This is a genomic window from Kitasatospora sp. NPDC096140, from assembly GCF_040303045.1.
Classification (GTDB): domain Bacteria; phylum Actinomycetota; class Actinomycetes; order Streptomycetales; family Streptomycetaceae; genus Kitasatospora.
In genome coordinates, this window is record NZ_JBEOUW010000036.1 from 56,391 (window position 1) to 97,626 (window position 41,236).

36 protein-coding genes and 1 riboswitch are annotated in these 41,236 nt (G+C 74.4%); of the genes, 19 read left to right on the forward strand and 17 right to left on the reverse strand.

From position 1 onward, the window contains the following. Positions 1–345 precede the first annotated feature (345 nt). A complete protein-coding gene (locus tag ABT048_RS30545) occupies positions 346–1,053 on the reverse strand; it encodes a response regulator (protein WP_350524775.1) in 708 nt (235 codons plus the stop codon). A 99-nt stretch (positions 1,054–1,152) separates the two neighbouring features. On the opposite strand from ABT048_RS30545, the gene ABT048_RS30550 reads away from it, so the two are divergent. Further along, positions 1,153–2,760 carry a purple acid phosphatase family protein gene (locus tag ABT048_RS30550; protein ID WP_350524776.1) on the forward strand — a complete coding sequence of 536 codons (1,608 nt, stop codon included), beginning with the start codon at positions 1,153–1,155 and terminating at the stop codon, positions 2,758–2,760. A gap of 87 nt (positions 2,761–2,847) precedes the next feature. Here the strand turns inward: ABT048_RS30550 and ABT048_RS30555 are convergent, their stop codons facing one another. Continuing rightward, the gene (locus tag ABT048_RS30555; protein WP_350524777.1) at positions 2,848–4,140 is read right to left on the reverse strand and encodes a sensor histidine kinase; all 1,293 of its coding nucleotides are present in this window, start codon (positions 4,138–4,140) and stop codon (positions 2,848–2,850) included. Between the two features lie 161 nt (positions 4,141–4,301). On the opposite strand from ABT048_RS30555, the gene ABT048_RS30560 reads away from it, so the two are divergent. Both ABT048_RS30560 and ABT048_RS30565 read left to right on the forward strand, forming a co-directional pair. Next, positions 4,302–4,856, forward strand: coding sequence for a hypothetical protein (locus tag ABT048_RS30560; RefSeq protein ID WP_350524778.1), 555 nt, complete (start codon positions 4,302–4,304; stop codon positions 4,854–4,856). A gap of 199 nt (positions 4,857–5,055) precedes the next feature. Further along, positions 5,056–5,844, forward strand: coding sequence for a (2Fe-2S)-binding protein (locus ABT048_RS30565; protein ID WP_350524779.1), 789 nt, complete (start codon positions 5,056–5,058; stop codon positions 5,842–5,844). Positions 5,845–5,932: 88 nt separating this feature from the next. Here ABT048_RS30565 and ABT048_RS30570 read toward each other — a convergent pair whose 3' ends face one another. Together ABT048_RS30570 and ABT048_RS30575 are read right to left on the reverse strand one after the other, a co-directional pair. Beyond that, entirely contained in the window at positions 5,933–6,688 is a 756-nt protein-coding gene (locus ABT048_RS30570) for a PDC sensor domain-containing protein (RefSeq protein ID WP_350524780.1), read from the reverse strand. Between the two features lie 51 nt (positions 6,689–6,739). Next, a complete protein-coding gene (locus ABT048_RS30575; RefSeq protein ID WP_350524781.1) occupies positions 6,740–7,492 on the reverse strand; it encodes a FadR/GntR family transcriptional regulator in 753 nt (250 codons plus the stop codon). 266 nt (positions 7,493–7,758) lie between these two features. On the opposite strand from ABT048_RS30575, the gene ABT048_RS30580 reads away from it, so the two are divergent. Both ABT048_RS30580 and ABT048_RS30585 read left to right on the forward strand, forming a co-directional pair. Continuing rightward, positions 7,759–9,351, forward strand: coding sequence for an APC family permease (locus ABT048_RS30580; protein WP_350524782.1), 1,593 nt, complete (start codon positions 7,759–7,761; stop codon positions 9,349–9,351). Further along, a complete protein-coding gene (locus ABT048_RS30585) occupies positions 9,348–10,598 on the forward strand; it encodes a CaiB/BaiF CoA transferase family protein (RefSeq protein WP_350524783.1) in 1,251 nt (416 codons plus the stop codon). The genes ABT048_RS30580 and ABT048_RS30585 overlap by 4 nt, the downstream gene beginning before the upstream one ends. A 111-nt stretch (positions 10,599–10,709) precedes the next feature. Here ABT048_RS30585 and ABT048_RS30590 read toward each other — a convergent pair whose 3' ends face one another. The 5 genes from ABT048_RS30590 to ABT048_RS30610 all read right to left on the reverse strand — a co-directional run bounded on the left by ABT048_RS30590 (position 10,710) and on the right by ABT048_RS30610 (position 17,520). Then, positions 10,710–11,762: an ABC-2 transporter permease gene (locus ABT048_RS30590; RefSeq protein WP_350524784.1), complete on the reverse strand. Its 1,053-nt coding sequence runs from the start codon at positions 11,760–11,762 to the stop codon at positions 10,710–10,712. 208 nt (positions 11,763–11,970) lie between these two features. Beyond that, on the reverse strand, positions 11,971–13,584 hold the full coding sequence (locus ABT048_RS30595) for an alpha-amylase family glycosyl hydrolase (protein ID WP_350524785.1): 1,614 nt from the start codon (positions 13,582–13,584) through the stop codon (positions 11,971–11,973). Between the two features lie 272 nt (positions 13,585–13,856). Beyond that, positions 13,857–14,477 carry a bifunctional 4-hydroxy-2-oxoglutarate aldolase/2-dehydro-3-deoxy-phosphogluconate aldolase gene (locus ABT048_RS30600; RefSeq protein WP_350524786.1) on the reverse strand — a complete coding sequence of 207 codons (621 nt, stop codon included), beginning with the start codon at positions 14,475–14,477 and terminating at the stop codon, positions 13,857–13,859. Continuing rightward, positions 14,474–16,117 (reverse strand): N-acyl-D-amino-acid deacylase family protein, encoded by a 1,644-nt coding sequence (locus ABT048_RS30605; RefSeq protein WP_350524787.1) that lies wholly within the window; start codon positions 16,115–16,117, stop codon positions 14,474–14,476. Before ABT048_RS30605 ends, ABT048_RS30600 begins: the two co-directional genes overlap by 4 nt. Positions 16,118–16,188: 71 nt before the next feature. Then, positions 16,189–17,520 carry a type III PLP-dependent enzyme domain-containing protein gene (locus ABT048_RS30610; RefSeq protein WP_350524788.1) on the reverse strand — a complete coding sequence of 444 codons (1,332 nt, stop codon included), beginning with the start codon at positions 17,518–17,520 and terminating at the stop codon, positions 16,189–16,191. A 202-nt stretch (positions 17,521–17,722) separates the two neighbouring features. Between ABT048_RS30610 and ABT048_RS30615 the strand changes: the two genes are divergently transcribed. From ABT048_RS30615 to ABT048_RS30630, 4 genes are all read left to right on the forward strand, one after another. Further along, on the forward strand, positions 17,723–18,916 hold the full coding sequence (locus ABT048_RS30615) for a sugar kinase (RefSeq protein ID WP_350524789.1): 1,194 nt from the start codon (positions 17,723–17,725) through the stop codon (positions 18,914–18,916). Positions 18,917–18,947: 31 nt separating this feature from the next. Then, the gene (locus ABT048_RS30620; RefSeq protein WP_350524790.1) at positions 18,948–19,697 is read left to right on the forward strand and encodes an IclR family transcriptional regulator; all 750 of its coding nucleotides are present in this window, start codon (positions 18,948–18,950) and stop codon (positions 19,695–19,697) included. Between the two features lie 56 nt (positions 19,698–19,753). Further along, positions 19,754–20,218, forward strand: a complete 465-nt coding sequence (locus ABT048_RS30625) for a RidA family protein (RefSeq protein WP_350524791.1) — start codon at positions 19,754–19,756, stop codon at positions 20,216–20,218. A gap of 126 nt (positions 20,219–20,344) precedes the next feature. Further along, positions 20,345–21,064 carry a DUF2470 domain-containing protein gene (locus ABT048_RS30630; protein ID WP_350524792.1) on the forward strand — a complete coding sequence of 240 codons (720 nt, stop codon included), beginning with the start codon at positions 20,345–20,347 and terminating at the stop codon, positions 21,062–21,064. Positions 21,065–21,356: 292 nt separating this feature from the next. Here ABT048_RS30630 and ABT048_RS30635 read toward each other — a convergent pair whose 3' ends face one another. Beyond that, positions 21,357–22,340 (reverse strand): peptidoglycan DD-metalloendopeptidase family protein, encoded by a 984-nt coding sequence (locus ABT048_RS30635; RefSeq protein WP_350524793.1) that lies wholly within the window; start codon positions 22,338–22,340, stop codon positions 21,357–21,359. A 2-nt stretch (positions 22,341–22,342) separates the two neighbouring features. After that, positions 22,343–22,523, reverse strand: a riboswitch (cyclic di-AMP (ydaO/yuaA leader). A gap of 312 nt (positions 22,524–22,835) precedes the next feature. On the opposite strand from ABT048_RS30635, the gene ABT048_RS30640 reads away from it, so the two are divergent. Further along, complete coding sequence (locus tag ABT048_RS30640) at positions 22,836–24,374, forward strand: MFS transporter (protein ID WP_350524794.1); 1,539 nt, start codon at positions 22,836–22,838, stop codon at positions 24,372–24,374. A gap of 39 nt (positions 24,375–24,413) precedes the next feature. On the opposite strand, the gene purB is transcribed toward ABT048_RS30640, so the two are convergent. After that, on the reverse strand, positions 24,414–25,853 hold the full coding sequence (gene purB / locus ABT048_RS30645) for an adenylosuccinate lyase (RefSeq protein ID WP_350524795.1): 1,440 nt from the start codon (positions 25,851–25,853) through the stop codon (positions 24,414–24,416). A gap of 109 nt (positions 25,854–25,962) precedes the next feature. On the opposite strand from purB, the gene ABT048_RS30650 reads away from it, so the two are divergent. After that, on the forward strand, positions 25,963–28,104 hold the full coding sequence (locus ABT048_RS30650; RefSeq protein WP_350524796.1) for a HelD family protein: 2,142 nt from the start codon (positions 25,963–25,965) through the stop codon (positions 28,102–28,104). 81 nt (positions 28,105–28,185) lie between these two features. Here the strand turns inward: ABT048_RS30650 and ABT048_RS30655 are convergent, their stop codons facing one another. The 3 genes from ABT048_RS30655 to ABT048_RS30665 form a co-directional block, all read right to left on the reverse strand. Beyond that, positions 28,186–28,641 (reverse strand): MarR family winged helix-turn-helix transcriptional regulator, encoded by a 456-nt coding sequence (locus ABT048_RS30655; RefSeq protein ID WP_350524797.1) that lies wholly within the window; start codon positions 28,639–28,641, stop codon positions 28,186–28,188. A 158-nt stretch (positions 28,642–28,799) separates the two neighbouring features. Continuing rightward, entirely contained in the window at positions 28,800–29,216 is a 417-nt protein-coding gene (locus ABT048_RS30660) for a DUF3037 domain-containing protein (RefSeq protein ID WP_350524798.1), read from the reverse strand. After that, the gene (locus tag ABT048_RS30665; protein WP_350524799.1) at positions 29,213–29,968 is read right to left on the reverse strand and encodes a HipA family kinase; all 756 of its coding nucleotides are present in this window, start codon (positions 29,966–29,968) and stop codon (positions 29,213–29,215) included. The genes ABT048_RS30660 and ABT048_RS30665 overlap by 4 nt, the downstream gene beginning before the upstream one ends. A gap of 167 nt (positions 29,969–30,135) precedes the next feature. On the opposite strand from ABT048_RS30665, the gene ABT048_RS30670 reads away from it, so the two are divergent. Then, entirely contained in the window at positions 30,136–31,494 is a 1,359-nt protein-coding gene (locus ABT048_RS30670) for an NAD(P)/FAD-dependent oxidoreductase (protein WP_350524800.1), read from the forward strand. Between the two features lie 122 nt (positions 31,495–31,616). Here ABT048_RS30670 and ABT048_RS30675 read toward each other — a convergent pair whose 3' ends face one another. Together ABT048_RS30675 and ABT048_RS30680 are read right to left on the reverse strand one after the other, a co-directional pair. Beyond that, positions 31,617–32,819 carry a GDSL-type esterase/lipase family protein gene (locus ABT048_RS30675; RefSeq protein ID WP_350524801.1) on the reverse strand — a complete coding sequence of 401 codons (1,203 nt, stop codon included), beginning with the start codon at positions 32,817–32,819 and terminating at the stop codon, positions 31,617–31,619. A 294-nt stretch (positions 32,820–33,113) separates the two neighbouring features. After that, positions 33,114–34,451 (reverse strand): aminotransferase class I/II-fold pyridoxal phosphate-dependent enzyme, encoded by a 1,338-nt coding sequence (locus ABT048_RS30680; protein WP_350524802.1) that lies wholly within the window; start codon positions 34,449–34,451, stop codon positions 33,114–33,116. A gap of 34 nt (positions 34,452–34,485) precedes the next feature. Here ABT048_RS30680 and ABT048_RS30685 point away from each other — a divergent pair, with 34 nt between their 5' ends. The 7 genes from ABT048_RS30685 (at position 34,486) to ABT048_RS30715 (ending at position 40,219) form a co-directional block, all read left to right on the forward strand. Continuing rightward, complete coding sequence (locus ABT048_RS30685) at positions 34,486–35,157, forward strand: pyridoxamine 5'-phosphate oxidase family protein (RefSeq protein WP_350524803.1); 672 nt, start codon at positions 34,486–34,488, stop codon at positions 35,155–35,157. A 13-nt stretch (positions 35,158–35,170) separates the two neighbouring features. Further along, the gene (locus ABT048_RS30690; RefSeq protein ID WP_350524804.1) at positions 35,171–35,890 is read left to right on the forward strand and encodes an FMN-binding negative transcriptional regulator; all 720 of its coding nucleotides are present in this window, start codon (positions 35,171–35,173) and stop codon (positions 35,888–35,890) included. 118 nt (positions 35,891–36,008) lie between these two features. Further along, on the forward strand, positions 36,009–37,421 hold the full coding sequence (locus ABT048_RS30695) for a sugar porter family MFS transporter (protein ID WP_350524805.1): 1,413 nt from the start codon (positions 36,009–36,011) through the stop codon (positions 37,419–37,421). A gap of 57 nt (positions 37,422–37,478) precedes the next feature. After that, on the forward strand, positions 37,479–38,180 hold the full coding sequence (locus tag ABT048_RS30700) for a dienelactone hydrolase family protein (RefSeq protein ID WP_350524806.1): 702 nt from the start codon (positions 37,479–37,481) through the stop codon (positions 38,178–38,180). 140 nt (positions 38,181–38,320) lie between these two features. Next, positions 38,321–39,589 (forward strand): MFS transporter, encoded by a 1,269-nt coding sequence (locus ABT048_RS30705; RefSeq protein ID WP_350524807.1) that lies wholly within the window; start codon positions 38,321–38,323, stop codon positions 39,587–39,589. 99 nt (positions 39,590–39,688) lie between these two features. Then, complete coding sequence (locus ABT048_RS30710) at positions 39,689–39,943, forward strand: HAD domain-containing protein (protein WP_350524808.1); 255 nt, start codon at positions 39,689–39,691, stop codon at positions 39,941–39,943. A 33-nt stretch (positions 39,944–39,976) separates the two neighbouring features. Next, a complete protein-coding gene (locus ABT048_RS30715) occupies positions 39,977–40,219 on the forward strand; it encodes a hypothetical protein (RefSeq protein WP_350524809.1) in 243 nt (80 codons plus the stop codon). Here the strand turns inward: ABT048_RS30715 and ABT048_RS30720 are convergent. After that, entirely contained in the window at positions 40,197–40,985 is a 789-nt protein-coding gene (locus tag ABT048_RS30720; RefSeq protein ID WP_350524810.1) for a CPBP family intramembrane glutamic endopeptidase, read from the reverse strand. The two genes, ABT048_RS30715 and ABT048_RS30720, sit on opposite strands and share 23 nt — an antisense overlap. Positions 40,986–41,236 lie beyond the last annotated feature (251 nt).

Consider the following 41,236-nt stretch of genomic DNA (forward strand, 5'->3'; position numbering starts at 1 on the left):
CCCCTGGTGCACGCGGCGTGCGAGGCGCATGATGAGAGGTGGACCTGCGAGGTAGCTGAAGGAAGTTCGACCGCAGGAGGCAGTGGCGACAGATCGAGACGGATCAGGGTCTGCCGTTGTTCTACCTCGGTCGACGATCGAACTACCGGCCGGAGGACGTGACGTCCGGAGGCCACCCCCACCTCGTGGGTTCCGCGCGTCCACGGGACAATCCCCTCGGTCCCGTGGACGCGCTGTCCATGTCGCCCCTCGGCACTGTCCGGGCGGGCCACCGGGGTCGGAACCGGGACCCGCACCGGCGCCCGGGTCCGTTACGCCCGGTCCACCGCACCCGCGCCCGGTCCGCTACGGCCGGTCCGGTACGGCGTAGCCCATCTCCCAGGCGTGGACGGCGATCCCGACCCGGTTCGCCACCCCGAGCTTGCGCTGGATGCTCGCGACGTGGGTCTTCACCGTGCCCGGCGAGATGAACAGTTCCGCGGCGATGTCCGCGTTGGTGCGGCCCGCCGCGACCTGCCCGGCGATCTCCACCTCCCGCTCGGTCAACGGCACCACGGCCGCGGGCCCCCGGCCCTTCGCCCGACGCTCCGGCCGGCGCGGCGCCGTCACGTGCTGCAGCAGCCGGACCGTGACCGACGGGCTGATCAGGCTCTCCCCGTCGGCCGCCGCCCGCACCGCCTCGGCCAGCAGCGACGGGCCGGAACGCTTCAGCAGGAACCCCGAAGCACCGTGCTGCAGCGCCGGGTAGACGTACTCGTCCAGGTCGAAGGTGGTCAGCACCACCACCCGCACCGGCTCGGCCACCCCCGGACCGGCCAGCCGGCGGGTCAGCTCCAGCCCGTCCATCCGCGGCATCCGGATGTCCACCAGCGCGACGTCCGGCCGCAGTTCGGCCGCCAGCTCCAGCGCGGCCAGCCCGTCCGCGGCCTCCCCCACCACCTCGATGTCCGGCTGGGCGTCCAGGAGGCGCCGCACACCGCGCCGCACGGCCTCCTGGTCGTCCGCGATCAGGGTGCGGATCACCCGCGGGCTCTCACCGTTCGCACGCGTCACGCCCAGCAGTCTGCCACGAGCCGTACCCCGCACCGGCCGACGGGAAAGTTCACGTGTCGGCCCCGGCGCGGTTCACCTCCGTGCGGTGAGCTGACCGCCATGATGAACGCTTCCAGTGGACGTCTCCCCGTCAGCCGGCGCGGACTCCTGGCCGGCGCCTCCGGTCTCGGCCTCGGCGGCGCCGTGTCCCTCTCCGGCCTCGCCGCCACCCCCGCCGCCGCTGCCCCGGCCGCCTCCGCCGACTCGCCGCTGCTGTGGCAGCGGCCCGGGCGCTCCGGTGCCCCGCGGGTGGCCGGTCTGCACCTCCAGTTCGGCTCGGACGCCTCGCGCGAGGTGGTGGTGTCCTGGCACACCACCAGGTCCGTCGCCAATCCCCGGGTGATGTACGGGACTTCGAACGGAGGCTTCGGCCGCACCGTGCAGGCCGCGACCCGCACCTACCGGGACGCCGCCTCCGGCACCGAGGTCCAGGCGCACCACGCCCGGCTGACCGGCCTGCACCCCGACACCGACTACGTCTACGCCGCCGTCCACGACGGCACCACCCCCGAGCTCGGCACCGTCCGCACCGCCCCGCGCGGCCGCTCCGCCTTCACCTTCACCAGCTTCGGCGACCAGGGCACCCCCACCCTCGGCCGGAAGACCGCCAACGGCTACGTCAACGACAACCTCGGCAGCCCCGCCGCCGGCGACACCACCGCCGGGGTCGAGCGGATCGCCCCGCTGTTCCACCTGCTCAACGGCGACCTCTGCTACGCGAACATCGCCACCGACCGGATCCGCACCTGGTCCGACTGGTTCGAGAACAACACCCGCTCCGCCCGGCACCGCCCCTGGATGCCCGCGGCCGGCAACCACGAGAACGAGAAGGGCAACGGCCCGATCGGCTACGGCGCCTACCAGGCCTACTTCGACCTTCCCGGCTCCGGCTCGGACGAGGAACTGCGCGGCCTGTGGTACTCGTTCACCGCCGGCTCGGTGCGCGTCATCAGCCTCAACAACGACGACGTGGCCTACCAGGACGGCGGCAACTCCTACGTCCACGGCTACTCCGGCGGCGCCCAGCAGCGCTGGCTGGAGCGGGAGTTGGCGGCGGCGAACGCGGACCCGGGGATCGACTGGATCGTGGTCTGCATGCACCAGGTGGTGATCTCCACCGCCGACAAGTTCAACGGCGCCGACCTCGGCATCCGCGAGGCCTGGGTACCGCTGTTCGACAGGTACGGCGTGGATCTGGTGGTCTGCGGCCACGAGCACCACTACGAGCGCTCGCACCCGATCCGCGGCCAGCAGCCGACCGACACCCGCACCCCGGTCCCGGTCGCCACCGGCACCCGGACCATCGACACCACCAAGGGCACCGTCCACATGGTGATCGGCGGCGGCGGCACCTCGGCCCCGTCCAACCAGCTCTTCTTCGACCCGCCGAAGGCCCGGGTCATCACCGGCGTCGGCGCCGTCGACCCGGCCACCGGCAAGCGCCCGCCGGTGTACGTGATCGAGGACGCCCCGTGGTCCGCCTTCCGCGACGCCGACAACCCGTACGGCTTCGCGGCCTTCGACGTCGACCCGGGTGAGCGCGGCGGGCAGACCACCATCGATGTCACCTACTACTCCGTCAGCGGCCCGTACGGCGACCTCGTCCCCGTCGACCGCTTCACCCTGACCCGCCCGCGCGGGGCCCGCGGCGGCGGCCGGGATCGCTGACCCGCCGGCCTGCCGACACGCCGACATGCCGACCCTCCGGTACGGCGCCCGGAGGGTCGGCATGCACCGCGGCGGCGCCGGCCCGCGTCACCGCCCCGGCAGGGTGCAGGTGACCCGCCAGCCCGCGGGCTCGACCGGGCCCGCGCTCAGCGAGCCGCCGTGCGCGGCAGCGCGGGCCGTGAGGCCGGCCAGTCCGGTCCCGCCGGAGCCGGGGCGGCGGCGCAGCAGCGGCGTGCGGGCGGGGCCCCCGTTGTCGGTGACGGTCACCCGGACGGCGCCGTCCGGCGCGGGGGCCGCCCGGACGGCGACCTCGGTGGCCTGCGGCGCGTGGCGGCGGATGTTGGTGAGGGCCTCCAGGACGACGGCGTAGGCGGTGGCCTGGGTCTCGGCGGGGAGCAGGTCGGCGGCGCCGGGGGCGAGGTCGGTGTCGGCGTGCAGGCCGCCGGTCGCGCCGAAGCGGGTGACCAGTTCGGGGAGGTCGGCCAGGCCCAGGCGGCGCGTGGTCGCCCCGGCGGCCTGCTCGCTCCGCCCGTCCTGCCGGACCGCCCCGTCCGCTTCGCTCCGGCCGCCCTGCCCGCCCGGGGCGTCCGGGTCGCCGCCCTGCGGATCGCGCAGGGCCCCCACCATCTCGTCCATCGAGTCCAATGCCCGCAGTCCGGCCTCCTCCAGCCGGCGCAGCAGCGCGGCGGTCTCCGCCGGCTCCTGGCCCGGGAGTTGACCGGCCTGGGCCTCCAGCACGATGCCGGTGATCTCGTGGGCGACGAAGTCGTGCAGTCCGCGGGCCACTTCGAGCCGCTGCTCGCGCCGGGCCCGGTCGACGGCCCGCTCCCGGCGGGCGTCCAGGACGCGCAGGTAGAGCGCCGCGCCCGCGACCGCGAGCGTCGGCAGCAGGGAGAACAGCACGCCGATCACCGGGCCGGCCGCACCGCCCTGGGGAGTCCGGAGGGCGAACCGCAGTGGCAGCAGGACGGCCGCGAGCCCGACCAGGCCGCCGACCGGCCCCGCCCACCGGTCGGGCAGCCGGCGAACGGCCCGGAACAGCAGCCCGAGCAGCGCCGTCCACTCGAAGGGCAGCCAGAACGCGGGCAGCCGGTACGGCCCCGAGTAGAGCAGGTCGAGCAGCAGCGAGGCACCGGTCACCGCCGCGGCGGCCGGTGCGGGCGCGATCCGCCCGGCGGGCCACGGCAGCAGCGCCACCACCGCGACGAGCGCGGCCGTCAGGGCGAGCAGCGCGGCCGCGTCGTGCTCGCCCCCGTGGGCGAGCACGACGGGCACCGTCAGGGCCAGGACGGCGACGACGGCGAGCGGGCGCCGCAGCCGGGCCGAGCGCGGCCGGGTAGGGCGGGGCCGGGCGGGGCGGGGCGGGGATTCGGTGCGCACCCGGCCGAGCCTACGGGCAGCTCTCCAGGGGGAGGCGGGCCTCCTCCGCGGGAGGGAGGGGCGCACCGTCGAACTCCCCTCCGCAGCGTGAGGTGCAGCCGGGCCTGCTGCAGCAGACTCGTTGTCGCCGGAGCACCCGTCCCGAAGGAGAACGAACCGTCATGAACCGTCGACTCGCGACCGCTGCGACCTCGGTCCTCCTGCTGGTCGCGGCGGTGACCGCCACCGTGCCGGCCTCCGCCGCGGAACCGGCCTCGGCCGCGGACGACGCCCGGGCCGGGGCGGTGAGCGTGCGCGGCACCGGGGACACCGTCCTCACCTCCGCGTTCGGCGGCTTCGCGGGCGACCCGGTCCGGATCTCGGTCGACGCCCGCGCCACCGGCAACACGGACCCCGGTGCCACCCGCGGCCACTTCCACGTCCGTCACGTGCACAACGACGGCCGGCTGGTCGCCGACTTCGAGGGGGACATCACCTGCCTGGGCGTCGGCGGACGGGAGGCGATCGCCACCGGCGTGATCACCAAGGGCGAGGCTCCGTGGTTCCCGGGCCTGGAGGTGGTCGGCCAGAAGGTCTCGATCTCGGTGGAGGACAACGGCCGTCACGGGGACCGGCTCGGCTGGGTCTGGGGCGCGCTGGGCCAGCCGGTGGCGGACTGCCAGGGCACGGTACCGTTCATCCGCACGACCGCCGGCGACCTCACCGTGCGCGGCTGACACCCGCCCGGCCAGGGCCTTCCGGGCCTCCCGGGACTCCCGGCCCACCGTCCGTCCGTACGGGCCGTACGCCGCCGACCGGTCGCTGCCGCCCCGAGCACCCGGACACCCTGGAGGCCCCGATGTCGCCCGACCGCCCGACCGCACCCGGGCCACCCGAAGCCGGCGCGGGGTTCAACGACCCCACAGGGGAGGGCCGTTGAACCCCGCGCCCGGGCCGACCGGCCCGCTCGGCCCGGTGCCCGGATCGCCGGTCCCCGCGCCCGGCCCAGCGGTCCCCGACTACGGCCGACTCGCCGCCGTCGGCCCGTACTTCGCGCTGGACACCTCCTTCGGACCGCCGCCCGAAGGCTTCCGCCCGCTGCCCGAGCTGTACGGCACCGGCCCGGACGCACCGCTGGCCGACCGCCTGCGGGTGGTGGCCCGGCGACTCGGCACCCACGAACCCCGGGTCGCCGCCTCGATCCTGCACCTGGGGCTGGCCGCCCGGTTCTGGTCGGTCGGCCTCGGTTCGGCCGTCCTGCTCGGGACGGTCCCGACGCTGGAGCACGCCTGGGTGCGGATCCCGGACCAGGGCCCGATCGACCTCTGGACGCCGCCGGAGCCCGCCCGGCCGGAGGCCGGAACGCTCGCCGACCGGCTCCACGCCGCCGTGCTGACGGGCCAGTTGGATCCGTTGGCGGCGGCCGTCCGGGCCGCGGCGCCGCTCTCGCCGCGTCTGCTGCTCGGCAACGCCGCCTCCGCCCTGGCCGGCACGTTGCGGGTGCTGGACCCCCATGCGCCGGGCGCCGCACGGGCGTTGGTCGCGGAGCTGCTGGACCGTCCGCCGCTGGCGGGAACGGGCACGCTGCGCACGGGCCCGCGCGGCACGGCGTTCCGACGGAACAGCTGCTGCCTCTACTACCGGGTCGGGCCGGGTGCCGGGCTCTGCGGGGACTGCTGCTTCACCGCACCGCCCACGCGACGGGAAGACGGCCGGAACGGGTAGTGGAAGCGGGAGCAGGAGCGCAGCACCCGATACCTTTACAAATGAATGTCATACTCGACGCCGCACCGGTACCGCCCCGCGCCGGCCGTCACCACTGCACCACCATCCAGTCCACCGCCTCCGACGGCACCCGCACCCGCTCGACCGTCGGACCACCTACCGGCTCACCCGCCGGACCGCCGAGCAGCGCCCGCGCCAGCGAACCGACCGGCAGCACCGGGGTGGTGGCGGCCAGCACCCGCCCCTCGCCGTCGAGCAGTGCGGCCCCGCCGGGCAGCGCCCGCAGCGGCTGCACCAGCAGGCGCTCCAGCGCGGCCAGCGGGACGTCCCCGGCGACCACCCCGACGAAGCCCACGCCCGGAACCGCCACCGGCCGGGCGCAGCACAGGACGTAGCGGTCCGCGCAGAGCAGGTCGACCTGCGGCCCGGCGACCGCCGCGCACCCCTCGTCCCGGGGCCGGGCGAACCAGGGCAGCGTCCGGTAGTCGTAGAACTCGGCGTCCCCCGGGTCCAGCGGGAGCCGCAACTGCCGCTCCCCGGCGCCCCGCGCGCCGCGGTACCACCACTCCGCGTGCAGCTCGGCATCGGCGAGCGCGCCGGGCGCCACGACGGCGCCGCAGCCGAACCAGCGCGAGCCCGGCCGGGCCAGCAGCTCGCGCACCGGCCCCTGCAGCACGGCGAGTTCGGCCGCGACGGGCCGTCGCCCCGCGGCGGCCGTCCGGTCCCAGCACTCGGCGGTGGCCGCCCGCAGGCCGTCCAGGTCGGCGAGCACCGCGTCGACGGCGGCGGCGACCTGCCGGGCACAGGCCTCGGCGGTGGCGGGCAGGGTGAACGTGCTGGTCATGACGGCTCCGGCGGGCGGGTGGGGTTCCGGGTGCGACGGCACGACGCCTGGTCAGCCGTCGTCCGCCAACTCCAGGTGCCCCCGGACCAGGTGGTGCACGCATCCGATGACGTGCGCCTCGGCTGCGGAGCGGGCGCCGGCCGCGTCGCCGGCCAGGACGGCGACCAGGATCTCCCGGTGCTGCTCGGCCAGGCGCTCCTGGTCGGGGCCGTACGGGGCGGGCAGCCAGAGCAGCGGGCCGAGTTCGGCCTGCAGCCGGACGGCGAGCTGGGTGAGGCGCACCGACTGGGCGGCGACGGCGAGTTCGATGTGGAAGCGGGCGTCGGCACGGCGCTGCTCGGCGGGCCCGGCGGCGTCGCGCAGCTCGTGAACCAGGCGGGTGAGCCGGGGGCCGAGGTCGGCGGGGGCGCGTTCGGCGGCGAGCCGGGCGGCGGTGCCGAACACGGCCAGCTCCTCGTCCCCGAGGTCGCGCAGGTCCACCGTGGCGGTGTCCCGCAGCCGGGCGAGCTGGAGGGGCGCGGAGCCCTCGACGGGCGTGCGGACGAAGCTGCCGCCGTTGCGGCCCCGCCGGGTCTCGATCAGGCCGGCCTCGCGAAGCAGCGCGAGCGCCTCCCGGACGGTGCCGTTGGCGACGCCGAGTTGGTCGGACAGGTCGTTCTCGCTGGGCAGTTGGTCCCCGTCGGCGACCAGGCCGAGGGCGATCGCCTCGGTGATCCGGCGGGCCACGGCGTCGGCGCGCCCGAGGTCGGTGAGCGGCGCGAGCACGGCGCTGAGCAGCGGGGTCGCACTGCCGATGGTCGTCATGCCGTACCCCCTCCTCGATCGCCGCCGCCGGTACACCACCCGGCCGGGTGCTTCCGGCAGGGTACCGCCGGTCGGCGCGCACCCTTGCCGCTAGAAACCCAATCTCGTATGTTTTCCCGCAGCCTCGGCCCGAGCGCCGACCCCGCTCGGCCCTGCTGCAGAACACCGCACCGCCGCACGACACCGCACCGCCGAACAGCGTTCCCCCGACGCACGCCCGCAACGCACTCCCCCGAAGCATCACGACACGTTCCCAGGAGCAGGTCATGACCGATGCCAGTGCACGTGCCACCGCCGCCGGTCCACCCGGCGGCGCCCCCGACGCGGACGCCGAACGGCTGGCCGCCCTCGGGTACACCTCCGAGTTCAAACGCGACATGAGCCTCTGGGCGAACTTCTCCCTCGGCTTCACCTATCTCTCCCCCGTCGTCGGCGTGTACACGCTCTTCGCCTCCTCCCTCAGGACCGCCGGCCCGCCGATGGTCTGGAGCTTCCTGATCGCGGGTGTCGGCCAGCTGCTGGTCGCGCTGGTGTTCAGCGAGGTGGTCGCCCAGTTCCCGGTCGCCGGCGGGGTGTACCCGTGGGCGCGCCGGCTCTGGGGCCGGACCTGGGGCTGGCTGACCGGCTGGGTCTACCTGCTGGCGCTGATGTCCACCATCGCGGCCGTCGCCTACGGTGCCGGCCCGTACGTGGCCGCGCTGCTCGGTGTGGAGCCGAGCACGGCGACGACCGTCTGGTGCGCGCTCGGCCTGCTGGCGCTGGCCACCGTGATCAACCTCGGCGGCACCCGGGTGCTGTCGGCGGCGGCGGTGTTCGGCTTCGCCGCCGAGCTGCTCGGTGCGCTCGCCGTGGGTGCCTGGCTGCTGCTGACGCACCGCTACCACGGCCTCGGCGTGGTCTTCGACAGCTTCGGCGCGGGCGCCGGCGGCTCGTACACCGACGCGTTCCTGGCCGCCGGTCTGATCGCGGTCTTCCTCTTCTTCGGCTTCGAGGCCTGCGGCGACGTCGCCGAGGAGGTGCCCGACCCGGGTCGACAGATCCCCAAGTCGATGCGGCGCACCATCTACGTGGGCGGCGCGGCCGCGATCGGGGTCAGCCTGGCCCTGGTGATGTCGATCAAGGACATCGGCGCGGTGGTCTCCGGCAGTGACGAGGATCCGGTGGCCGCGGTGCTGCACGACGCGTTCGGCGCGACCGGCGCGCGGGTGGTGATCGGCGTGGTGCTGATCTCCTTCCTGTCCTGCGTGCTGAGCCTGCAGGCGGCGGCGAGCCGGCTGACGTACTCCTTCGCCCGGGACCGGATGATCGCGGGCAGCCGCCTGCTGGCCACCGTCTCGGTGCGGCTGCGGGTGCCGCCGTACGCGCTGCTGCTCGCGGCGGCGCTGCCGGGCGTGATCATCGTGGGGGCCTCGGCGCTCTCCGGGGGAGCCCTGACGAAGATCATCTCCTTCTCCAGCATCGGCATCTACCTGGCCTTCCAGATGGTGGTGCTCGCCTCCCTGCGGGCCCGACTGCGCGGCTGGCGCCCGAGCGGGGACTTCCGGCTCGGGCGCTGGGGGCTCGCGGTGAACGTCGGCGCGCTGGTCTACGGCGTCGCCGCGATCGTCAACATCTGCTGGGGCCGCACCCCGGACGCCGCCTGGTACGACGACTACCTCGTGCTGCTCTCGGCGGTGATCGTGCTCGCCGCGGGCGGGCTCTACCTCCTCCTGGCCCGCCCCCACCTGCGTGGCGACGCCCCTTCCGGCGACGCGACGGGCCCCGAGACGGGCCCCGAGACGGACTCCGCAGCAGGCCCCGCGACGGGCCCCGCGGCGGCCGCCAACAGCCCCGCCGCCGACCGGGGACCGGTCACATGACCGGGCTCCCCCTCGACGGCGTCCTGGTCGCCGACTTCGGCCGCGTCCTCGCCGCGCCCTACCTCACCATGCTGCTGGCCGACCTCGGCGCCGACGTGATCAAGGTCGAGAAACCCGGCACCGGCGACGACACCCGCGCCTGGGGCCCGCCCCACGCCCAGGGCGAGGCCACCTACTTCCTCTCCGTCAACCGCAACAAGCGCTCCCTCACCCTCGACCTGCACGACCCGGCCGATCTCGCCCGCGCCGTCGAACTCGTCCGCCGCGCCGACGTGTTGGTGGAGAACTTCCGCCCCGGCACGATGGCGCGGCACGGCCTCGGCCCCGCCCGGGCGCAGGCCCTCAACCCCCGGCTCGTCTACTGCTCGATCACCGGCTTCGGCTCCGGCAAGGGCGCCGAACTCCCCGGCTACGACCTGCTGGTGCAGGCGGTCGGCGGCCTGATGTCGGTGACCGGCCCGGCGCCCGACGAGCCGGTGAAGGCCGGGGTCGCACTGGTGGACGTGCTCACCGGGCTGCACGCGGCGGTCGGCGTGCTGGCGGCGCTGCGCGAGCGCGAGAGCACCGGGCGGGGCCAGCTGGTGGAGCTGAACCTGCTGTCCACCCTGCTCTCCGGTCTGGTCAACCAGTCCGCCGGCTACACCCTGGCCGGCGCCGTGCCCGGCATCCTCGGCAACCGCCACCCCTCGATCGCCCCGTACGAGGTGTTCACCGCCGCCGACCGCCCGCTGGTCGTCGCAGTCGGCAACGACCGCCAGTTCGCCGCCCTCTGCCGGGGTGTCGGTGCGCCCGAGCTGGCCGACGACCCGCGGTTCGCCACCAACTCCGAGCGGGTCGCGCACGTGTCCGTGCTCGCCCGCGAGCTCACCGCCCGGCTCGAACGCCGTACCGCCGCCGAGTGGTTCGCGGTGCTCACCCCGCTCGGCGTGCCCTGCGGCCCGGTCAACGACGTGGCCGAGGCCTTCGCCCTGGCCGACTCCCTCGGCCTCGATCCGCGCGCCCCGCTGCCCGGCCCGGACGGCGGCCCGCTGGACCTGGTCGCCAACCCGATCGGCCTGTCCCGCACCCCTCCGCGCTACCAGCTGCCCCCGCCCCGGCTCGGCGAGCACACGGCCGAGCTCACCGCCTGGCTGGACGCTCCCGTGCCCCCCGCACCACCCGGGGGCCGGATGGCCCGCACCGACCCCGAGGCCCCCGGAAGCCCTGAAGCCCCCGAAGGCCCCGAGAACCCCGGGGAACCGGCCTGAGCACGACCCGCGCGTCGGCCCGCGTCCGGCTTGTCCAGGGCCGGGCGCGGGCCGCGAATCCCCACCCGTGCCGATGCCCTGGCGCCGGGTGAAGCCTTCCGGGGGGCGGGGTCAGACCGCGACCGCCTCCGCCATCTCCTCCTCGGCCTCCGCCGGCGTCTCCACCGGACGGCGACCGCGTCGCTCGTACGCCGCCGCGGCCACCAGGGCGGCCCCGCCCAGCAGCAGCCAGACCAGCAGGGTCACGACGTGGCCGCCGAGGCCCGCGCCGCCGTCGAAGTACAGGAGGCTGCGCGCGCCCTCCAGGAAGCCGGCGCCGGTCCAGAAGCCGTGCAGGGCGCCGAAGAAGCCGTTCTGCAGCTCGGGCCGGTAGATGCCGCCCGAGGACGTGAAGTTGAGCATCACGAACAGCACCATCAGGGCCAGCGTGGTCCACTTCTTCAGGAAGCTGTGCAGGCCGATGCCGACCAGCACGATGCCCGCCGAGTAGAGCCAGCCCAGCGCCCAGACCGCGGCGAGGTCGTGGTCGACGACGTGGAACACCGGCCCGGCGGTGACGATCCCGATGACGCTGACCACCAGTGAGACCGCCACCCCGACGAGCGCCCGGACCGCCATGCCCAGCCCGGCCCCGGCGGCGCCGATCACCGCCACGCTCGCGTACGAGCCGATGCTCAGCGCGACCAGCAGGAAGAACAGGCCCTGGCCGGTCGGGTCGCCCTCGGCCGGGGTGGTGAGGTCGGTGACGTGCAGCGGGACGCCCTGCCGGTCGGTGACGTTCGTGAACACCGCCGTGGCGGCGACCACCGAGGTGTCCGAGTTCCCCTTGGCCACGATCAGCTCGGGGCTCCTGGCGTCCGGGACGAAGGCGCCGACCAGGTCGCGGTCGCGCAGCTGCCGCTCGGCGGCGGACCGGTCGTCGACGGTGCGGACGTCGAGCGCGTCACCGGCCTTCTCCCGGATCGTCTGCGCCAGGCCGTGCGCCTGGTCGGTGGTGCCGACGACGGCGACCTTGAGGTGGTGCGGCTCGGGCTGGTGGAACGCGCTCTGGTAGGCGAGCGCCATGCCGAGGCACATCAGCAGCGGGGTGATCAGATGGACGGCGAGGTGCTTGAGCGAGTGCCCCGGGGTGGGCGCCGCGGCGGGGTTCTGGGGTGTGCTCATGGCGTTCGTACCGTCCTCCGGTGGTGTCTCGCACGGGGCAAGAGGGTGGTAAATGCAACCAATGTAGGTGGCAAATGCAACCATCTATGGATGCAGCTTACAACCATCCGACATCGGACGGAAGCCGGCCCCGGGACCGGTCCCGAGGACGAGCCCCCAGGACCGGCCCGAGGGACCGGTTCCCGGGACCGGCCCCCGCCGCCCGCGATCAGCCCAGGTCGAACACCCCGTAGGAGAACCCGTCCGCCAGCAGCTCCCCGTCCGCCACCCGCACGCCCTGTACCTGCAACGGCCGGACGCCTGCCGGCACCACGCCCCGCACCTGCTCCGGCAGCACGTCCGACAGCCGTACGGCCCCCGGCTCCCGGCGCGGGTTGACCGCCACCAGGTACCGCCCGGCCCGGGTGTACACCAGCGGGTAGCCGGCCTGCCGGACCTCCACCCCGCCGGCGGAGCCCAGCCCCCGGTGCGCCCGGCGCAGCGCGATCAGCCGCCGGACGGTGTGCAGCAGCGAGGTCGGGTCGGCGCGCTGGGAGAGCACGTCCGGGCGGTGCGGGTCCGGGTCCACCGGCAGGTACAGCCGCTCCGCCGGCGCACCGGAGAAGCCCGCCGTGGGGCCGGGCGTCCACTGCATCGGGGTGCGCGAGCCGGCCCGGTTGAAGCGCGGCCCGAGCACGCTGCCCTCGGTGTCGGGCAGGCCGGCCAGGTAGCGCATGCCGATCTCGTCGCCGTAGTAGACGGCCGGGAGGGTGGGCCAGGTGAGCAGGAAGGCGAAGGCGGGCGCGAGCTGCTCGGCGGTGCGGTGGCCGGCGGCCAGCCGCGAGAAGTCGTGGTTGGCGGTCGGCAGCACGATGTGCCCGTTGCCCTCGGTGAGTTCGGCGGCGGAGCGCCAGGCGTCCAGGAAAGGCTGCGGGGTGCCGCGGCCCTCGGCCTCGAAGTAGCAGGCCTCCTGCTGCCAGAACTCCTCGACCGTGCCGCCGTTGTTGTTCCACAGGGAGCGCAGCGGCAGGCCGTGGTCCTCGCCGCCGAAGTGCAGGAAGAAGTCCGCGTGGAAGCCGGCCGCGACGGCGGCGGCGGGCTCGCCCCACTCGGCGAGGAGGGCGGCCTGGGGGTGGGCACGGTCCAGCCAGTCCCGCAGCTCGGTCCAGAGCTTGGCGGTCTCGGCCTTGCCCGGATCGTCCTTGACCAGCGAGTACGCCATGTCCACCCGGAAGCCGGACACGCCGAGGCCGAGCCAGTGCGCCATGATGTCGCGCAGCGCCGCCCGGTTGGCGCGCGGCCCCTCGGCGTCCACCGGCTGACGCCAGGGCTCGGCCGGACTGCTGCGCGCGTAGCCGAAGTTGAGGGCGGGCTGGCAGTCGAAGAAGTTCGGCCGGTAGCAGCCCGGTCGGCTGCCGGGCGAGGCCACGAAGCCGTCCACCGGCCGGTCGGACCAGATGTAGCGGTGGTCGGACGCGTCCTCGGCGGCGGCCAGGAACCAGGGGTGGCGGTCGGAGGTGTGCCCGGCGACCAGGTCCAGCAGGATCCTGATGCCGCGGCGGCGGGCGGCCTCGACCAGCCCGACCAGGTCCTCGGTGCTGCCGTAGCGCGGGGCCGGGGCGAGGTAGTCGGTGATGTCGTAGCCGGCGTCGCGGAACGGCGAGGCGAAGCAGGGGTTGAGCCAGACGGTGTCGACGCCGAGCCAGGCGAGGTGGTCGAGGTGCTCCGCGATGCCGGCGAAGTCGCCGATGCCGTCGCCGTCGGAGTCGGCGAAGGTCTGCGGGTAGATCTGGTAGAGGACGGCGTCGGCGAGCCAGTCGGGGCCGGGGCGGGTCGAGGTCATGGGTGGGTTCCTCCTACCGGGTCCGGGGCCCGGGGTGCACCGGGCGGGGCTGAGCCGGGCCGGACTCGGCCGGGGGCCGAACCGGGTGCCACCGATTCTCGTCCGTTCCCGGCCGTCCCGACAGTCCGCCTCGCCCCGCCACCGCCGCTCCCGGCCCCCGCGCCTCCCGGCGTGTCTCCGCCGCGCGTCGCGGCCCACTCCCGGCACACCTCCCGGCGTCCCTCCGCGCCCCTCCGCCGCGGTGTACCGCCGCGCGTCGCGGCACGACGCCGCTACGCCTCGCCGCACGCTTCCGTGAACGCCCGGGCCCGCCGGGTGATCTCCGCCCAGTCCCCCGCCGCGACCGCCTCCGGCGGCACCACGTCCGTCCCCGCGCAGACCGCGAGCGCGCCCTGCCCCAGGAACTCGGCGGCGTTGCCCGCGTTCACCCCGCCGGAGGCCACCAGCGGCACGCCCGGGTACGGGCCGCGGAGGTCCCTGAAGTAGCCGGGCCCGAACGCCCGGGCCGGGAAGATCTTGACGGCGGCGGCACCCAGGTCCACCGCGCGGGCCACCTCGGTCGGGGTGAGCGCCCCGAGCACCACCGGCACCCCGGCGCCCTTCGCCGCCGCCGCGACCTCGGGCCGGCAGCCGGGCGTGACCAGGAAGGAGGCGCCGGCCGCGACCCCGCGCTCGGCCTGCTCGGAGGTCAGCACGGTGCCGACGCCGACCCGGTGCCCGGCCTGCGCGGCGTGCCGCAGATGGCTCGTCACATCCGGTGTGGTGTAGGTGAACTCGGTCCACCGAATGCCCCCGGCGGCGAGTGCGGCGCACAGCGCGGGAGCGTCCGGGATGCTCGGTGCGCGGACCACCGCGATCACCCGGTCGGTCTGCAGGGAGGCGAGGGGTGTCATGCGGCTCGGGTTCCTCGGTCGGTGCGGCGCAGGGCGCGCCCGGGGCGGGCGCCGGTGGTGCGACCCTGCCGGACGACGGCGGTGCCGTTGACGTACACGGCCTCGATGCCCTCCGCGGGCCGCCGGGGGTGCTCGAAGGTCGCGGTGTCCCGGACCCGTTCGGGGTCGAGGAGCACCAGGTCGGCGTGGTGGCCGGGGGCGATCCGGCCACGCCGGTGCAGGCCCAGCCGGGCGGCGGGCCGGCCGGTCATCCGGGCGACCGCCTCCTCCAGCGTCAGCACGCCCGACTCCCGGCTGTAGTGGCCGAGGTAGCGCGGGAAGGTGCCCCAGGCCCGCGGGTGCGGCCGGGCGCCGACCAGCAGTCCGTCACTGCCGACGGTGTGTACCCGGTGGCGCATGATCGCCCGGACGTTCTCCTCGTGCCCGACGTGCTGGAGGATCGTGGTGGCCAACTCGTCCCGGCGCAGCAGGTCGAGGAACACCTCGGTGCCGGTGCGTCGCTCCTCGTCGGCGATCTCGGCGACGGTCCGGCCGACGGCCGGGGCCAGCTCCGCCGACCGGACGCCGGAGACCTGGATCGTCGCCCAGTCGGTGACCACGCCGTGGCAGCCGTCGCTGCCCTTCTCCTCCACCTCGTACCGGATCCGGGCGCACTGCGCCGGGTCGGTCAGTCTGGCCAGTGTCGCCTCCGGTCCGCCCTCGGTGGCCCAACTCGGCAGCAGGGCCGCGAGGGTGGTGGAGCCGGGGAGGTAGGGGTAGCTGTCCAGGGTCAGGTCGACGCCGTCGGCGAGCGCCCGGTCGACCAGCTCCAGCAGCTCGCCGGCCCGGCCCCGGTTGACGCCGAAGTTCATCGTGGCGTGGGTCAGGTGCAGCCCGCAGCCGCTCCGCCGGGAGATCTCCACCATCTCCGCGTAACCCTCCAACGCTCCCTCGCCGTACGACCGTTGGTGCGGAGCGTGGAAGCCTCCGTAGGCCGCGACGATGGTGCACAGCTCGACCAGTTCGGCGGTGTCCGCGTACGAGCCGGGGGTGTAGCTGAGGCCGCTGGACATGCCGACCGCGCCGTCCAGCAGGCTCTTCGCCAACACCTGGCGCATCCGGTCGAGTTCGGCCGGGTTGGGCGGCCGGTCGGTCCAGCCCATGACGAGGGTGCGCAGCGTGCCGTGCGGGACCAGGTAGCAGGCATTGACGGCGACGCCGGTCCGGTCGATCCGGTCGAGGTAGCCGGCGACGTCGCGCCAGTCCCAGTCGAGGTCGGCCGGATCGCCGTTCCAGCCCGCGAGTTGACGGCGCAGCGCGGGCAGTGTGGTGTCGTCCACCGGGGCGTAGGACAGGCCGTCCTGGCCGAGGACCTCGCAGGTGACGCCCTGGGTGACCTTGGCCGGGTGCTCGGGTTCGAGCAGCAGGGCGAGGTCGGAGTGGGCGTGCATGTCGATGAAGCCGGGGGTCAGGACCAGCCCGTCGGCGTCCACCACCTCGGGCGCGTCGAGGCGGTCGCCGACGTCGGTGATCAGGCCGTCGGCGATCCGCACGTCCGCGCGGTAGCGGTCCGCACCGGTGCCGTCCACGACGGTGGCGCCCCGGAAGACGGTCGGGCCCGCCGGGTTCACCCGGTTCGCCGTCCTCGCGCTCGCCGTCATCACACCGTTCGCCGTCCTCACACTGCTCGTCGCGCTCTTCCCGACCGCCCCTGCCGCTCTCTCCCCGGCCATCAGAAGAACGTCCTGACCAGGCCGGTGACCTTCGGCTCGGCCGCGTCCGCGGAGTCCAGCACGGGGATCGCCGTCCACTTGTCGAAGGCGGTGCACGGGTGCGACACGCCCAGGCGCAGCACCGCGCCGATCGGCGCGAGGTCGCCCGCGTCCCGCAGGAAGGCGTGCTGGTCGTTGAGCGCACTGACCCGGGCCGCCGTTCCGGTCAACTCGGCTCCGCTGCGCACCCGTTGCGGCTCGGGCAGGCCCTCGTCGAAGGGCAGGTCGCGCTTTCCGGCGTCCAGCAGGGCGAGTTGCGGTTCGGGCCGGGAGACCACCCGGGCCCAGCCGTGCAGCGCGCCGCGGAACGGCGCCACGCCGTCGGCCCGGGCGAGCGGTGAGACGCCGCGGTAGAAGCCGTCGTCGTGGGCGACGTACGCACCCGAGCGCAGGACGACCAGGGCGTCCGGCAGGCCGGTCGTCTCCTCGGCCACCAGGTCGAAGTAGGCGCTGCCGCCGGCCGTGACCACCGGTGGCGCGTCGTCCGGGTAGGCGCGCGCGAGCCGGCCGTGGAGCCCGGCCAGGGCCCGGAGGTAGCCGCGGACGGTGGCCAGTCCGGCGGCCGTGGCATCGTGCGCGAGCGCGCCCTCGTACCCGCCGACGCCGGCGAGGCGCAGGGTGGGGGCGCGCAGCACGGCGGCGGCGACCTCGACGGCGGCGTCCTCGCCGCGGGCGCCGGTGCGCCCGCCGGGGCCGCCGAGTTCGACCAGCACCTCGACCTTCCGCTCGGCCCCGGCGGCGCGCAGGGCCGCATCCATCAGCCGCACGCTCTCGGCGGAGTCGACCCAGGAGAGGAAGGCGAAGTCCGGGTCGGCGGCCAGTTCGTCGGCGAGCCAGGCCAGTCCGGCCGGGTCGAGCAGGGTGTTGGCGAGCAGGATCCGCTGCACCCCGAAGGCCCGGGCGACCCGCACCTGGGGCAGGTTGGCGAGGGTGATGCCGTGGGCCCCGGCGTCGAGCTGCGCCTGCCACAGGGCGGGGGCCATGGTGGTCTTGCCGTGCGGGGCGAGCGCGACGCCCGCCTTGGCGCACCAGTCGGCCATGGTGCGGACGTTGTGCGCGAGTGCGGCGCCGTCGAGGGTGAGCAGCGGGGTGCCGAACGAGGAGAGGGTCGGGCCGCCGGCCAGCCACTCCCGCACGGTGCGGCCCCGGGTGGCGGCTCCCGGCCGCCGGTCCGGGTGGGAGTCCGGCGGAGCGGCCTTGAACCGCCGGTCCAGCGGCTCGTCGGCCAGCGCCGCCACCGCGTCGCGGGCGATGCCCGGCCCGGTGCCGCTGCTTGCGAAGGTCTGCTGCACGCTCCTCCTCCATCCGCCAGGTTGCAACATGTGCAACGAGGGTTGCGCATGCTGGCAGCACGGTTCTAGCATCGGCGCCGGATCACGGTCAACGGAACTGACTCACGCTCAACGGACCAGGCCCGCACCCGACCAGGCGGACGGTCGATCGACGGAGTGGGCCCGCTCTCGACGCAACGGCCACAGACGAGGAGCCCCGCACATGCCGCGACAGGACACCCCGGGCCCGGCCCGCCCGGGCCCTCCTCCGACGGCCGTGTGCGTGGGCGAGTCGATGGCCGTCCTGCTCCCGGACCGCCCCGGCCCGCTGGAGTCGGTGGAGACCTTCCGGCTCTCCGTCGGCGGCGCCGAGTCCAACACGGCCGGCGTGCTGGCCGCACTAGGCGTGCCGACCGCCTGGATCAGCCGGGTCGGCGCCGACGGCTTCGGCCGGCGACTGCTGGCCGAGCTCGCCGCCCGCGGCGTGGACGTCTCGGCGGTCGCGGTCGACCCGCACCGCCCGACCGGCCTCTACTTCAAGGAAGTCGGCGGCTCCACCGGCCACGACCACGACCTCGGCCCCGGGCGCAGTCGGCTGCACTACCACCGGCGCGGTTCCGCGGCCGCCGCACTGTCCCCCGCACTGCTCGCCGACCCGGACGCCGCCCGGCTGCTGGCCGACGCCCGACTGCTGCACCTGTCCGGCATCACCGCCGCGCTCTCCGACGACTGCCTCGCTTTGCTGCGCGCCCTCGTCGTCGAGCGCCGCCACACCACGGGGGCCCGGCCGGGCGGGGGCCGGGGGCTGGTCAGCTTCGACCTCAACTGGCGCCCGTCGCTGTGGCGGGACCGCGACCCGGCCGTGCTGCCCCCACTGCTGGACGCCGCCGACCTGCTGCTGCTCGGCGCGGACGAGGCGCAGGCCGCGTTCGGCACCGGCGACCCGGCCGCGCTGCGCCGTCGCTTCCCGTCCCCCGCGACCGTCATCGTCAAGGACTCCGCCCGGCACGTCACCGCCCTGGGGCGCGACGGCACGGCGGTCACCGAACCGGCTCTCGCCGTCCAGGTGGTCGAGGCCACCGGCGCGGGCGACGCCTTCGCGGCCGGTTACCTGGCCGGCACCGTCCGGGGCCTGGACCAGCGCCGCCGCCTGCGGCTCGGTCACCTGAGCGCCGCCTGCGCCCTGACCGCCCGCGGCGACCAGGCCGAGCCGCCGCCCGCCGCCGTGGTGGCGGCGCTGCTCGACGCCTCGCCCGCGGACTGGGCCGCCACCCGGGTCACCGCGGACGGCATCACCGGCCCTGCCCTGCCCACCGGCCGCACGCACCTCACCGGCCCGGCCGGCCCCACCGATCCGGCCGGCCCCACCGGCCTCACCGACCACGTCCCGCCCGCCGACCGCACCCGGGCACAATGAGCAGCAACCCCGGCCCTCGAAGCGGAGCACGATGAGCCAGACCGTCACCCGCGCCCTGCGCATCCTCGCCCAGCTCGGCGAGGGCGAACGTTCCCTCGACCAGCTCGCCGAGGTGCTCGGCGTCCACAAGACGACCGTTCTCCGGCTGCTCCAGAGCCTCGAAGAGGAACGATTCGTCTATCGCGACGCGGCCTACCGCTACCACCTGGGCGCGGGCCTCTTCGCCCTCTCCGGCCTGGCCCTGGAGCAGCGCGGCATCCGCCGGATCGCCGCCCCGCACCTGGCCGAGCTGAACGCCGCCACCGGCCAGACCGTGCACCTGGCCGCGTACGAGGGCGGCGAGGTGGTCTACATCGACAAGTTCGACTCCCGCCACCCGGTCCGGATGTACTCCCGCATCGGCCTGCGCGCCGCGCTGCACAGCGCCGCCGTCTCCAAGGTGCTGCTGGCCGACCTCCCGCTGCCCGAGCGGCGCCGGGTGGTGGCCGGGATCGACTTCACCCCGCACACCGAACGCACCCTCACCACGCCCGAGGCGCTGCTCGCGGAGCTGGAGAAGGTCGCCGCGCAGGGCTGGGCGCAGGACCACGCCGAGCACGAGTCCTTCATCAACTGCGTGGCTGCGCCCGTCCGGGACGCCAGTGGCCGGGTCGTCGCCGCCGCCTCCATCTCCGTCCCGGACGTCGTCCTCCCGTACGAGCAGGTGCTGGACCTCCTCCCGCACCTGCTCGCCACCGCCCGCGCCGTCTCGGCCGACTGCGGCCGCCCCGACCATAACTGACAGACAGTCACCTGACGCACTTCTCGCACTTCACGTACTTCACGCCAAGGAGCCCCATGCCCGCCGAGCGCCCCCAGCCCGCCGAGACCGCCCAGGCCGCCGAGCACACCCAGCCCGCCGAGAAGGTCGAGATCCGCACCGACGGCGCCCCCGCCCCGGCCTGGACGTTCTCCCAGGGCGTCCGCAAGGGTCCGATCCTGCAGGTCTCCGGCCAGGGCCCGCAGGACCCGGCGACCGGCGAGTACCTCCACCACGGCGACGTGAAGGCGCAGACCCGGCGCACCCTGGAGAACGTCAAGGCCGTCGTCGAGGCCGGCGGCGCGACGATCGAGGACGTGGTGATGTTCCGCGTCTACCTCACCAAGCGCGCCGACTTCCCGCTGATGAACGAGGTCTACGCCGAGTTCATCGAGGAGAACGTCAAGCCCGGCGGGGTGAAGCCCTGCCGCACCACCGTCTTCGTCGAGCTCCCGCAGGAGCCGATGCTGGTGGAGATCGACGCCCAGGCCGTCGTCGTCTGACGCTCCCGCCCCCGACCGCACCCACCGCAGGGCCCGGACGCCTCCCGCGCGTCCGGGCCCTGCGCGCTTGCCACACCCGGACAGCAACATTAGGTTAGGCTCACCTAACCAACTGGAGGTCCGTCCATGAGCCTGCCCACCGGCGACACCGAGGTCCCCGAGCCCACCACCGCCGAACGGATCCTGAGCCTGCTCGGCACGACCTCCTCGCTCGCCGTCCGCGCACAGGGCGAGCACCACGACCTGGACACCCCGGTCTCCGTCCACGGCTCCCGCCTGCGACTGCGCGCCCCACTGGACGCCCCGCTCACCGCGGCCGCGGCCCGGGCCACCGACGGCCTCGCCGTCGTCCTCGACGTCACCGACGTCTCCCCCGTCGCCGTCCGCGACCGCGTCCGCGCCCGCCTCACCCTGGCCGGCCGGCTCCGGCTGGCCCACCTCGCCGACGACGGCCTCAGCGTCCACCTGCGCGTGGACGTCGCCCACGCCGTCCTCGCCACCCCGTACGGCACCGGCGCGGTCACCGCCGCCGACCTCGCCCACGCCACCCCCGACCCGATGGCCCGCCACGAGGCCGCGATGCTCACCCACTTCGCCGACGACCACGCCGACGCGCTCGACGTCCTCACCCGCCTGCTCGACCCGGTGCTGCTCGCCCGGAACCCGGACGTCCGCCCGCTCGCCCTGGACCGCCACGGCCTGGTGCTGCGCCTGGACCACCCCGACGGGCACCGCGACGTCCGCCTGGTCTTCCCCGAACCGGCCCGCGACGTCGAGGACTTCGGCCACCGGATGCACGACCTGCTGACCGCCGCCCGGTACGGCCAGCCCGCCCACCGCGGCTGACTCCCGATCCCCTTCAGCGCGTTCAGCAGGCGGACCGTCCGACCGGGTTGACCCACCGTCCGGCCGCACCGACCGCCCCCGGAGCGAACCCCCGTGCCGTACCGGCCCCGGAAATGGCAGCGGCCGGCCCGGCTCGCGAGGGAGGTGTGTCCCGCGAGCCGGGCCGGCCTGGGCGTGTCCCGCGCCCATGTCCACTGTGCGGCGATCACCCGGTCGAGCGGTCACCCGACATGACCATCCCGGAGGATCGATTCGCTCCGCAGCAGCGGTGGTTCCTGAAACCCCGGAAGGGTCAGAGCGCGACGCCGTGCGCGCGCAGGTAGGTGACCGGGTTGATGTCCGAGCCGTACTCCGGGGTGGTGCGGATCTCGAAGTGCAGGTGCGGGCCGGTCACGTTGCCGGTGGCGCCGGAGAGGCCGAGCTGCTGGCCGACGGTGACGGTCTGACCGATCTTCACGCCGATCGACGAGAGGTGCGCGTACTGCGCGTACTTGCCGTCGGCGAGCTTGATCTCGACCTCGTTGCCGTAGGCGCCGCCGTTGCCGGCCTTGACCACGACACCGTTGGCGACGGCGCGCAGCGGGGTACCGGTGGAGCAGACGAAGTCCTGGCCGGTGTGGTGGCCGGAGGCCCACATCGAGCCGGCGACACCGTAGGCCTCGCCCAGGACCGGGTTGGCCAGCGGCGCGACGTAGCCGGCGGTGGCGGCGACCGGAGCGGCGGTCACGGCCGGGGCCGGAGCGGCGGTCTGAACCTGGGTCTGCACCGGGGCGGCCGGCTTCGCGGCCTCGGTCTTGGCCTGGACCTTGACCTGCGGCTTGGCCGGCGTGGCGGGCTTGGCCGGAGCGGCCGGCTTCGCCGGGGCGGCGTCGGCGGACGGCGCGGCGGCGTGGCCGGCGATGGTGAGCTGCTGGCCCGGGAAGATCAGGTTCGGGTTGGCGCCGACGACCGAGCGGTTCTGCTCGTACAGCGCGTGCCAGCCGCCCTCGACGTTCTTGACGTCGGCGATCTTGGACAGGGTGTCACCGCTGACGACGCGGTAGCTCTCGTGCGCGGCGGCCGGAGCGGCCTGCGCGGCCGGCTTGGCGTCGGCGGCGGGGGCGACAGCAGCGGCAGCGGCGGGGGCGGCCTGCGCGACCGGGGCGGCCGGGGCGGTGTGGGCCTGGGCGCTGATCGCGGTCACGAGCGGGAGGGCGAAGGAGGCGCCGGTGACGGCGGTGGCGATGCCGATGCGGGCGGCGCGGGGCAGGGCGATACGACGAGCCTGAGCAGGCATGGAAGTTTCCTCTCCGACGCCTGCGAGGTGAGCTGTCGGGTTCGGGCTGGAGTTGCCCGGCCGCATGCGCGGCTTCACCCCAAGCCGGCCCTGGACGCCCGCGCCCTGAGGCGCGAACTCCGGTCCGGCGACTTACCTGTGGGTCCCCCGCTCCTGCCGTACAGAGTTCAGTTCGAACCACCCGGGCAGCGGCAGGACTCGGCGTTCCACCCGGTGGATCCGTCCGGGCTGGCCGGGCGGTCGCTGAACTAAAACCCATCCGTTCGGGTGAAGCAATGTCGATCTCTTGAATCCGCAACGACCCCCGGGGATCCGGTCACCCTCCGAATGATCCGCGGCACCGTGTGTACACAATCCATTCACCCCGTGCCACTGATCCACGACCCTGCGCCGACGACGACGGCGCTGCGCAGTCGTCCGCTCACGCACCGACAGCCTCCAACACACCCACCGGTGAGCCTTGTCACGTACGCCCCACAGGGCCAGGATCGGGCCGTGGCCACCTCCGAAGCAGGCCCCCTGCGCCTGGGCACCGCGCAGGGTCGCTGGGTACTCCTGGCAACGGTGCTCGGATCCAGCATGGCGATGCTCGACGGCACCGTGGTGAACGTCGCCCTGCCCCGCATCGGCGCCGACCTGGGCGCCTCCCTGGCGTCCCTGCAATGGACGCTGAACGCCTATCTGCTCACCCTGGCGGGCCTGATCCTGCTCGGCGGCGCGCTCGGCGACCGGTACGGCAGACGCCGGGTCTTCCTGATCGGCGTGGTCTGGTTCGCCGTCGCCTCCGCGGCCTGCGCCGCCGCGCCGAACATCCAGGTGCTGATCGCCGCCCGCGCCGTCCAGGGCATCGGCGGGGCCCTGCTCACGCCCGGCTCGCTCGCCATGCTCCAGGCCGTCTTCCACCCTGACGACCGCTCGGCGGCGGTCGGCCTGTGGTCCGGCCTCGGCGGGGTGTCGGCCGCGGTCGGCCCCTTCCTCGGCGGCTGGCTGGTGGACGGCCCCGGCTGGCGCTGGATCTTCCTGCTGAACCTGCCGCTCGCGGCCGCCGTCATCGCGGTCACCACCCGGTCCGTACCGGAGAGCCGGGACGAGAGCGCCACCGGCCGCTTCGACGTGCTGGGCGCGGTGCTCGCCGCGCTCGCGCTCGGCGCGATCACCTACGCGCTGACCGCGGCCGGCGAGGGCGTGTCCCCCGCGGTCTGGGTCAGCGGCGTGATCGGCGTGGTGCTCGGCGTCGCCTTCGTCACCGTCGAGCGCCGCGCGCCCGAACCGATGCTGCCGCTCGGCCTCTTCTCCTCCCGGCTGTTCACCGCCGTGAACCTGGTGACCCTCTGCGTGTACGCGGCCTTCAGCGGCGTGTTCTTCCTGCTGGTGGTGCAGCTGCAGATCGTCGCCGGGTTCTCACCGCTGGTCTCGGGCTTCGCGCTGGTGCCGATCACCATCCTGATGCTGCTGCTGTCGGCGCGCGCCGGCCGGCTCGGCAAGCGGATCGGCCCGCGGATCCCGCTCACCGTCGGCCCCCTGATCTGCGCCGCCGGGGTGCTGCTGATGCTCCGCATCGGCTCCGACTCGTCGTACTGGACGGACGTGCTGCCCGCCGTCACGGTGATGGGCTGCGGGATGACCCTGCTGGTGGCGCCGCTGACGGCGACGGTGCTGGCCGCCGTCGAGGTCCGGCACGCGGGCATCGCCAGCGGGGTCAACAACGCCGCCGCCCGCGCGGCCGGCCTGCTCGCGGTGGCCGCCCTGCCGGCCCTGGCCGGGCTGAGCGGCAACGCCTACCAGGTGCCCTCCGAGGTCGACTCCGCCTTCCACACGGCGATGCTGATCTGCGCGGGCCTGCTGGCCTCCGGCGGGCTGATCGCCTTCGCCACCATCCGGGGCAACGTGCTGGCGCCCGAGGAGAAGCCGGTCGCCGAGCCGAACTGCGACTGGCCCTGCGGCACCACCACCCCGCCCTTCGACCCGGGCCACGTCCACACGCGCGAGGGCCCCGCCACCGGTCCGGCGGCGGGGCCCACGCCCGAGAGCTGACGCGACGTCACCTCACCGGGACGTCACGGGACATCGACCTCAGAGGATGTCACCCGGCGCGTACTTGGCGGCCTCCGGGTAGGCGGCCGCGACGGCCTCCACCAGGCGGACCACCTCGGCGACCTGGGCGCCGGCCGCACCGGTGAAGGAGAGCTTGTCGGCCAGCAGCGCGTCCAGCGCGGCCCGGTCCAGCGGGATCCGCTCGTCTGCGGCCAGGCGGTCCAGCAGCTCGTTCTCCCGGGCGCCCGCGCGCATCGCCAGTGCCGAGGCGACGGCGTGCTCCTTGATGACCTCGTGCCCGGTCTCCCGGCCGACGCCGGCGCGCACCGCGCCCATCAGCACCTTGGTGGTGGCGAGGAACGGCAGGTAGCGGTCCAGCTCGGTCTCGATCACGGCGGGGAAGGCGCCGAACTCGTCGAGAACGGTCAGGAAGGTCTCCAGCAGGCCGTCGAAGGCGAAGAAGGCGTCCGGCAGCGCGACCCGGCGCACCACCGAGCAGGAGACGTCGCCCTCGTTCCACTGGTCGCCGGCCAGCTCGCCGGTCATCGAGGCGTAGCCGCGCAGGATGACGGCCAGGCCGTTGACGCGCTCGCAGGAGCGGGTGTTCATCTTGTGCGGCATCGCCGAGGAGCCGACCTGGCCCTCCTTGAAGCCCTCCGTGACGAGCTCGTGGCCGGCCATCAGGCGGATGGTCTTGGCCAGGCTGGACGGCGCGGCGGACAGCTGGACGAGGGCGGTGAGCACCTCGAAGTCCAGCGAGCGCGGGTAGACCTGGCCGACGCTGGTCAGCACGTTGTCGAAGCCGAGGTGCCCGGCGACCCGGCGCTCCAGCTCGGCGAGCTTCTCGGTGTCCCCGCCGAGCAGGTCCAGCATGTCCTGGGCGGTGCCGACCGGGCCCTTGATCCCGCGCAGCGGGTAGCGGGCGATCAGCTCCTCCAGACGGCGGAAGGCGACCAGCAGCTCGTCGGTGATCGACGCGAAACGCTTGCCCAGGGTGGTGGCCTGCGCGGCCACGTTGTGCGAGCGACCGGCCATGACCAGCTCGGAGTGCTGGGCGGCCAGCTTGGCCAGGCGGACCAGCACGGCCACCGTGCGGTCGCGCACGTGCTCCAGCGACTGGCGGATCTGCAGCTGCTCGACGTTCTCGGTCAGATCCCGCGAGGTCATGCCCTTGTGGATCTGCTCGTGGCCGGCGAGCTCGCTGAACTCCTCGATCCGGGCCTTCACGTCGTGGCGGGTGATCCGCTCACGGGCGGCGATCGAGCCGAGGTCGACCTGGTCGATCACCCGCTCGTAGTCGGCGACGGCGTTCGCCGGCACCTCGACACCGAGGTCCTGCTGGGCCTTCAGGACGGCCAGCCACAGGTGGCGCTCAAGGACCACCTTGTGCTCGGGGGACCACAGCTGGGCCAGGGTCGCCGAGGCGTACCGGGAGGCCAGGACATTGGGGATCTGGGGCTTCGCGCTCACGCTTCGCAAGAGTAACAGCCGAGGTCACGCCGGACGTCGGCGGATGGGGTAGGCTGGGTCAATTGAGCACCCTTCAGGTGACGCACAAAAACCTTCTCGCCGCAAGGATACCACATCGATGAACGGACTTCCACCGGCCGCCCGAGACTCCAGCGGTGTCCTCGCCGAGGCCCTGCGCACCGAACAGCACCGCCTCACCCGGCTCTACGACCGGCTGGACACCGTCCGCGAACGCGCCCGCCGCACCGTCGCCGGGGCCCACGACGCAGCCGCACCCGGCGGCACCCACCAGGCCCGGTTGGAGCGCGAGGTCCGCGCCCGCGAGGCCACCCGCCACGCCGCCCGGCTCGACGCCGTCGAACGCGGGCTCTGCTTCGGCCGCCTCGACGAGCGCGACGGCACCGTCCGCTACATCGGCCGCACCGGCCTGACCGACGACGCGTACGAACCGCTGCTGCTCGACTGGCGCACCCCGGCCGCCCGCCCGTTCTACACCGCGACCCCCGCCGACCCCGGCACCGTCGTCCGCCGCCGCCACCTGCACACCCGCGGCCGCACCCTCACCGGTCTGGACGACGAGGCGCTCGACCTCGCCGGGCTCGACGACTCCGGCCGCCGCGCCCTGGTCGGCGAGGCCGCTCTGCTCGCCGCCCTCGACCGGGAACGCACCGGCCGGATGGGCAGCGCCGTCGCCACCATCCAGGCCGAGCAGGACCGGGTGATCCGCTCCCCGCTGCGCGGCGCCCTGGTCGTGCAGGGCGGCCCCGGCACCGGCAAGACCCTCGCCGCCCTGCACCGCGCCGCCTACCTGCTGTTCACCCACCGCGCCGCGCTGGAGCGCCGCGGCGTCCTGCTGATCGGCCCCAACCCCGGGTTCCTGCGGTACATCGACGAGGTGCTGCCCGCCCTCGGCGAGACCGAGGTGGTGCTGCGCACCGTCGGCGAGCTCTACCCCGGTGTCACCGCCGCCGGCACCGACGCCCCCGCCACGGCGGTCGCCAAGGGCGGCCCCTGGATGGCCGGGGTCCTCCGCCGCGCCCTCGCGGCGCACCAGTCGGCGCCCGCCGAGGGCCTCGACCTCGGTGAGGGACTGACCGTCTCCGCCCGGGCCTGCGCCCAGGCCCGGGACGCCGCCCGCGGCCTGCGCGTGCCGCACAACCGGGCCCGCGCCTTCTACCTGCGCACCCTGCTCGACGCCCTCGCCATCGCCCAGGCGCTCTCCCTCGGCCGCCCGTACGACGCGGAGGAGGCCCACTACGCCCCGCGCGAGCTGTGGGCCCGGGCGGACGTCCGCGCCGCCCTCGACCCGCTCTGGCCCCTGCTCACCCCCCAAGGGCTGGTCGAACGACTGCTCACCGACGGCGAGTTGCTCACCGAAGCGGCCCCCGAGCACGCCGCCGCCCTGCTCCGCCCGCCCGGCTGCCCCTGGACCGCCGAGGACGTCCCGCTGCTGGACGAGGCCGCCGAACTCCTCGGCGAGGAGCGGCCGTCCGCGACCACCGACCGGCAGACGGACAACGATGCCGACGAACTCTCCTTCGCCCAAGGCGTGTTGACCATCACCGGGCAGACCGACGACGTCCTGATGGACTCCGCCGCCCTGGCCGAACGCTTCCGGGACGACGGCCCCCAGCGCTCGACCGCCGAACGCGCGGCCGACGACCGCACCTGGGCGTACGGCCACGTCGTCGTCGACGAGGCGCAGGAGCTGTCCGCGATGGCCTGGCGCGCCGTCCTGCGCCGCGTCCCGGCCGGCTCGCTCACCATCGTCGGCGACCTCGCCCAGACCGGCTCCCCGGCGGGTGCCCGCAGTTGGGCCGAGATGCTCGACCCGCACCTGCCCGGCCGCTGGCGCGAGGAACGCCTGACCGTCAACTACCGTACGCCGGAGCCGATCATGGCGCTCGCCGCAGCCGTCCTGCGCACCGTGGCGCCCGACCGGCAGCCGCCCGAGTCCATCCGCCCCGGCACCGAGCGCCCGCACGTGGTCCCCGTCCCGGACGCCGACTTCGCCACCGCGCTCGCCCGGCTCCCCGGAACGCCGGGCACTCTGGGCGTGATCGCCCCGGACGACCTGGCCGCGGAGCTGGGCGCGGTGACCGTCGCGGCCGCCAAGGGGCTGGAGTTCGACGCGGTCGTCGTGGTCGAGCCGGCCGCCCTCCGCCCGCGCGACCGCTACGTCGCCCTCACCCGGGCCACCCGCACGCTCACCCTGCTCCACCACCGGCCCCTGCCGCCGGAACTCGCGGCACTGCTCTGACGACGGCGGGTGCGCCCGGCGCCGGCGGCACGGGCGGCGCCGGCGGCACGGGCGGCGCCGGCGGCACGGGCGGCGCGGGACCTACTGCGCGCCGCCCGTCCGGCCGGCCAGCACCGGCAGGACCTGCGAGCAGATCGAGTGCAGGGCGATCCGCTGCTCGTCGGTCATCTCCTGGAAGGCCTGGTGGGTGCGGGCCATCTCGCCGCGGATACGGGCCAGGATCTCCCGGCCCTCGTCCGTGATCACCACGATCTTCACCCGGCGGTCACCGGCCGCCGCCGCCCGGTTGGCCAGGCCCAGCGACTCCAGCCGGTCCACGATCCCGGTGACGTTCGACGCGTCGCAGCCCAGCCGCCCGGCCAGCGCGCGCATCGGCACCGGCTCCTGCACCGCGCCCAGCGCCTTGGCCTGCGAGGAGGAGAGCCCGTGCCGGGCCGCGGCCGCCGCGAAGTCCTGGAAGTAGGCGGCACCGACGGCGGCCAACACCTCCATCAGCTCGGCGTTGGTCGGTACGGTCGTCGTCGCTGTCGAACCCATGGGGTCAGGGTACGACCAGGTGCTTCAGCAACTCAAGCTTTGACCAGGGCAACCGTCCGCGAGCCTGCTCACGCCGCCGCCCGTCGGCCCCCGATCCTGCCCGTCGGGCAGGCCGGCCCCGTCCACCGGGCAGGCGGGCAGGCGCGCAGCAGCGCCGCTCAGAGCACCAGCTGGTCGAACAGCCGCCGCAGCTCCGCGTCCGGGTTCGCGGTCAGCCCCGTGTGCACCGGCCCCGGCTGGACGATCGCACTGCGCGGCGCGGTCAGCCAGCGGAACCGCTGCCCCGGGCTGTCCCCCGCCGCCGGACCGGCCTGCGGCCCGCCCAGGCAGACCGCCTCGATCCCGTGCAGCGCCCGCCGCACGCCCTGCACGTCCGCGACCGGGTCCAGCGCCAGCAGCCGCGCCTGGTCCAGGTGGGTGCGCGCGGCCAGGTGCGAACTCTGCCGGCAGTACAGCAGCACCCCCACGTTCACGCACTCGCCCCGCTCCACCCGCGGCACCGCGCGGATCACGGCGTACTCGTAGTCGTGCAGCTCGACGATGGCCGGCAGCGCGGACGTCGACGACCCGGTCATGCGGGCACCTCCGGGAGCCAGTCACGCGGACCGGCCAGTCGCTCGGTCAGCTGGGCACGGTACGCGGCGCGCACCTCGTCGGGCGAGTCGAAGCCGAACTCGTCCGTCAGCCAGATCTCGGGGATCTCCGCGACGGCCGCCTCGATCGCCGCCTCCGCAAGCGGGGCGAGCGCCTTGTCCGCCGCCTCCACGTCCGGCCCGGCGCCCAGCAGCGCATGGTCGGACGCGTCGTACGGGCGGCGCACCCAGGCGGCGGCGCCGGGCCAGTTGTGGTGGAAGATCAGGCTCGCACCGTGGTCGATCAGCCGCAGCCCGCCGGTCGCCACCAGCAGGTTGGGGTTGCGCCAGGACCGGTCCACATTGCCGATCAGCGCGTCGAACCAGAGCACCTGGCCCGCGAGTTCCGGATCCACCTCGAAGCAGAGCGGATCGAAGTTGAGCGCACCGCTGACGAAGGCCATCCCGAGGTTGGTCCCGCCGCTGGCCCGCATCTGGTCCTGGATCTGGTGGTCCGGCTCACTGCGTGCGAGCACCGGGTCCAGGTCGACGGTCACCAGCTCCGGCACCGGCAGCCCCAGCCGCCGCCCCAGCTCCCCGGCCAGCACCTCCGCGACCAGCGCCTTGCGCCCCTGCGCCGCACCGACCCATTTCAGCGCGTAGAGCCGCCGATCATTGGCCTCGACCAGGCCCGGCATCGAGCCGCCTTCTCGCAGTGGCGTCACGTACCGGATCGCCGTCACCTCGGGTAGCACGCCTCCCACCCTATCGGTGCCACCACCCGCACACCCGCCGCCCCCAGCTGCACGGACGGCCCCTCCCACCCCGTCTCCCCCATCCACCCCACCCCAGTGGCAGCCCCCGCTGCTCCGTGCGAGTGTGGCGGACAGTAACGGGGACCTTCACGGCAAAGGGATGAGCGATGGAACGACCTCGGATCCTGATCGTGGGCGGTGGCTTCGCCGGCCTGGAGTGCGCCCGCCGTCTCGAACACAAGCTGTCACCGTCGGAGGCCGAGATCTCGCTGGTCACGCCGTTCAGCTACCAGCTCTACCTCCCCCTCCTCCCCCATGTCGCCGCCGGCGTCCTCACCCCGCAGTCCGTGGCCGTCTCCCTGCGCCGTTCGCTGCGCCGCACCCACATCGTCCCCGGCGGCGCCATCGGCGTGGACCCGGCTTCCAAGGTGTGCGTCGTCCGCAAGATCACCGACGAGGTGATCGCGCAGCGGTACGACATCCTGGTGCTCGCCCCGGGCAGCGTCACCCGCACCTTCGACATCCCCGGCCTGACCGACTACGCCCGCGGCATGAAGACGCTCGCCGAGGCGGCCTACGTCCGCGACCACGTGATCGCCCAACTCGACCTCGCCTCGACGTCGCTGGACCAGCGGGAGCGCGAGTCCCGGCTGCAGTTCGTGGTCGTCGGCGGCGGCTACGCGGGCACCGAGACGGCCGCCTGCCTGCAGCGTCTCACCACCGCGGCCTCGCACCGCTACCCGCGGCTGGACGCCCGGCAGATCAAGTGGCACCTGATCGACATCGCCCCGAAGCTGATGCCCGAGCTCGGCGACCCGCTCGGCGAGGCCGCCCTGGAGGTGCTGCGGGCGCGCGGCATCGAGGTGTCACTGGGTGTGTCGGTGGCCGAGGTCGGCGCCGAGTCGGTCAAGTTCACCGACGGACGGGTGCTCCCCTGCCGGACGCTGATCTGGACCGCCGGCGTGGCCGCGAGCCCGCTGATCGGCACCCTGGACGCCGAGACCGTCCGCGGACGGCTGGCGGTGACGGCGGAGATGCGGGTGCCGCAGTTCGAGGGCGTGTTCGCGCTCGGCGACGCCGCCGCCGTTCCCGACCTCGCGAAGGGCGACGGCGCGGTCTGCCCGCCGACCGCCCAGCACTCCGCCCGCCAGGGCCGCGTGGTGGCGAACAACGTGATCGCCTCGCTCCGCAACCAGCCCCTGGAGCCTTACTACCACAAGGACTTGGGCCTGGTGGTGGACCTCGGCGGCAAGGACGCGGTCTCCAAGCCCCTCGGGGTGGAGCTGCGCGGCGTACCGGCCCAACTGGTGGCGCGCGGTTACCACTTGATGGCGATGCGCACCAATGTGGCCAAGTTCCGGGTGGGTGCCAACTGGCTGCTCAACGCGACCGCCGGGGACGACTTCGTCCGCACCGGATTCCTGGCCCGCCAGCCTGCCCGGCTGCGCGACTTCGAGTACACCGACGCCTATCTGACGAAGGATCAGGTGCGCGCCCACGCCCAGTCCTTGCTCGCCAAGGGCTGAGCGAGCCGACGCCGGTGCCCCCGCGGTCAGGTCCGCGGGGGCACCGGAGCGGTGCGGTCGGTCGGCACGCGGTCGGCGTGCGGTCAGCGCGTTGTCGGCGTGCTGCGGTCGGCGTGCTGCGGTCAGCGCGCGGTCAGGTACATCCCGCTCGCGTCCTGCCCGGCCGTGTTGTGGCACGAGTAGTCACCGCTCGGACGGCCCCACAGCAGCGTCAGGCAGCGCCCGACCGCCTGCTGGCCGTAGTAGTTGGGGTGCATCGACTCCTGCAGCGCGCCCTGCGTGGAGTTGAGCCCGCCGTCCAGGAAGCGCGCCCACTCGCTGGTGGTCGCGGACGGGCCGGAGCTCGCGGTCGGCTGCTTGGTGGCCGTCGAGCAGACCTCGCGGCCCTGCAGCATGTCCGACAGGTCCAGGAACTGCGCGCCCTTGGACGCGGCGACGCCCGCCAGCGCCTGGGAGATCTGCGGCACCATCGAGTCGCGGGCCCAGTCGGCGTCCCCGTCCCAGAACGGGCAGCCACCGGTGTTGGAGCGGGTCCATCCGCTCTCCGGGTACCGCATCTCGGTGCTGCGCGGGATCGGCGACGGGTAGGACTGCAGCACCAGCCGGTAGTCCGACTGCGCGTAGCCCGCGCCGGCCATCACGGCGCGGATCTCGTCGATCGCCTTGCCGACGCCGGCCATCGCGGTGGGCATCTTGTCGTCGATCTGGGACTGCGCGGAGTCGTGGCAGTACGAGTACCAGATCAGGTAGTCCTGGACGCAGCTGGAGATGACGTCCGCGAAGCCCAGGTCGTTGCCGCCGATCGACAGGGTGATCAGCTTGACGTTGTTCTGCCGTGCCACGGTGGCGAGTTGGTCGGCCTGCGGGGCCTCGCCCTTGTACGACTGGCCGCCGTTGGAGGCGCGGAAGACGTTGTCGGTGACGGCGCCGGAACAGGCCAGGTTGATCTCGTTCTGGGCGCCGGTCGAGGCGCTGAGCACCTCGGCGACGTCGGAACGGTCGCAGCCGCTGGACGCCGTGGCGCCGTAGACCCGCGAGGGGTCGTACGAACTGCCGGTCCAGGCACGGTCGGAGCCGTTGCGGCTGCCGCTGGTGCCGGCGGAGTTGCCCTTCCAGCGACCGGCCTCGCCGGAGATGTAGCTGTCGCCGAGCGTGACGCTGGCGGTGGGCCCGGAGGGCACGGCGGTCAGGGCGGACGGGGCGGCGTAGGCCGGTGCGGCGACGGCCAGGCCTGCGACGGCGAGCGGGAGGGCGAGGGCTGCGGTGAGCAGCCGTCGGCCGAGTCGAGGCGTGCTGCGGGTGATGCTCGAACGGATTTCGGGCACTGCGGAACTCCTGCGGCTCGGTCTCCCCGTGGCATGGGGAACGGGAAGACGCGTAAGTGAGGGTGGGCCGCCGGCCGGTGGCGCGATGAAGATGACATGCCCTCTCCCGTTACCGCTAGGTATCTGCAGCAGGTTTCCGCTTTTGTTACCGGCGGGTTCAGACCAGACCGGCAACGACGCCCGGATGCCGCCCGCGATTCACACCCGCCACACCCACCCCGCCCGTCCCACGAACCGCCCCTCCGACGACCCCCCCGACGACCCCTCCGACCGCCCTCCGCACCACGCCGACGGTCACACCAGCCGCGAGCCGCCCCCGCCCGTCCCCAGCACCGCCGCCAGGTCCTCCGCCAGACCCCTGGCCTGCGCCGCTTCCAGCCGGGCCGTCGTGAAGCGCAGCCCGGGCGGCGACTGGATCCGGTACCGCGCGCCGGGCGCCGCGACCCATCCGCGCTGCACCAGCGCCGCCAGCGCCGAGGTCTCGTCCGGCACCGGCACCCAGACGTTCAGCCCGCTCTGCCCGTGCGCCTCGATCCCGCGCGCCGCCAGTTCGTCCAGCAGTGCGTCCCGCCGGGCCCGGTAGGTGGCGGCCACGTGCGCGACCGGCGCGGCGTCGGTGCGCCACAGTTCGGCCACGGTGCGCTGCAGCAGGTGGCTGACCCAGCCGGCGCCCAGCCGCAGCCGCCCGACGACCCGTCCGATCGTCTCCGCGTCGCCGACCGCCACCGACACCCGCAGGTCCGGCCCGTACGCCTTGGCCGCCGAGCGGACCACCGCCCAGTGCCGCGAGCCGGCGCCGGCCAGCGGGTGGTACGGCTGGTCGACCATGCCGTGCCCGTGGTCGTCCTCGATCAGCAGCACTCCGGGGTGCTCGGCCAGGACGGCCCTCAGCTCCTCGGCCCGGCGGGCGGTGAGCGCCGCGCCGGTCGGGTTCTGCGCCCGGCTGGTGACCACCACCGCCCGGGCGCCCTCGGCCAGCGCCGCCGCGAGCGCGTCGGGCAGCGGACCTTCGTCGTCCAGCCGGACGGGCAGGTGCTTCAGGCCCATCGCGGGCAGCAGGTCGAACAGGCTCCCCCAGCCCGGGTCCTCGACGGCCACTGCGTCGCCGGGGCGCAGCCGGGCGCCGAGGATGCGCTCGATGGTGTCGAGCGAGCCGGAGGCGACGGCGATCGGGCCGCCGGGCAGGCCGTCGGCCTCGAAGGAGGCGCGGGCGAGCGCGAGCAGCTGCGGGTCGGCGGCCGGGTGTCCGTACAGGACCGGTTCGGCGCGCGCGGCCTCGGCGGCGGCCGCGAGGGCGGGGCCGAGGTCGGGCAGCAGCGCCGGGTCGGGGTTACCGGTGGACAGGTCCCGCGCGTGCGGCGGGACGGGGATGCGGATCTGGTCCCGCGGGGTGAGGGCGGGCCTGGGGAGGATCCGGCTGCCCTTGCGGCCGGCCGTCTCGATCACGCCGCGGTCGCGCAGCAGCCGGTAGGCGGCGGCGACGGTGTTGGGGTTGACGCCCAGTTCGGCGGCGAGGTCGCGCAGCGGGGGCAGCGCGGTTCCGGGGGCGAGCAGCCCGCTGCTCACGCCCTGCTCGATGTGCGCCGCGATTTCGCTGGCGCGTCGCCCTTTCAGCGGATAGTCTCCTAGCACAAACCAAATTATGCACTAGTACATAGAGGTTGTCATGTCAGACAGCACGGAAGGCTCGCCGACCTACTCCCGCACCCCCAGGACCACCCCCACCCGCTACAAGGACCGGGCCACCTGGGAGCAGGAGGCGATCCACGCCATCCTCGACAGCGCCTACATCTGCCACCTCGGCTTCGTCGCCGACGGCGCGCCCGTGGTCCTGCCGACGATCTACGCCCGGGTCGGCAGCCGACTCTACGTCCACGGCTCGACCGGCAGCCGTCCGATGCGCGGCGCCTCCGGCGAGCAGGGCATGCCGGTCTGCGTCACCGTCACCCAGGTGGACGCGCTGGTGCTGACCAAGTCCGCGTTCAACCACTCGGTGAACTTCCGCTCGGTCGTCGCCCACGGCACCGCCCACCAGGTCACCGACCCCGAGGAGCTGGACGTCGCGCTGGCCGCCCTGGTCGACCACGCGATCCCCGGCCGTTCCGCCGAGGTCCGCCCGGCCAACGCGAAGGAGCTCGCCGCGACCGCCGTCCTGCGGCTGGAGCTGGACGAGGTCTCGGCCAAGACCCGCGACGACGACGCCGGCGACGACCCGGCGGACGTCGACCTCCCGTACTGGTCCGGCCTGATACCGGTCACCACCGTGCACGGCACGCCCGTTCCGCACGACGACCGCACCATCCCGCTCCCCGCGCACCTGCGCGGCTACCCCCGCTGACGAGGAACACCCGATGCTGATCAGGTCCTGGGACCGCGGCGACGAGGACGAGTGGCGCGCCTGGCTGGCCGAGGGCCGCGACTTCGGCCTGCTCGCCGCCAACGGCGGCCCGGGCGAGGGCCCGGTGCTCGTCCCGACACACTTCCTGCTGGACGCCGAACGCGGCGAGATCCTGCTCCACCTCGCCGCGCCCAACCCGCTGCTCGCCGCCGTCCGGGCCGACCCGCAGGTCACCCTCGCGGTCACCGACGGCTACGCCTTCGCCCCGGGCCACTGGCGCGGCGCCCCCGGCACACCGACCAGCTACTACGCCTCGGTGCACTTCCACTGCACCGCCGAGGTCGTGGAGTCCGCCGCCGGCAAGGCGGAGATCCTCAACCGCCAGCTGGCGCACTTCCAGCCCGAGACGCCGGAGGTCCGGGTGGTGCCCGGCGACGGCGAGCTGGCCCGGCAACTGCCCGGGCTGCGCGGGCTCCGGCTGACCGTGAACGAGGTGCGGGCCAAGTTCAAGTACGACGACAAGAAGCCCGCCGAGACGCAGCACGCGATGGCCGACCGGCTCGCCGAGCGGGCGGACGGCGGCGGGCGCGGGCGCGACCAGTACGCCGCCGCCCGCATCCAGCTGCTCCGCCGTCACCAGCGGCGCACCACCGCTCCGCGCGGCGTCGGCCCGCGCACCGCCGCAGCGCGCACCATCGCACCGTGCACCACCGTGCCGGGCAACGACGGCTGACTGCGCGTCACCCGTTCGGCCCCGCAACACGGGCGGCGCGGCCCCGGCGCTGCTGCAATGTGACACGAGCCCTGCCCACTCCGCGTCAGAGCAGGCCCGTCCACCCCGGGGAGCGCGCGTGTCCACAGCCAACGGCCAACGGGCGGCCGGCGAGGCCCATCTCGGCCACGTGGTGTTCATCTCGGCGGCCGCCGCCATGGGCGGCTTCCTGTTCGGCTACGACAGCGCAGTGATCAACGGTGCGGTGACGGGCATCCAGAAGCACTTCGCAGTGGGCCACGGCACCACCGCCTTCGTGGTGGCGATCGCGCTGCTGGGCTCGGCGGCCGGTGCGGTGATCGCCGGCCGGCTCGCCGACCACATGGGCCGGGTGCGCACGATGCTGCTGGCCGCCGTGCTGTTCGCGGCCAGCGGCATCGGCTCGATGTTCCCGCCGAACATCGAGGTGCTCGCCATGTGGCGCGTGATCGGCGGCGTCGCGATCGGCATCGCCTCCGTGATCGCGCCCACCTACATCGCCGAGGTCGCTCCCACCGCCTACCGAGGCCGGCTCGCCTCCTTCCAGCAGATGGCGATCGTGCTCGGCATCACCGTCTCGCAGCTCGCCAACTGGGCGCTCAACCAGGCCGCCGGCGGCGAGTCCACCAACCACCTCGGCGGCATCCAGGCCTGGCAGTGGATGCTCGGCGTCGAGACCATCCCGGCCCTGGTCTACGGGCTGATGGCGCTGGCCATCCCGGAGTCGCCGCGCTTCCTGATCGCCGACCACCGCGAGGAGCAGGCCCGCAAGGTGCTGGTCGAGGTCGAGGGCGAGGGCGTCGACCTCGACTTCCGGGTGACCGAGATCCGCGCGGTGCTGGAGTCCGCCCACAAGCCGCGGCTCAAGGACCTGCTCGGTGGCCGCTTCGGCCTGCTGCCGATCGTCTGGGTCGGCATCGGCGCCTCGGTGTTCCAGCAGTTCGTCGGCATCAACGTGATCTTCTACTACTCCTCCCTGCTCTGGCAGTCGGTCGGCATCAACGAGGCCAACTCGCTCCTGATCAGCCTCTCCACCTCGATCGTCAACGTGATCGGCACGGTGGTCGCGATGGTGCTGGTGGACCGGATCGGCCGCAAACCGCTCGCGCTGGCCGGCTCGGTCGGCATGGCCGCCTCGCTCGGCACCGCCGCCTGGGCGTTCTCCTACCGACACGGCACCGGCGACAGCGCCACGCTGGACAACACCCACGCCGTCGTCGCCCTGGTCGCGGCGCACGTCTTCGTGTTCTGCTTCGCCTTCTCCTGGGGCGTCGTGGTCTGGGTCCTGCTCGGCGAGATGTTCCCGAACCGGATCCGCGCGCTCGCCCTGTCCGTCGCCGCCTCGGCCCAGTGGATCGCCAACTGGGCGATCACCGTCAGCTTCCCGGACCTCGCCGACTGGAACCTCTCGGCGACGTACGTCATCTACGCGTTCTTCGCACTGCTCTCCATCCCGTTCGTGGCCTTCTGCATCAAGGAGACCAAGGGCCGCGCCCTGGAGGAGATGGGCTGACCCGTCCCGCCCCACCGAATCCCAGCCGCACGCGGCCCGACCCAGCGAGAGGAAGCCATGTCCGACCAGGGCGGCTCCCGGCAGAACGTCACCTTCCCGAGCAACGGCCGCACGGCGCACGGGTACCTGGCCCGCCCTCCGCTGGGCGCCGGGCCGGGCCTGGTGGTGGTGCAGGAGTGGTGGGGGCTCACCTCGCACGTCGCCAGCATGGCCGACCGCTTCGCCGCCGAGGGGTTCACCGTCCTCGCCCCCGACCTCTTCGGCGGCGCGACCACCCACGACAGCGCCGAGGCGGCCCGGCTCAAGCGCGAACTCCCGGTCGAGCGGGCCGTCGAGGACCTCTCCGGAGCGGTCGACCACCTGCTCTCGCTGGACGGCGTGGTCGGCGACGCCGTCGGGGTGGTCGGGTTCTGCATGGGCGGCGGCTTCGCCCTGCTGCTGGCAGCCCGGGCCGGTGACCGGGTGGCCGCCGCGGTGCCCTTCTACGGCCTCCCGCCCGACCCGGACTTCGACTACCGCGGCCTGACCGCCCACGTCCTCGGCCACTTCGGCGAGTCGGACCGCTCGATCCCGATGGCCGCCGTGGACGAGGCCGCGATCCGGATCGGCGAGGCCACCGACATCCGCCCCGAGATCCACTTCTACCCGGCCGGGCACGCCTTCATGAACGACGAGAACCCGCTCGGCACCTACGACCCCCTCCAGTCCCGGATCGCCTGGGGCCGCACGGTCACCTTCCTCCAGGGTCACCTCGGCTGATCCCGCCCCACCCTCGCCCCCGACGATCCCCCGGCCCGCGCCCCGGCCGATCCCCCGACTCCCGCCCCGGCCGACCGGGCCGTCCCGGCAGGTGCAAAAACCCGATGGACACCTGTCCGAAGTCCGGCGATAGTCGCCAGGTGCCGACCCGACCGCCACGCCCCCGCCGCTTCGCCTGGGCGAGCCGCGACTTCCGCATCCAGACCGCCGCCACCGTGATCAGCGGCCTGGGCAATGCCGGCGCCCCCATCGCCACCGCCTTCGCCGTCCTCGGCAACGGCGGCACGACCACCGAGGTCGGCTACGTCACGGCCGCCCGCCTGCTGCCGACCGTGCTGCTCCTGGTGCTCGGCGGCGCCCTCGCCGACCGCATGCCGCGACACCGGATCATGGTCGCCGCCAACGTCTTCAGCGGTGCCTCCCAGGCCGTGCTGGCCGCGCTGGTCCTGGTGGGAGACGCGCAACTCTGGCAGCTCCTGCTGCTGTCCGCGGCCGGCGGCGCCGGCTACGCGCTCTACTCCCCCGCCTCCGGCGGCATGATCATGCAGGCCGTCCCCCAGGAGCACGCGGCCCGCGCCTTCTCGGTCTTCCGGATGGGCCAGAGCGCCGCCCAGATCGGCGGCGCCGCCCTCGGCGGAGCCCTCACCGCCGCCCTCGGCCCGGGCTGGGTGCTCGCCCTGGACGCCCTCTGCTTCCTGATCGCCGCCGTGCTGCGCTTCTTCCTGGAGCCGGAGCAGGCCCCCGCCCCCGCGGGCAGCAGCATGCTGCGCGACCTGCGGGAGGGCTGGCGGGAGTTCGTCTCCCGCCGCTGGCTCTGGGTGGTCGTCCTGCAGTTCTCCGTCCTGGTCGCCTGCATCGGCGCGGTCGAGTCGGTCTACGGGCCCGCCATCGCCAAGGAGCGGCTCGGCGGCGCGGGCGCCTGGGGCCTGGCGATGTCCGCCTACGGCGTCGGCCTGGTCGCCACCGGCCTGCTGATGGCACGCTGGCGGCCGCGGCGGATCCTGCTGGTCGGCAACTGGGGGGTGTTCCTGTTCGGCGTACCCGCGCTGGCCCTCGCCGCCGCCGCGCCGCTGCCCCTGCTGGTCGCCGCCATGTTCCTCTCCGGCGTCGGCGTCACCGTCTTCGGCGTCAACTGGATGGTCGCGCTCCGGCAGGAGATCCCGGAGGAGATGTTCTCCCGGGTCTCCGCGTACGACGAGCTCGGCTCCTACTCGCTGGCCCCGGTCGGCACCGCACTGGCCGGCCCGGCCGCCGTGGTGCTCGGCCTGAGCGGCGCGCTCTGGACCTGCGCCGTCGTCTGCCTGGTCCTCAGCGCGGCGGTCCTGCTGGAGCCGCAGGTGCGCCGGCTGACCCGCCGGGGCACCACCGACGCACCGGTGCCCGTCGCGGAGCCCGTACCCGCGTCCTGAGCGCCCCGTGCGCCGTGCGTGCGCCCACCCGGTCGCAACCGGTGGGACGGACGGGTCGTCCGAGCGGGTAGGAGACACGACCGCCCTGGGGGGCCACCGGTGCCGAAGCCACTGCTGTTCCTGGACGTCGACGGTGTCCTGAACCCGGTCTGCCCGCATCCGGACGCCGGGTTCGACACCCACGCCCTGTTCGGCCACGCCGTGCTGCTGTCCACCCGGCACGGCGAGTGGCTGCGCGAACTCGCCGGCACGTACGAGCTGGTCTGGGCCACCACCTGGGAGGACCACGCCAACACCCACATCGCCCCGGTGATCGGGCTCGACTCGCTCCCGGTGGTCCGCTTCAGCGGCTAGGTCCCGCAGCCCGGCGACCCGCGCGTCCCGCTGATGGAGCTGTTCTCCGCCGCCAAGTGGGCCCCGCTGCTGCGCTACGCCGGGAGCCGCCCGTTCGCCTGGGTGGACGACGTCATCCCGTCCCGGCTGGTCCGCCGGTCCCGCTGGCGCCGCGGGCGCCTGCTGCTGCCGATCGACCCCGGCCAGGGCCTGGAACGCCGGCACGTCGACCGGCTGCTCGCCCGCCCCCCGCGCGGCCGGGCGAGCAGGGCGCTCAGGGGGTCGGCAGCCAGCTGACGTGCCCGGCGAGCAGCGCGTACCCGACGAAGGCCACGGTGTCGATCAGCGCGTGCGCCACCACCAGCGGCATCACCCGCCCCCAGCGCCGGTACAGCAGGCAGAACACCGCCCCCATCACCATGTTGCCGACCAGCCCGCCGACCCCCTGGTACAGGTGGTACGAGCCGCGCAGCACCGAACTCGCCACCACCGCCGCCGGCCAGGACCAGCCCAGCTGCCCCAACCGGCGCAGCAGGTAGCCGAGGACGACGACCTCCTCCAGGATGGCGTTCTGCCAGGCCGACAGCACCAGCACCGGCACCCGCCACCAGACGTCCGGCAGCCCCGAGGGCGCCACCGTCAGGTTGTACCCGGCCGCCTGCGAGGCCAGGTACAACGCCAGCCCCGAACCGCCGATCGCCGCGGCGACGGCCGCGCCCCGGCCGAGGTCGCGCAGCTTCTGCCCGAGGTCGAAGCCCAGCACCCGCAGCGTGACACCCTCGCGCACCAGCAGGTACCCGACCAGCACCACCGGCATCAGGCCGCGCCCGATGTAGTACAGCTGCCACACCAGGTCCAGCCAGGGCCGGCCGGGCGCCCGCGACCCGTTCAGCGTGGCGACCTGCTGGCCGAGCTTGATCGGTTCGGTGAGCGAGCCGGCGAAACTGATCAGCGCGCTGATCCCGCTGGCCCCGAGCGAGAGGCCGAGGACGATCAGCAGCTCCGCCCCGAACAGGCGGCGGGTGGGCTGCTCGGTCTCCGACGCGGTCGGGCGGGTGGTCACGGGCGCTCCAGCGGACGGGCGGTCGCTCCGGCCGTCGGCCGACCGCCGGAGCGATCATCCTGACACAGCGGCCCGGTCGGCCGACCGGCCAGGTGCGCCTCCGTCACCGGGTGCGCCTGCATCACCGGGCGCTCTCCGGCGGCACGGTGCGCTCCGGCTAGCCCCGGACTTCGCACATGGGGAGTTAGGTCTCCAGCCAGCGGGGTCGGGTTTCGTCGATGCCGAGGAGTTCGAGCAGGTGTGCTTGGACT

Excerpts from the sequence above, each read along its gene's own strand:
- ABT048_RS30550 (WP_350524776.1), top strand. The coding sequence starts at position 1,153 with ATGATGAACGCTTCCAGTGGACGTCTCCCCGTCAGCCGGCGCGGACTC.
- ABT048_RS30560 (WP_350524778.1), top strand. The coding sequence starts at position 4,302 with ATGAACCGTCGACTCGCGACCGCTGCGACCTCGGTCCTCCTGCTGGTC.
- ABT048_RS30570 (WP_350524780.1), bottom strand. The coding sequence starts at position 6,688 with ATGACCAGCACGTTCACCCTGCCCGCCACCGCCGAGGCCTGTGCCCGG.
- ABT048_RS30575 (WP_350524781.1), bottom strand. The coding sequence starts at position 7,492 with ATGACGACCATCGGCAGTGCGACCCCGCTGCTCAGCGCCGTGCTCGCG.
- ABT048_RS30580 (WP_350524782.1), top strand. The coding sequence starts at position 7,759 with ATGACCGATGCCAGTGCACGTGCCACCGCCGCCGGTCCACCCGGCGGC.
- ABT048_RS30585 (WP_350524783.1), top strand. The coding sequence starts at position 9,348 with ATGACCGGGCTCCCCCTCGACGGCGTCCTGGTCGCCGACTTCGGCCGC.
- ABT048_RS30590 (WP_350524784.1), bottom strand. The coding sequence starts at position 11,762 with ATGAGCACACCCCAGAACCCCGCCGCGGCGCCCACCCCGGGGCACTCG.
- ABT048_RS30595 (WP_350524785.1), bottom strand. The coding sequence starts at position 13,584 with ATGACCTCGACCCGCCCCGGCCCCGACTGGCTCGCCGACGCCGTCCTC.
- ABT048_RS30600 (WP_350524786.1), bottom strand. The coding sequence starts at position 14,477 with ATGACACCCCTCGCCTCCCTGCAGACCGACCGGGTGATCGCGGTGGTC.
- ABT048_RS30605 (WP_350524787.1), bottom strand. The coding sequence starts at position 16,117 with ATGACGGCGAGCGCGAGGACGGCGAACCGGGTGAACCCGGCGGGCCCG.
- ABT048_RS30615 (WP_350524789.1), top strand. The coding sequence starts at position 17,723 with ATGCCGCGACAGGACACCCCGGGCCCGGCCCGCCCGGGCCCTCCTCCG.
- ABT048_RS30620 (WP_350524790.1), top strand. The coding sequence starts at position 18,948 with ATGAGCCAGACCGTCACCCGCGCCCTGCGCATCCTCGCCCAGCTCGGC.
- ABT048_RS30625 (WP_350524791.1), top strand. The coding sequence starts at position 19,754 with ATGCCCGCCGAGCGCCCCCAGCCCGCCGAGACCGCCCAGGCCGCCGAG.
- ABT048_RS30630 (WP_350524792.1), top strand. The coding sequence starts at position 20,345 with ATGAGCCTGCCCACCGGCGACACCGAGGTCCCCGAGCCCACCACCGCC.
- ABT048_RS30635 (WP_350524793.1), bottom strand. The coding sequence starts at position 22,340 with ATGCCTGCTCAGGCTCGTCGTATCGCCCTGCCCCGCGCCGCCCGCATC.
- ABT048_RS30650 (WP_350524796.1), top strand. The coding sequence starts at position 25,963 with ATGAACGGACTTCCACCGGCCGCCCGAGACTCCAGCGGTGTCCTCGCC.
- ABT048_RS30655 (WP_350524797.1), bottom strand. The coding sequence starts at position 28,641 with ATGGGTTCGACAGCGACGACGACCGTACCGACCAACGCCGAGCTGATG.
- ABT048_RS30660 (WP_350524798.1), bottom strand. The coding sequence starts at position 29,216 with ATGACCGGGTCGTCGACGTCCGCGCTGCCGGCCATCGTCGAGCTGCAC.
- ABT048_RS30670 (WP_350524800.1), top strand. The coding sequence starts at position 30,136 with ATGGAACGACCTCGGATCCTGATCGTGGGCGGTGGCTTCGCCGGCCTG.
- ABT048_RS30685 (WP_350524803.1), top strand. The coding sequence starts at position 34,486 with ATGTCAGACAGCACGGAAGGCTCGCCGACCTACTCCCGCACCCCCAGG.
- ABT048_RS30690 (WP_350524804.1), top strand. The coding sequence starts at position 35,171 with ATGCTGATCAGGTCCTGGGACCGCGGCGACGAGGACGAGTGGCGCGCC.
- ABT048_RS30700 (WP_350524806.1), top strand. The coding sequence starts at position 37,479 with ATGTCCGACCAGGGCGGCTCCCGGCAGAACGTCACCTTCCCGAGCAAC.
- ABT048_RS30715 (WP_350524809.1), top strand. The coding sequence starts at position 39,977 with ATGGAGCTGTTCTCCGCCGCCAAGTGGGCCCCGCTGCTGCGCTACGCC.